This window comes from Vibrio phycocola (assembly GCF_054404255.1).
Map to the genome: position 1 here is coordinate 1 of NZ_JBTAMQ010000018.1, position 57,671 is coordinate 57,671.

The window sequence follows — 57,671 nt, forward strand, 5'->3', positions numbered from 1 at the left end:
GAGTGGCCGAAAGCACCTGACTTGAAATCAGGCGAGGGGCGACCCTCCTAGGGTTCAAATCCCTATCTCTCCGCCACTATTGAAGCCCTAGTCGAAAGACTAGGGTTTTTTTACGTTTTCAAATTAGCATTCATTGCTGTGTTTTGGTGCGAGCCACTTCATTAGTTTTTCTTCTTCGCTCTGACAAATATTGTAATAAGATCATTAATTGTTTGTTTTTATTGTGTTTTACTTGTTTATCTTCCATGAGATATTTTGATGAGTTTCTTATGGATATTTAGAATTACTTGGTGAGTTTTTTGCTAGATCTCCTTAATGATGAAATTTAAAGGATGGAAAATGCAATTACCAATCATAGATATCTCTCCGCTTAACTCTGATCACAAAGAAGATTGGGCACCTGTTATTGCACAAATTGATAAGGCTTGTAGAGAGCTTGGCTTTTTCTATGTAATCGGACATGGAATACCAAATACTCAATTTGAGCATATGAAAGCTACCGCGAGCGATTTCTTTTCATTACCTATTGCAGAAAAAAAGAAAATTTCGATTGAAAATAGCGAAAACCACCGAGGGTGGGGAGCGTTGAATGCAGAGCAACTTGACTCCAGTGGTCCACAGGATTGCAAAGAAACCTTTGATATGGCGTTGGATTTACCTCTATCACATCCTCAAGTTCAACGATGTAAAGCATTGTACGGCCCTAATCAATATCCAGAGTCACCATCTTTTATTCAAACGGTTAATCATCACTATCAAATGAGTTTGGATGTTGGTCTCAAGTTATTAAAAGTAATGGCGCTAGCGTTAGGGGAGCGTGAAGACTTTTTTGTTGATCATTTCCAATATCCCATTTCAGTTTTAAGGTTAATTCAATATCCCGTGCAAACCGACCATACCAATGGTGCGGGAGCACATACCGACTACGGCTGCATTACTTTACTTTATCAAGATAATAGCGGTGGGCTGCAAGTTCAAAGCGTGAGCGGGGAATGGATTGATGCTATACCAGTTGAAGGGAGTTTGGTTGTTAATATTGGCGACTTAATGCAGCGTTGGACTAACGGGCTTTACCAATCGACACCTCATCGAGTTACGAGCCCTACTTCGGGACGTGAGCGCTTTTCAATGCCTTTTTTTGTTGAACCAGACTTTGATACACCAGTTAAAGTATTAAGCGCATGCGTTGAGGAAAAAGGGGAAAAGTTATTTGAAGATACAACCGCTGGTGAGTGGATTCTTTCTCGATTCTCCGATACTTATTCTTATCGAGAAGAGTAGTCGTAAAAAAGGGTAACTTATAACAAGTTACCCTTCGTACATTATATTTAGGATGATATTTTATAGATTACTAGAGACTTTCTCAGCAACGTCTTTAGGAACCCACTGCTTCCAGGTTTGTGGGTAATTTTGTAGGAAGTAATACATTGTATCTTCCCCATTTGCTTGCTCATCTTCCATCCAAGCTAACAGTTCATTTAGAGCTTCATTTCTGAAGCCACGCTTTGAGAGATATTCCGTTATAGCTGGATTCTCTTTTGCGAATGTGTCAGTTGTAATTGCATACGCTGGTGATGGTGGATACATCGTTGGTGTTAGCTCTGTACAGTCTTCTTTTGTCATGCAGTTCAAATAAGCATCCTCATCTACACCATGACCAAAATCGACATTGACTAAGTTGTATTTCCCAAGGATAGGCGTTGGTGCCCAGTAGTAACCAAACCATCCTTCTCCACGCTCTAGCGACTTAGCTAGAGCGCCAGATAGCCCAGCACTTGAACCTGGATCGATTAATTCAAACCCAGCTTCTTCTAAACCAAGAACATCGAATAAATTTTGGTTGGTTGTTTGACATTGCCAGCCAGCTGGACAGCTATAAAAAGCGCCCACATCGTCTTTTTCTGGGTGCGGGAAAAGCTCTGGGTGTTGTTTAATCCCTTCGATGGTTTTGAGCTCTGGGTACTTTTCTACTAGAGTTCCGGGTACCCAAAAGCCTTCTTGGCCACCATCAAGCAGAGTATTACCAACTAACTTAATTTTACCTTCCGCAACACCAGCATCGACGGTATCTTTAATTGAGTTTGTCCAAACTTCTGGAGCAATATCCGGTTCGCCTTTTTCTACCATTGACGTTGCGGTTGGTACGTTGTCGCCAAGCACCAGTTCTGCGTCACAGCCATAACCTTTTTCAAGAATGAATCTGTCAATATTGGCGATCAAACTGGCTGAGTTCCAGTTCATATCGGCAATCGTGACTTTTCCACACTCGTTAGCTTGTGCGTTAATGCTTGTTAGTAAAGCGGTGCTTAATATAAGCGTCCATTTCATAACTTGTCCTTTTGTTATAAGTGAAATGTGAGTTCTTGTTGAATCAATGCCGTCATATATGACTATATTTTTTCTAACAAGGGTGTATAAAAAACACACCATTCTAACGCATACCAGCTCTAAATGATAATTAGTTATTAACAAGGTGGGTTTTTATAACTTTATCAATTAAGCATATTGATTGATTTTAACGATCACTAACAAGTATAAGATTGCTCAAAGTACTATGTTTACCCACATTACCTATGGTTTTTTATCGTATCGCTTAAGTGATGATGTTGTGCTTTGCAGTAATCACTTTCCAAAGCGCACTAAGCAGTGGTTCGTCTAGGAGTTTAGACCGTTTGCAACATACACCCAATTGGAAAGGTTTAATCACATCACTTTCACTTAGACGTTGAATTTTATCTCGAACCGGGCTGTTGTTGATGACCACATCGGGCGCAATACCGACACCATAGCCTAGCGCAACCATACTCACGATAGCTTCATGCCCCGCGATTTGAGCGTAAATATTGGGCTTTATTTTCATTTGCTTAAACCAAGCATTTGCTCTGTCTCTAGCGGTTCCTGCTTCGGGAACCACAAAAGGGATATCACTCCACTGGGGCTGATCTTGGTTTAATGCATCAGCAAAAGCACTCATCCCAACCGGTGCAATGACTGACAATGGGATTTCACTAATGGATTCAAACGCAATTCTTGAAGGGAGGTTGTCTGGAAGCGCTGAAATAGAGAGGTCAGCTTCATCACTTAGAACTTTATCAATCGCTTGCGCAGGATCACCGGTAAGTAGTTTAAATTCAATGAATGGGTGATGAGCACGAAATTCCGATAAGAGCTCTGGAAGGTGACTGTAACTTGCAGTCACTGAGCAAAACAGACGAATTTCTCCTTGAAGATTACTGCTTTGTTCTTGCAAGGCGACTTGATATTGGTGCCATTCGTGGATAATACGTTGAGCGACTGGGATTAATTGTTTTCCTGATGGAGTTAATTCAACGCGTCGGTTGTCGCGACTAAAGAGAGGGTGCGCAATTTCTTCTTCAAGTTTCTGAATTTGCCGAGTCAAGGCTGAAGGGCTCATATGCATCGCACTAGCCGTTTTACTAAAGTTCTTGCTCTCACATAAATGTATGAAAATTTGCAGTGATTTTATATTCATCGTGACCCAGATCTCATGTTGCAAAAAACGCAATACTTGATTGTGAATATATCACTTTCCGCAATGGAATGTCTGCTTTAGTATGTGCCCACTCGATGTAATACCATCGAAATGTGAAAGCTAAATTCAAAGGAGTGCCTCATGGCTAACTATTTCAATACCCTAAATCTGCGTGAGCAGTTAGATCAACTTGGTCGTTGTCGTTTTATGGACCGTGCTGAATTCGCAACCGAAGCAGACTACCTAAAAGGCAAAAAGGTTGTCATCGTTGGTTGTGGTGCTCAAGGTCTTAACCAAGGTCTTAACATGCGCGATTCTGGCTTAGACGTATCATACGCTTTACGCCAAGCTGCTATCGACGAGCAACGTCAATCGTTCAAAAACGCGAAAGATAACGGTTTTGTTGTAGATAGCTATGAAAACCTTATCCCACAAGCGGATCTAGTGGTAAACCTTACTCCTGACAAACAGCACACCAATGTTGTTGAAACGGTAATGCCTCTAATGAAAGATGGCGCAGCACTTGGTTACTCTCATGGTTTCAACATTGTTGAAGAAGGCATGCAAATCCGTAAAGACATCACTGTTGTTATGGTTGCGCCTAAGTGTCCTGGTACTGAAGTACGTGAAGAATACAAGCGTGGTTTTGGTGTTCCAACACTGATCGCTGTTCACCCAGAAAATGACCCTAAAGCAGAAGGTTGGGATATCGCTAAAGCTTGGGCTGCAGCAACTGGTGGTCACCGTGCTGGCTGTCTAGAGTCTTCTTTCGTTGCTGAAGTTAAATCTGACCTAATGGGTGAGCAAACTATCCTATGTGGTATGTTGCAAGCGGGTTCAATCGTATGTTACGAGAAAATGATTGCTGACGGAATCGATGCTGGTTACGCAGGTAAGCTTCTTCAATTCGGTTGGGAAACCATTACTGAAGCATTGAAGTTTGGCGGCATTACTCACATGATGGATCGTCTAACTAACCCAGCAAAAGTAAAAGCATTTGAGCTTTCTGAAGAGCTGAAAGACCTTATGCGTCCACTTTATAACAAGCACATGGATGACATCATTGTTGGTGAATTCTCTAGCACTATGATGGCTGACTGGGCTAACGATGATGTGAACCTTCTAGGCTGGCGCAAAGAAACCGGTGAAACTGCATTTGAAAACTACCCTGAATCAGACGTGAAAATCGCTGAGCAAGAGTACTTCGATAACGGTATTCTAATGGTTGCTATGGTTCGCGCTGGGGTTGAACTTGCATTCGAAGCGATGACAACTTCAGGTATTATCGATGAGTCTGCATACTACGAATCTCTACATGAGCTTCCACTAATCGCAAATACTGTTGCACGTAAGCGTTTATACGAAATGAACGTAGTTATCTCTGACACTGCAGAGTACGGTAACTACTTATTTGCAAATGTTGCAACACCGTTATTGCGTGAGAAATTCATGCCAAACGTAAATACTGATGTTATTGGTAAAGGTTTGAACGAAGAGTCTAACCAAGTTGACAACGCTCAGCTAATCCAAATCAACGAAGTTATCCGTAACCACCCTGTTGAATACATTGGTGAAGAGCTACGTGGCTACATGCAAGACATGAAACGTATCGCTGTTGGTGACTAATCAACTTCGACGTTAAATAGAAAAGGCTTGGATATTCCAAGCCTTTTTTGTGTCTGTCGTTTACGCTAGATTTTATTCATACGTATCGTATTGCAGCATTGAGAAAATTACTTCTCTGCTAATTTTTCTTCTAACTCAGAAAGCTTTTGCTCCATAAGCGTTAGCTTCTCACGAGTACGCAGTAGTACTTGAGTTTGCACATCGAATTCTTCACGACTGACGACATCAAGCTTGTTTAGCTGCCCTTGAATAACTTGACGGACTTTCTGTTCAACATCTGTCCCTAGGTCCTTGACTGGCTGTGGCATTGACTCATGAATTTGTTTTGCTACTTGCTCTATTTTTTTTGGATCAAACATACACTGATAAACTCCTATTCAATTGCTAACATTCTATGCAATTCGTCGATAAAAGTCGTTACTAAACGAATAAAAAAGGCCACCTAAGTGACCTTTACCTTATTCTTTACTAGGACTCTGCATTGAATTTAATGACTTCGATCCATTTCTTCAAATACAGGAATTGCCTTGTGTTTTTCTGCGAGATAACTATAAATCACTGGCAGGATAAACAAAGTGAAGATTGTACCAATAGCTAATCCCGATACGATGACCACCCCGATACTAAAACGTTGTCCAGCACCTGCTCCACTAGCAAATATCAAAGGAATTAACCCCGCAATCATTGCTGCGGTTGTCATCAGAATCGGGCGCAGACGCACGCGCGTGGCTTCCATCACGGCATCAATACGGTTCATTGCTTGGTGTAATTGTGCCTCTTTTGCCACTTCACAGATTAAAATACCATGCTTGGTTATTAATCCGATTAACGTGATAAGCCCAACCTGCGAATAGATATTCATGGTGGCACCGATTATTGGTAGTTGTGTTACTTGTCCGAAGAGTTTGAGCCAAGCCAATGTGATTAACGCCCCTGAAATTGCGAGAGGTACAGACACCATAATGACCAAAGGATCTCTCATTGATTCAAATTGAATCGCCAATACTAAGAAAATAATCGCGAGGGCTAAGCCGAATGTTGTAAACAATGAACTGCCTTCAGTCACATATTGGCGTGAGGAACCTAAGTAATCATAACTATAACCAATAGGTAATTTATCAATAGCCAGTGCGTCAAGATAATTGATCGCATCACTCAGTGCGACTGTAGGCGACTGAACTGCGCCAATCGTCGCTGAATTCAATTGGTTGAAGTGAGACAGTGCACGAGGCTGCGCTTCTACATTTACTTTAATTAGGCTGCCTAGTGGAATCGATTGGCCATTTACAGAACGAACATAGTATTGATTCATTGACTCCGGATTGAGGCGATATTTACGTTCTACTTGCGGAATAACTTCATAGGATCGTCCACCGAGATCGACACGGTTGACACTACCATCCGCCATCATTGTGCCCAACGTGATGCCAATATCCTTCATGGTTACGCCATACGCAGCGGTTTTTTCTTTATCAATTTCAATTCTCATGGTCGCAGAGTCAAAATTGAGGTCTAGGGTCGAATAGACGAACAGTGGGCTATCTTGGATTTGAGTGAGAATATCACTTGTTAACGTAAATAAATTCTCGAAGCTATCTGCTGTGGTAAACACCATTTGAATGGGTAAGCCAGAACCTGCCCCGGGAAGCTCTGGCATTTCGAACGCAGCAATACTCATTCCAGGTATATCGTTGAGAATCCCTTGAACACTATTTTTGACCTCGGCTTGACTTGCTTCTCGTTGGCTCCACGGCACCATGACAGAAATACCCAAGGCTTGGTTTGATTTTGGTATGCCTGTAAACATTAAACCTAGGTCGATTTCTGATTGGTCGGTTAACTTGGTGTTGACCTCAGACATGGTGTTTTGTAAATAATCTAAGTTTGCATTTGAAGGTCCATTACCAATCATCATGAAGAAGCCCTTATCTTCCGCAGGAGCGAGTTCCGAAGGGATCATTTTGAAGAGGATTGGTAGAGTTGCAAATGCGATAAAAGCAAACCCTAACACCACTGGACGTCGGCGCATGATAGCTTTTAGCATACGCATATAGCGAACGGTTAAACGATCAAGGAACCTGTGAACGGCTTGCTCAAACCGAGAAGGCTTGTCTTGCCCCTTGAGCATTTTTGAGCACATCATTGGCGATAAGGTCAGTGCGATGATACCCGAGACAAATACAGCCCCTGCTAGCGTCAAGGCAAATTCTTTGAATAGCGCTCCAGTAACCCCTGCTGTCATTGCGATAGGTGCATAGACGGCGGCAAGAGTTATCGTCATCGCAATGACGGGGAGGGCAATCTCACGAGTTCCGATTATCGCCGCTCGAAATGGTGTTTCACCTAATTTAACGTGTCGGTCAACATTTTCTAAAACCACAATTGCATCATCAACAACGAGGCCGATGGCTAAAACCATGGCAAGCAACGTCATTAGGTTCCACGAGAAACCAAACAGTTGCATCACGACCACTACTCCAATAAGAGAGAGTGGAATGGTGATAACTGGAATTAATACCGCTCTAAGCGAACCTAAAAACAGGGTGATGACGATGAGTACAATTAATCCCGCTTCTGCGATGGTTTTGATGACTTCATTGATTGATTCGTTAATCGCAATGGTTGAATCATACAACAGCTCCATCTGTATCGTACTCGGAATGTTTTTTTCAATGCGAGGTAATAGCTGACGAATGTCTTTGGCTAATGTAATGGCATTGGCACTCGGTGTTGCGTTAATCGCTGCGACAATCGCTTCTTTGCCATTAGCTGTGGCTCGGAAAAAGTCATGACTTTTCGAGAGGGTGATTTTAGCAATGTCTTTTAAATGGATGAGCTTTCCGTCGCTTGCTTTTATGACCAGCTTCTCAAGCTCTTCAGTAGAGGAGACTTGGGTTTTAACATCGCCATTGTATAGAACAAACTCCCCCGTGGCTTGCCCTGATGCTGATTGATAGTTATTGGCTTCAAGTACGCTCATGACATCGGTGGCGGTTAAGTTGAGTAACCCCATTTTCTGAGGGTCGAGCCAAACGCGAAGAGCGTATTGAGTACCACCATAAAGATCGACTTTGGATACTCCAGAAACGGTAAAGAGTTGAGGATTAACAACACGATTTAAGTAGTCGGTAATTTGGCTAGAATTAAGGGAGTCACTGGTAAAGCCTAAATACATAACCGCGGTTGATGAGCCTGTCGACAAGCTTACTGTGGGATCATCCGACTCTTTTGGCAATAATGAGCGTACAGAGTTGGATTTCGCCAAAATGTCAGCCAGCGCTGCATTAGGGTCAGTATTGAGCTTCATTTTTACCGTAATGGTTGAACGTCCGAGTGAAGACTCCGAGGTCATGTAGTCAATATTGTCTGCTTGAGCGATGGCTTGCTCCAAGGGTTGGGTAATAAAGCCCTGAACTAAATCGGCGCTGGCGCCATAGTAACTTGTCGTAACGGTTACTTCAGTGTTGACCATATCTGGGTATTCGCGTACCTGAAGCTTAAAGATAGCTTGAGCGCCCAGCAATAGAATCAATAAGCTAATCGAAACAGCGAGAACCGGGCGGCGAATAAAAATATCAGTAAAGCGCATATGGCCTCCAGTTACAGCATTGGGATTTCAGCACGCGGAGTCACCGCATCGCTTTCAACCACATGCACTTTTGCCCCATTACTCAAGCGAACTTGGCCTGATGTAACGATAGTTTCATCACCCTTTAAACCCGAGATAATGTGTGCGATGCTTCCACGGCGCTCGCCGACTTCAACAACGCGTTGCTCTACACGTTGAACTGTGGGCTGCTCTCCATCTTCAGCAGGCTCAGCGTTAATGTCTGGTTGATTTACGACAACATAAACACTGTCACCATACAGCGTGTAAGTAATGGCGGTTTGTGGGATAACAATTTGGTTTTCTAGTGCTGGTAAACGAATACTGGCACGGGCAAACATGCCACTGCGCAGTTTGCCATCACTGTTCGGAATGTCGGTTTCCACCTGAATTAAACCACTTAGCGGGTTGACTGCTGGTTCAATCGCGGTGATAGAGCCGGTAAAGATTAGATCTGGATAAGAGTCGACAGAAATATCCACGACTTGATCGGGAACAATACGAGATATTTCCGTTTGAGGAATTGAGAAGTGAAAACGCATCCGAGAGATATCTTCAAGCTGTACAATTTCTGTTGCTGCTTGAAGGTACTGACCTAAATAGATATTTCTTAGACCAACAATACCACTAAAGGGAGCTTGAATCGTTCGTTTTGAGATCGAGGCTTTTAAGCTTTCTAAATCTGCAACCAGAGAGAAATAGGCGGCTTGAGCATCATCGTATGCCTCTTGAGATAACGAACCTTTTTGGTATAGACCTTTATAGCGCTCAAATTTTGCTTTGGTTGCAGGAAGGCGAGCCTGAACACTTTTTAAATTGGCCTTTTCAACGTCTGAGTCAAGTATCACTAACGTCTTACCCGCTTTAACCGTTTGGCCGGATTCAAACTGAATTGAATCGATAATACCAGCTGTTTGGTTGGTTAGTGTGACGCCTTGAGCTGGCTCAATAAAACCTACCGCTTCAATGGTTGGGGTCCAAGCTTTAACGTCGATTTCCTCAATAGTTATAGGATTCGAAGCCTCTGGGGAATTGGCAATGGCTTCATTAATTACATTTTTTATAAATAAATTGAAACCAATTACGCCTCCGAAAAGTACCAGCGCAATAAGCAACATAAAAAAGGTCCACTTTTTCATTTTCAATTGAACTCCAAAAAGTTGTGTCGTAGGGCCTTACTGTGTCGATGACCTTACATTCAGCATGTTAGTACTTTGATGCAACATTATGCGGTTAAGTGTACTTTATTTGCAATACATCTGTGCAATAAAATTTAATCAAACTCTCTGGGCGGATTGATCATGGTAATAAATAGTCGTGGCGATTATCATTAGCGCTATTGATAAGTAAGGTATGCAAAGAAATATTATGAAGCTTAATCCTAGTCAAAATGAAGCCGTTAAATATGTTTCTGGTCCATGTTTGGTTCTTGCGGGGGCTGGATCAGGTAAGACTAGGGTTATCACTAATAAAATTGCTTACTTAGTTCAAGAATGCGGTTACAAGCCACGCAATATCGTTGCTGTGACGTTTACCAATAAAGCTGCTCGGGAAATGAAAGAGCGTGCGGCTCAGACTCTCGGCAAAAAAGAATCCAGAGGTTTGATGGTCTCGACCTTTCATACCATGGGCTTGAATATTATCCGTCGTGAATACAAACAGCTTGGTTTAAAAGTGGGTTTTTCGTTGTTTGACGATCAAGATCAGATGGCGCTTTTAAAAGAACTAACGGAAAAGCAGCTTGATGGCGATAAAGACTTATTGCGTCTGTTACTTAGTACGATTTCTAATTTGAAGAACGATATGGTCTCGCCACAAAAAGCCAAGGATATGGCCAAAAGTGAGCAAGAACAGCTATTCGCCTTTTGTTATGAGATGTACCAAAACCAAATGAAAGCGTACAACGCCCTCGACTTTGACGATTTGATTCAGATGCCGGTTCGTCTGTTAAAGGAAAACCAAGAAGTGCGAGAACGCTGGCAAAATAAAATTCGTTACCTGTTGGTGGATGAATACCAAGACACAAATACCAGCCAATACGAACTGATTCGGTTATTAGTCGGAGAGCGAGCGCGTTTAACAGTGGTAGGCGATGATGATCAGTCAATCTATTCATGGCGTGGTGCCAAACCTCAGAACTTAGTCCTGCTAGGAGAAGACTTTCCTAACCTCAAGTTAATTAAGCTTGAGCAAAATTATCGTTCAACTAGTCGAATTTTGCGCGCAGCTAACATCTTGATTGCGAACAATCCTCATGTATATGACAAGGTGCTTTTTTCGGAACTCCCTGATGGCGAAAAGCTCAAAGTCATCAACGCGAATAATGAAGAGCATGAAGCCGAGCGGATCTCTGGTGAAATTATCGCTCATAAGTTCCTTAATCGAACCAACTACAGTGATTATGCGATTCTTTATCGTGGTAACCATCAATCTCGTTTAATTGAAAAGTACTTGATGCTCAACAGAGTGCCATATCGATTATCAGGCGGTACGTCATTTTTTGCTCGTGCTGAGATCAAAGACATCATGGCTTATCTCAGAGTTCTGGTGAACCCAGATGACGACAATGCATTTTTACGGATAGTGAATACTCCCCGCCGAGAAATTGGTCCAGTGACATTAGAGAAGTTAGGCAACTACGCCAATATGCGAGGAAAGAGTTTGTTTGATGCCAGTTTTGAGATGGGATTGGAACAGACTCTAACAGGGCGAGGGCTTGAAAATCTGCGTCGCTTTACTCAATGGCTGGTGGCTTTGGGTGATAATGCAGAGCGAGGAGACACAATAGAAGCCGTTCGCTCTCTGGTGCGAGATATTCACTACGAAGATTGGTTATATGAAACCTCTTCTAGCCCGAAAGCAGCAGAGATGAGAATGAAAAATGTCTCGGATCTTTATTCATGGATTGTCGCTGATCTTGAAGGGGACAATTATGATCAAGAAGAGAAAACGCTAAAAGAAGTGGTACAGCGTTTGACATTGCGCGACATGATGGAACGGGGAGAAGAGAATGATGATAGTGACGCAGTACAGTTGATGACGCTTCATGCATCAAAAGGACTGGAGTTCCCTTATGTCTATTTAGTCGGAGCTGAAGAGGGTATTTTACCGCATCAAACCAGTATTGATGAAGACAATGTCGAGGAAGAGCGACGCTTGATGTATGTCGGTATTACCAGAGCTCAGCGTGAATTGACCTTTAGTATGTGTAAAGAGCGCCGCCAATTTGGGGAGCTTATTAAACCCCAGCAAAGTCGCTTCCTTGAAGAACTGCCTTTTGATGATGTTGAATGGGAAATAAAGAAGAAAGTGCTCACTCAAGAAGAACGAATGGAAAAGGGACAAACCCACATTGCGAACTTAAGAGCGATGTTCAAAAAATAAGGCGTAAAAAAACCAAGTTGACGTTTAAAGCCAGACTTGGTTTTTATAAGAACTGTTGAGTTAGAGCTCGTTAGTATTAGAGCCCTTCGAGCATATGGTCGATAGCATCTGAAATTTCGTCATTGCTACAGTCCATACACGTCCCTTTAGCAGGCATTACGTTGAAGCCATTGATTGCATGATCCATTAGTACATCTCTTCCTTGAGCAATACGAGGAGCCCAAGCTGCGGCATCGCCTTTAATTGGAGCGCCGCTCGCACCAGTACTATGACAAGCAGTACAAAATGTGTTGTATACTGTTGGACCATCACGAGGACCTGTAGGTTCAGCAACGGCAGGTGTTGCTCCAGCAAGGTAGACATCCCCTACGGGCTTAATTCGCTCTGCGATTGCATCATAATCAGCTTGAGTAGCGGCAATAGTTACGCTTGAGAAGCTAAGCGCTACGATTAAAATGCTCAGAAATCTTCGAATCATACGATTTAACTCACTTTACTTTCAGTTGGGACCGGGCAATAGGTCAAAATTATTATTGTAGTTTGCATTGAGTTAAGGTTATAAAAACTGTTAAATCAATGTGAATATAAAGTGATTATATCCTGACTTTCTTCTCCTAGAAACAGTAACATCACATCTTCTTGGCATTAGTCACATCACTTGTATGGGAATTTTAATTATTATCTGTTGAAAAAGGCACCAAATAATAAAAAAACTTGAAAAAGTACTAGACGGCAAATAGTGATATCCGTATCATTCGTCCTCGCCGATAGGGCATGAAGCGCCCGTAGCTCAGCTGGATAGAGCGTTGGCCTCCGGAGCCAAAGGTCGAAGGTTCGAATCCTTTCGGGCGTGCCATTTCGGAGAAGTTAGAAAAAACAGTGGTGGCTATAGCTCAGTTGGTAGAGCCCCGGATTGTGATTCCGGTTGTCGCGAGTTCAAGTCTCGTTAGCCACCCCATTTCTTGCTCGCTTCACTATAGATTGTCACCTGTTAAACGATTAGGTAAATCCTCTTTCGTTAATCAGTCATCTTTCTTAGTCGGCAAAAGTTTCATACGCTGCTTGGTGGCGTACACAAAATACCTAGCAACATCTCAGTGAATAGCGCAGCTTGGTAGCGCATCACGTGTTTTGAGATAAGCGGGACCAGAGGCCGACCCTCTGCAAACGCAAAATACCTAGCAAGAATTATCGGTGAATAGCGCAGCTTGGTAGCGCATCTGGTTTGGGACCAGAGGGTCGGGGGTTCGAATCCCTCTTCACCGACCACTTATTTATTTCTTGGTACAAGATGTACGAGGAAATACAAAGATTAGTGGTGGCTATAGCTCAGTTGGTAGAGCCCCGGATTGTGATTCCGGTTGTCGCGAGTTCAAGTCTCGTTAGCCACCCCATTTATTATTGAAGATTATCGGTGAATAGCGCAGCTTGGTAGCGCATCTGGTTTGGGACCAGAGGGTCGGGGGTTCGAATCCCTCTTCACCGACCACCTTTAGAAAAGCCTCAGTAGAAATGCTGAGGCTTTTTTCTTTCCTTGCGATCGTGAATAGCGCAGTTTGGTAGCGCATCTCATGCTTTTAAATAGAAAGCGGGACCAGAGGGGCGGGGGTTCGGCTCTTTCAAGTTCAGCTCTTCACCGACCACTTAAGAAGCCTCGTCATCAGACGGGGCTTTTTTACGTCTATAATTTGGTGAATAGCGCCGCTTGGTAGCGCATCTCATGCTTTTAAATAGAAAGCGGGACCAGAGGGTCGGCTCTTTCAAGTTCAGCTCTTCACCGACCACCTTTAAGGAAGCCTCGTCATCAGACGAGGTTTTTTTACGTCTATAATTTGGTGAATAGCGCCGCTTGGTAGCGCATCTCATGCTTTTAAATAGAAAGCGAGACCAGAGGGTCGGGGGTTCGGCTCTTTCAAGTTCAGCTCTTCACCGACCACCTTTAGAAAAGCCTCAGTAGAAATGCTGAGGCTTTTTTTCTTTCCTTGCGATCGTGAATAGCACCGCTTGGTAGATGGTTAGGTGGGCAGAAATAAAAAAGACCGCAGTATAAGCGGTCTTTTTTATTATGATTCAAATGCCTAGCGCATCGTAACAAACTACCAACACAGGTGGTTTCTGAAATAAATCTGGAAAGGGTTGCATGATAAGGCTTACTAGCCTTTTCCAGAAAAATAGCGAATTTGAGCTACTTTTTCTAAAGTTCGAGCTGTGAATGTACCAGTTTCCAGATTTTATTTCAGCAACTGAAGTTAACTTGTAAGTTCCAGAATTTTGGCTTTACCTTCTTCAAATGACTCTAGCTCCCACTTGATGTCTGTCATCCTTTTAAAAAGTTGCTCATACTTCTCACCTTCACTTTGCATCCCCAAAGCATAGTGGCAATTCGATAAAGTTGCATAGGCCCATTTGTACTTGTTATCTGGCTCCTCAAAAGTGAGATCTTGCAAGATCTCTACAATTCGCTTCCTGGTCTTTTTGGCCGCAATTTTGAAGTATGTTTTCTCATCTTCATCGGTTTCCAGAGAAGCTAGTAAATCTAAACACAATGCAAAGTTCTCTCCGGTGTAGTAATCGGAGCTAATCTGAAAGCCCTTTTCATAGAAATTTTTGGCGCGGTACAAGCATTCTATATCATTATTGAGTTGCCACATTCGCTTGTAGATTGCTCCAACCAGCCCTAAGGTTTCAGGGTCATTAGATTCGCCGTTATTACTCAAAGATTCAATGATACGAAGTGCGTCTGCCAGAGCTGTTGCTTCAGATGGGTGTTTAGATTTGTATGTTGCAAGCGTTTGTTGTTGAATAAAATAATCTTCAGTTGGGGCCATTTCTGAGGCCCTTTTCCATAATTTTGTTGCTTCAACAAACTTACTTTCACTCATTAAAGAGCGTGCTTTCTCAGTAATTGCAAAAATGTGATTGTCTTTTTCAGCTAAATCCCCAATGATCCTTGCATACTCTGCTTCCGTTAACTTCGGAGGTTGGACATCGCTAATAAAGTCGTAAAGAGGACTATCAACAAAAGCATTTTTTGTTGCATTTTGGATTAGAGATGCTAGTTCTACTTGGCATCTTTTTGCTTCGTCAGCTCCTATATCTTCGCCTAGATGTTTATAGTGAAAGATTCTGGTGTGATCCAGATCAAAGTTGATTTTTCCTCCCTCTTCTTTGAGAATGATAGTGGTACTTGGTTTCACTGCATGTCGGACTCCTAACTCATATATAGCATTCGGATTAAATGTTGAAATATCCGCAACAACAAGATCTGCGTGCATTAGTAACGCATACATGCTTTTATCGATAAGCCCAGGATCTTGGATTTCATCAGCTCTAACACACTGATATCCAGCACTTTCTACAGCTGGTTGGATAATGTTTTTATACGTTTTATCTAGGTCAAAAGTTTTTCCTGTTGAATAGTCAGTCTTTTTTCCAAACCCCATGATCACAAAACATATTTTCTGACCTGAATACATAATATCTCCTGAGTTACATATTGATAAATCTAATAAAAAAGTGATTACCTTGAATTATCAGCTTATGCCCTAATATACAACTTTATGGGTATAAAGGAGACAAGTAAATGGCAAAAAACTACCGTGTATTTATCAGCCATTCATGGGATCATTCCGGTGACCTTGAAGGCTTAAGGCGTTTGCTAAATGAACGTGGTTATTTCAATATCGAGTTCAAAGAAGTGTCGAGGATTGAACCTATAAATTCTTCAAATGCAAGTTATGTCAAAGCGCGTTTGAAAGAGAAAATTCTAAACTCAGATATCGTTATTGGTTTAGCCGGCGTTTATGCAAGCCATAGTGATTGGATGGAGTGGGAGCTTGATACAGCACTAGCGAATGGAGTGCCTGTTATAGGGGTTATTCCGAGAGGGCAGGTGCGCAGTTCCACTACAGTAACAAGTAGATCTAAGGCAGATGTGAGGTGGAACACTGAAAGCATTATCTCAGCAATTCGAGATTACTCTAGAGCTTAAATTAAGTCGTGCTTATGTGGCTAATCAGTACTGCAACTTATTAGCCACAGTTATTTATTTTCTGGTTTGTCTAGCTATCCATTGAGTGTGCTCACGAGAGAACGCTACCTCAGCCCCACTTACATACTCAGAAAATTGTTCTTCAGTTTCTACTTCTTCGATACTGCCTCTAATGATACCGATCTCTTGGGCAGTGAGAGAATACGAAGATGAAAGCTCATTGTGTCTTTTGATTTGTGTCCAGCTAATTATAAATGCCGCACCTAGTGCGAAAACATCAGTAGGCCAGTATTGCCATTCTGGATAAGCAATCCTCAAAAGCACGCACAGTAAAGCACAACCTTGTGCAAACATGAGACCCATAAACCATCTACTGTGCATTTTATTGTTATCTGAGGCTTTGGTGGCATACCATAGTCTTTGCTCATCTATGCGATGTTGTAAGTAGTATGACTTACGGTCTTCAAGCGTCATCTTTCGGATACTTGTCATTGCACTTGTTACTTGGTCATTTGTGTTTTGATGGTCTTGGACCACCTCTCCTAGTTCACTATTACTTCTTATTATTTGGGTAAGCATATTACGAAATCTGGAGTTTGGTACCTGTATGGAGACGTCATCTGTGTATGGCGCTGCTCTCATACAGTACTTCCAAGTAGAGGTCTTTATAGATTCAGCAATCGCTCTTCCGTTATACCAGTTTTTTTCGTACCGATTTTTTCCAAGGTTGTAAGAAGCAACTAAGGCTAATATGTAGAAAACTGCTACAGCCATACTGTATTCCTTTGTAGGGATAACATTGATTGATAGCAGAGTACCGATTAACAATACAAAGGCATGGAAAATGGTTAATCGTAAGAAACGTTTTTGGGATGTCATTGAGGCTTCATCTGCTGATTCAAATAACGCAGGGTACTTGATTGATATGTTGTTCACATGGATGTCCTGAAAATTTTACTTTTAAGTCAATATGGTACACCATAAATGCCATTAGTGTCATAGGGCGATTTTGAGGGTTTACATTGTGAATTTGGAGGCTGTTAGTTATGTCATATAGTGGCGTAAGAAGAAAGGTGTTTGTCTCTCATTTTGGAGCTGATAGAGATGCAGTACGAAGCTTTATAGATAAATGGAGTGATGTATTTATAGCAAAAGAGCTTGGTGTCTATGATGACGCAGATTTCATCAACAGCAACGATGGTGACTATGTTATGTCTCGTATTCGTCAAGACTACTTAAGCGATTCAACTGTTACTATTGTTTTAATGGGAACTTGTACCCATAGTCGTCGATATATTGATTGGGAAATCAAGTCTTCGTTAAGGCAAGGGAGCTACACTCCAAACGGATTGATTGGAATTGTATTGCCTAATGTAAAGGAGGCACCGTATATACCCGAGAGATTTGCAGCTAACTTTAGTAAGACAGAAGATTGTTACGCTCAATATCATTGGGCTCCTACATCAGAGGAGCAACTGGGGCGTTGGATCGAGGAAGCATTCGAATCCAGAACTAAAAAAACAGATTTGATTAAGAACTCACAGGCAATGTGGAAATATAACCACAAGTGCAAACACTGTGGCTATACTCATTAGCACAGCTAACAAAATATTCAAAGGAATGCTAGCCCACTTAGATGATTATCCAGTGGGCTAGAGAGCTACTTGATTGGTACTACTTGGCTTCTTTTCAACTTGATAAGCTCCTCTCTAAGCTCGGTATTTTCATACTCCAAATCATCAATACGAGCTAATGCCTGAACCAACTTGTCGTTAAGGTGGTGCTGTGCTGCTGCAAATAAGGCTAATTTCTCTTTTTCAGACTCGTATTTTTCCTTATAGTTTTGCTTGATGCGCTTTTGCTCTTTAAGCTTGGTGCGTACGCTCTGGATCTCTGGTTGGACTATTTCACCGTTGCCTGCCGCAATTTCAGCTTTTGTCTGTTTAACTTTTTCCACAAATTTAGGGTAGTAATAGCCGCTACCATTACCCAAGTTTGCTTCTTCCTCAACGGCTCTCACACTGAGCTTGCGATGGGTAGGTATACGTGTGGTTTTACCTTGTTTGATTCGCTCTAGAGCTGCCTCTAACGCTAGTAGTGTGTTTTCACTCTTACTCATAAGTTTGCTACCTTCAAATCAGCCTCAAAAGGAGTAAAGGACATGTCAAAGTCAGTCATAACATTTTCAGCAGCTCGTATTTGAGTTACGTAATGACTACGTTCACTAACAGATATTTCTTCGCCAGAGGCCATGTACGCGACTAGACTGTGGTGTTTTTTTTGCCACCATTTAACGTGCTGTTCATCAATAATGCTACTTCCAGAGCCACAATTGACACAAAACTGTGGAGTTACCACTCCATCCATATCGCAGTCATATCCACTTTTACAGTAGCTGTGCATCGAGCCATGTAGAGTCAGTTTTCCATCTTTCACGGCCCTATATATAACATCCCAAGAACTGTAGATGGTGGGTACGTCCCTTCGCATTCTCATGATCGCTTTGCCATGAGTACCTGATAGGGTTTCATCTGAGTGCCATTGTTTAAATATTTTATTTGCGGTGGTTTCTGCATTGATTTCATCGAGTGCCTTTTGAACGTGCACATCGACCTTCAGATCTCGTAGGCTCGCCAGCTTCCCACCGTTCGTATACCACTCTGTCATTGCGAGGTAGAGATGCTTGAACTGCTGTTTGAGCGCCACTAATGTTCCCAGACGGTTTTTTATGCAGTAAAAGGCCAAAGTACGCCTGAACTGATGAACTGTCATGTGCCATGGATTTCCAACAATTACATCTTGTTTTACACGATTTAATGAACGAGGGTTTGACGCTAAGCATTCTGCGAAATCCTCTTCAGTTACAATGAAATTGAATTGCTTACAAAAACGCTGTAGTCGGTGGTTCCAGCCAGTAATCAATGTGGGTGGTTTGGAGCGGTATGATTTATTTACCCAAATAGAGTCGTTGTATTTTTTATCTGGATAACTAACTTCTTTCCGCCATTCTTCAGTTAGTGTGGTCATTAACTCTATTGCAGTTTTAGAAGATGAGGCGGTAACCCATGTTTCTCTTTTTTGCCCTAACTTAAAAGTATGAGATTGCAGCATGTGGAAGTCACGCCCTTCAAAGTTATCTTTGTAATAACTTTTAGGTGTTAGTTTATCTATTTCGGAATCCCGCATACCACTAAAGCCGCCACAGACAATATAGCAAGCATTGATTAGTTGACCCCAGTAGCGTTTAAAGTCCATTCCATTTTTTAACTTGATACTTGGTACTTTAGTGGCTAATGGTTCAACAAGGTCTTTAACTTTGCGGGGTTGTAACTCTTGAGCTGCGGAAATGTATTTTCGTTTATCGAAGCTACCATCTTCACCCATGAAGGAAAAACGGTTCCCTTGCTTTATTTTTTCTTCAAGATTGCGCACCCCCTCGTCATAGTTATGCTGTAGAGACTTCTCAATATCTAAAATCAAGTGCCTATGTGGGTGAGCATCATTGACCTGTTCCATAGCTTTTCCATAAATGGCATCACATAAACGTTCAGGTATAACAAGAGTTTGTTGTGCTTCATTTGAACTTATCCGTCTTGCTTCAATATTTGACTTTATTGGATTAAGACCAAGCTCAAGTTTGTGCCATGACTCATCACTTATGGCGGTATTTATTGCCACAAAAGTAGACTCGATGGTTCCTTGGGCATAGTTACGATTTTGCAAGAAGTGTTCAAACTTAGTCCATACAACAGGCGATCCAAGATCTTTCAATGAGCTATAGTTACTCTCGATCAAGAAACTATAAACTACCTTTATATTATTTAATCGAGTGCGAACACTTGAGAATTTTATTGCTTTTTTCTGTTTAGGACTTTTATTAAATAACCAACCAAAACTCAGTAGCTTAAGTTCTCGTTGTAACTTAGGAGCACGTTTGAATTCTTCTGTGTTTAGATTGTTATTCTCTTTCTTTCGAGAGAAAGGTAAGCAATCCCAACTGTTTTGCCCAAAGGTGGCAGTAACGTTCCCGTCTTTGTCCTTGCAGATGACGATGGCATCTAGCTCTTTATATCTTTTCTCATGGTAGAGCGTGACTACATCAATATCCGTGACTTTATGCTGATGTGGGAAATCAGGCAAATAGAGTTTAGACGTATCCATTATCCTACCTCGACTGGTGATTTTGGAATTAAGCTTAAAACTGATTCGTTGTCGCTCCATGCGGGGTGCAAGCCATCATCGTCAAGTTTGGCTTCTGCTTTTCTAAATATCTGTTGATTTATGCTTGGTAGTATTTTTTGCTCGATAAACTCTACAATGTTATCAAAGTTTTTTTTGTAATGATTGACATCCAAATGAAGGAATAGTGACTCCTCAACACAGGCCTTGAATGAGAGCAGACACCAGATATCTGAGACCGACTGTACAATTACTTGGTCTGGACAGCCAAAGCACCCCAATAGATCTGCACAGGCTAATCGCTCTCCCTCCTTAGCAAGTCCCTGTGTTTGGGCTTTCTTGGTGTACTTTTGGGACTTTTCACCGAATGGGGCAGCGCAGCTACCGCCATTAGAAGTACGGCTTAAATTGGGAAGGTTAATCTTGTTTTCTTCCTCGATAACCAGTACCTCAATACTGAGGTTTTTCTGAGCCTGCTGGGTGCTGACCCTGCTCTTGACCTGCTCCTCCCGAATTGACATCGTATCTTGTAGCATGCCGTTATTTGCTAACCGATTTCCCTCGCTATAGTGACGTTTACGGGTGTTGGGTGTGTTGTTAAGCATGAGGTTATTAACCATTTCACCTTGATGATATGAGGTTAATTGAGAGCCTGTTTCACGAAAACGGCTAATTATCGGGCGTAGCCTGCACCCAGTTTGGTCAGTGAAGGTAAAATGTTTTTCAAGCCACCCGCCTAGGAAACCTTGGAGAATAGAGCTCTTTATTGGAGTAGTTTGATTCGTTGCTACGGTTTGAAGCAGTGTTGCGTTTTCATCCGTTGAGATTAAGCGTGACGCATTGAGTAAGTGATCGAAAAAACGCATGGCGTATTTCGGTATGTCCAACTCGTGCTCGCCCATCTCAACTTGAATGGTCTTGAAGGCTCTACGCTTAAATGCGGGCATGGTGTACCACGTTTCTCCAACCGACGTAAAGGCATTGCGTGGTTGTGATAGCTGACATAAATCACTGGTGTTTGCGTAGGTGTAATAAGACAAAAGGTAAGTGCCTGCACACATCATTTTCGATATACCACCACAAAGCTGGTATGTGTGACCTTTCCACTCAAAGGTCATGGTAGGGGTGGCTTTAGATGCCATGATGTGCGTCTCAGGAGACTCGATAAACTGGTTGTAGGTTTGCTTGAATAGACTGCGAAGGAAGGGAAGCAGTTGGTTTAAATCCTTGCGGGTATAGGATTTAAACGGCTCTCTATCGCTATTATCCATCACCGTGATAGAGTTGAAATAGTTTGATGGTAAATCTAAATAATCACGAAATAGCACCAACATGATAGAGTAAAAAACTTTATAACTAGAGCTTTTTAGTGTCCCTTGCATAACCCTTGTATACAGATGAGACATATAACCTTCCAATGATTCTTGTGTAAAATCAATTGCGTTATTTAGATCACACCAACGAAGGTATTGAGACAATTTTCTATAAATACTATGTAGATAGTAATGACTGTCTCCTTCTTCAATCTTTTCAACAAAGCGATCTTTGATTTGATGCACAAAGCCTTCACGGTCAGCATCTTCAAATTGACCGCCTTGATGTAATGCTTTTGTCGTAGGAAAGTGCTTAATAAGAAAGCGATTAAAGTCAGCAAGGCTGTTATCTTCAGTGTCTAACTGGAAGCAAAGATTTGAATCCCAACCGTGGAGGTATGAAACATTATTACTCATCCTCACCACCTAGTGCTTCGTGCATGATGCTATCTAAAATGCCAAACTTCACTTTGAACGCTTCTTTGCGTTGCAAATAACGCAGATACTTCCAAGTCGTGGATTCGTTTCTATGCCCCATCCAACCCATTAGAAGCGCCATACATTCCATTGAAGTTAGTCCAGCCCCAAGCAAGTCATTTAGTCGGTATGTACCGTAGGTTGAGCGCAGATCATGAAAGCGATGAGTAAAGGAAGGGTAAGTTTTCTTTATGTAGGCTCTAAACTCCGTCCATCGTGCTTCTATCGACTTAGCGGTTACAGGGTTGCCTCGCTCACTTACAAAAAGAGGCTCATGACGCTCACACAGCTCAAGCCTTTCGATAGTTTCTTGCTTGAGTGAAGACCCATCTTCGGGCAATGATTCTAATTGGGCATTGAGTTTGTTTGCTCGTTTGATTCTGCGCTCAGAGGTACGGTATTCATTCAAAGTAGTTAATAGCGTTGATGAGATTTCTATACGCCTTTGCTTTAAGTATTTTGTTTGAACTCCTGTCGATTGAGGTGATACAACCATCTCGAAACGATGCTCACTCTCAGCCAGTGGTGTTGCGGTATCAAGGGCATCCAGTGAGAGCGTTGCTACCTCTTGGATTCTCATTCCTGTATCAATAGATATTAATACCTGCAAGCGTAACTCTTCAGATGCGCGAGGAAGATGCTGCGTAAGAATACTCAGAGATTCTTGAGAGAGTGGAGATAAAGGTCGTATGTTATTACTGCTCGCATCCTTGGGCACTTTGATTCGCAAATCACTTGTTTCAACGGTAAACGTTGGCGATACGTGTGCCAGCATTCCGGTGCTTTGGACGGACACAAACTCCATTTTAAATGGGGCTTCTTTCTCGTTTTTGATTTTCAAATAACCATCATGCATTAACCACTTGTAGTAGTTAACAATTTGATTCATTCGGACGCTTGCTGTGCTGTGTGCTAATTCACCTTTCTTGATTTGCTTTAATAGGTGAGATCGAAACAGATAGGTGGGTTTTAGTCTTTTGATAGGAGAAAATTTATCCCAAGCTATTTCTTTGTCTTCAAGGAACTGGTAGTAAGCCTGTAATGCCTGAGCACAGGGTGAAAGATCTTTAGCTGCTTTGATAGCTTTCAGATAGAAGAGGTAGCTGTTTGCCTCATGGTTGAATGAACCATCTTGATTGAACAATGTAGGCAGTGAGCCAATGTTTTCCTTGAGGGGAGTGCATTCGCAGATGTCATTACTGACGGATAATTCTGTTTGTTTATAGACACTGCTTGATTGTATGAGGTACATAAATTCACCTAGAAAAATCACTGACTATATATACAGTATAGTCAGTGATGATATGTTTTCCAGATTTATTTATGTGTGTAAGATGCTTTTCCTACACTAACCCGTCATGGTAACAAACTCTTCAGAGCCTGTTGGGTGAATTGCAACAACGGCATCGAAGTCAGCTTTGGTCGCGCCCATCTTAATGGCAACGCTAAAGCCTTGAAGCATTTCATCGACGGTGTAGCCGATTCCATGTATACCAACGACTTTTTCATCTTCTCCGGCACAAACAAGCTTCATTTTGCATGCTTGGCGGTGAGAGGTAACCGCGGTGTACATTGCGGTAAAGCCTGAGCTATACACTTTGACGTTATCAGCGCCATATTGATCAATTGCTTGTTGCTCGGTTAAGCCCATTGTGCCAATTGGTGGGTGGCTGAATACCACGGTTGGTACTAAGTCGTAATCCATTTTTGCATCGGGCTTATTGTTGAATAGACGCTCAGACAATTGTCGACCGGCTTTAACAGCAACAGGAGTGAGTTCGATACCACCTTCCATGATATCGCCAACACAGTAGATGCCTTCAACGTTAGTGGCTTGATATTCATCGACTTTAATGTAGCCACGGCTATTGAGTTCAACGCCGGTGACACTGAGGTTAATGGCATCGGTTGCTGGCTCACGACCAATTGCCCAGATTAAGGTATCGACGTTGTAGCTCTCACCATTCTCAAGGTGCAGAGTTAGGCTACCATCAGATTCTTTCACAATTTCTTTTGGCGTCGAATGGTTGTGCAGCGCAGGGCCTTCGGCGGTCATAACTTCCGTTAAAGTGTCGATAATCATAGGATCGAAACTGCGCAGTGGTGACTCTTTACGAACGAATAAATGGGTCTCAGTGCCAAGAGCATTCAATACGCCTGCGATTTCTACCGCAATATAACCTGCACCAACGACAGCAACGCGCTTAGGTTGCTCTTCTAAATCAAAGAAGCCGTTTGAGTCGATACCGTATTCTGCACCAGGCACGTTTGGAATCGAAGGACGACCGCCAACAGCAATCAGAATGTGATCAGCCGTGTATAGTTCACCATTTACTTCTACTGTTTTTGCATCAACAAACTTTGCAAAGCCTTTGATAACATTAATTTTATTGTTGCCAAGAACGCGATCATAAGACTCGTGAATTCGACCAATATAGGCTTGGCGGCTTTCGACTAACTTTGACCAGTTAAATCCATTGACCTTAATATCAAACCCGTAATCCTCGGCATAAAGATTAACTGCGTCGGCGATTTGTGCGCCATGCCACATCACTTTCTTCGGTACACAACCAACGTTTACACAGGTGCCACCTAGGTCTTTAGCTTCGATAAGTGCGACTTTAGCACCGTGCATCGCTGCGCGGTTTGCAGATGCGATACCGCCACTGCCGCCACCGATACAGATATAATCAAAATGTGTTGCCATTACTTTCTCCGTTTTAGTCTTTGGTTGAGCTACGGTTTAATTATGTTTGTTATTCAGGAACAACCCAATCAACTTTCCAATGGCCCGTTGCTGGAGCGATTGCTGCTTTTAGTAAAGGTAGCAGAGATTGCATCTGACTTTCTAGCTTCCAAGGAGGATTAATTACAATCATACCTGAAGCCGTCATTCCTCGTTCATTGTTATCTGGACTAACACCAAGCTCGATTTGTAAAATTTTACGAATTCCCAGTGCTTGCAGACCCTCTAGCATATCATCAATATCATAGCGATTAACCACAGGATACCAAATGGCGTAAATTCCATTGGCAAAGCGCTTATGGCTCGCCGCAATTGCTCTTACGACATCACGATATTCGTTGGCGAGTTCATAAGGGGGATCAATCAGAACCAGCCCTCTGCGCTCCTTAGGTGGCAAGCTTGCTTTGAGGCGTTGAAAGCCATCTTCTTTATAAATCTTCACTTGGCGATCGCGATGAAACTCTTGTTCAAGCAACGGGTAATCACTTGGATGAAGTTCGGTTAATATCATGCGATCTTGCGGTCTAAGATGCGCTCGAGCAATGCAAGGTGACCCCGGGTAATAGCGCAACTCACCGTTGTTATTCAGCTCTTTTATGGCATTGAGGTAACTGTTTAGTTCCGTCGGTAACTCAGTTTGTTGCCATAAACGGGCGATGCCTTGCTTGTATTCACCGGTTTTTTCCGACCACTCATGGTTTAAGTCATAACGACCAACACCCGAATGCGTATCGTGATAGACAAACGGTTTCTCTTTTTCTTGTAACGAAGATAGGATCAGGCTTTGAACAATGTGCTTCACGACATCGGCGTGATTTCCTGCATGAAAATTGTGTCGGTAACTTAGCAATTTAGGCTCTTTAGCCCGATATTATGGGCGCATAGATAGAAATTATGATGGAGTGAGATTATAACCATTCTTGGCGCTTGTTGCAGCGTTGTTGATTTTCGATCTACCTTACTATTGAAAAATAGTTGATCTGCCTATATTACTTATCAAAGCGTCGGCGATTTGCTGACGACATATTGTCTTCTTCGATAAGGAACGTTCTATGTCTAATCCTCTTCTTACTTTTACGGATTTACCCCCATTTGGCAGTATAAAACCCGAGCATGTTAAGCCTGCAATTGAAGAGGCGATTGCAAATTGTCGTAAAGTGACGGAACAGACTCTCGAAGGAAATACTGCGCCAACGTGGGAAAACCTTGTTGCGCCGATTGAAGAGGTGGATGATCTATTGAGTCGAATTTGGTCTCCAGTGAGCCATATGAACTCGGTAGTGAATAGTGAAGAATTACGTGAAGCTTACGAAAGTTGTTTACCGATATTATCAGAATACGGTACCTGGGTTGGTCAGCACAAAGGGTTGTTTGAAGCGTATAAAGCCCTGAAAGCGAGTGACGAGTTCGCAACACTTACGACGGCGCAACAAAAAACCATCGTTAACGAATTACGCGATTTTGAATTATCAGGCATTGGCCTTCCGGCGGATGAACAGAAACGCTACGGTGAAATCAGCAAACGTATGTCCGAGCTAGGTTCTACGTTTTCAAATAATGTGCTTGATGCGACCATGGGTTGGAGTAAACATATTACTGATGTTGCAGAACTAGCGGGTATGCCTGAAAGCTCCATCGCCGCAGCAAAAGCAACAGCAGAAGCAAAAGAACTTGATGGATATTTGATTACATTAGAAATGCCGTCTTATATACCGGTGATGACCTACTGCGATAGCCAAGAGTTGCGTAGAGAGATGTACGAAGCATACGTAACTCGAGCATCGGAACGAGGTCCAAATGCAGGTAAATGGGATAACAGCGATATTATTTCAGAGCTACTAAAACTTCGCTATGAGTTGGCTCATATGCTTGGTTTCACAAGTTATAGTGAAAAGTCTTTAGCGACGAAGATGGCAGAAACACCTGATCAAGTCTTGGGTTTCCTTAACGACTTGGCGAAACGCGCTAAGCCTCAAGGTGAAAAAGAAGTTGCGGAATTGAGAGCGTTTGCTAAACAAGAGTTTGGTGTGAGCGAACTGCAATTGTGGGACATTGGATATTACAGCGAAAAGCAAAAGCAAAAGTTGTTTGAAATTTCAGATGAAGAACTGCGTCCTTATTTCCCTGAATCGAAAGTGATCAGTGGGTTGTTTGAAGTCTTGAATCGCGTCTTTAATATGTCAGTGAAAGAACGTGAAGGGGTTGACACCTGGCACAGTTCAGTACGATTTTTCGATATTTTCGATTCTGAAAACCAGCTTCGTGGTAGTTTCTACCTTGATCTTTATGCGCGTGAACATAAACGCGGTGGTGCGTGGATGGATGATTGTCGTGGTCGTCGTTATACCGCACAAGGTGAATTACAAACACCAGTAGCCTATTTAACGTGTAACTTTAATAAGCCTGTTGGTGATAAACCGGCATTGTTCACTCACGACGAAGTCGTCACTATGTTCCATGAGTTTGGACACGGTATCCACCATATGCTGACTCAAGTTGGTGTCGGTGCGGTATCCGGAATTAATGGCGTACCTTGGGATGCGGTTGAACTCCCAAGCCAATTCTTAGAAAACTGGTGCTGGGAAGAAGAAGCGCTAGCGTTTATCTCTGGTCACTATGAAAGTGGTGAACCGTTACCAAAAGAGATGCTTGATAAAATGCTTGCTGCGAAAAACTTCCAATCTGCGATGTTTATTTTGCGTCAGTTAGAGTTGGGCTTGTTTGACTTCACCTTACATACGACTTATGACCCAGAGATTGGTCCTAAAGTTTTGGAAACCCTCGCGGACGTGAAATCGAAAGTTGCAGTATTGCCAGCGTTAGATTGGAATCGCTTCTCGCACAGCTTTGGTCATATCTTTGCTGGTGGTTATAGCGCAGGTTATTACAGCTATTTATGGGCAGAAGTATTGTCATCAGATGCATTCTCTCGTTTTGAAGAAGAAGGTATCTTTAATACTGAGACAGGGCAGAGCTTCCTTAATAACATTCTAGAAATGGGTGGCAGCGAAGAGCCAATGGAGTTATTTAAACGCTTCCGTGGACGTGAGCCAAGTATTGATGCGTTATTGCGTCATGCTGGAATTGCCGCTTAAACAAGAAAATGAACCTGTTATCGCTAAGCCTACCTGCTCGGTAGGCTTTTTTAATTGGATAAATCTGTTGAAGCACGAGCATATTAAAACCGTTTAGGGTTATAATCGCTTATATGTATAAATAACCAGTAGCCTAGCATTATGATCGATCCTTCTTTCCTCCTCGACGGACTCAATGACAAACAGCGCGAAGCCGTTGCCTCTCTATTGGACAATATGCTGATTCTTGCGGGTGCAGGAAGTGGTAAAACTCGCGTATTAGTCCATCGAATTGCATGGTTGATGTCGGTTGAGCAAGCGTCTCCATTTTCCATTATGTCAGTAACCTTCACCAATAAGGCTGCTGCGGAAATGCGTGGCCGAATTGAAGAATTAATGATGGGCAGCGCTTCAGGGATGTGGAATGGTACGTTTCACGGCATTTGTCATCGCATCTTACGCGCGCATTATCTTGATGCGAAGCTACCGGAAGATTTCCAGATTCTTGATTCAGACGATCAACTGCGTTTACTACGTCGCTTAATTAAAGCGCAAAACCTCGACGAAAAACAGTGGCCTGCAAAGCAAATCTCGTGGTGGATTAACGGTAAAAAAGACGAAGGGCTACGTCCGAACCATATTGATAGTTATCACGATCCTGTTACGACGACCTATGTTCAACTGTATAAGGCGTATCAAGAGGCGTGTGATCGTGCAGGATTAGTCGACTTTGCTGAGATTCTTCTTCGAACTCAAGAATTATTGCGTGAAAATAAATTTATTCGTGAGCATTACCAAGCACGTTTCAAGCATATCTTGGTCGATGAATTTCAAGATACCAACAACATTCAATACGCTTGGTTACGTCTAATGGCTGGGCCTGACTGCCATGTCATGATTGTTGGTGATGACGATCAGTCTATTTACGGTTGGCGTGGAGCGAAGATTGAGAATATCGAAAAGTTCACCTTAGAGTTCCCTAGTGTAAATACGATTCGTTTGGAGCAAAACTATCGCTCAACCAAAACCATCCTCGAAGCCTCGAATACCCTGATTGCGAACAATACCGAGCGTATGGGGAAAAGTTTGTGGACTGAAGGAAAAGAAGGTGAGCCAATTTCTGTTTATTCAGCCTATAACGAGTTGGACGAAGCGCGTTTTGTGGTGAGTAAGATAAAGGCGTGGCAGGAGGATGGTGGCTCGTTAGATGATACCGCGATGCTATATCGCAATAACGCTCAGTCGCGAGTATTGGAAGAAGCTTTGATCCAAGCTGGTTTGCCGTATCGAATCTATGGCGGCATGCGTTTCTTCGAGCGTCAGGAAATTCGAGATGCACTTGGCTATTTACGTCTGATTTCGAATCGCAATGATGACGCTGCATTTGAACGTATCGTGAATACGCCAACTCGAGGTTTGGGCGATAAAACCCTTGAAACGGTGCGATTCGCAGCTCGAGATCGCGGTTGTACGATGTGGCAGGCGTGTACTGCGTTGCTCGCTGAAAATGTATTGGTGGGACGAGCCGCTGGTGCATTAGGCCGCTTTGTCGAGCTTATTAATGCGCTAGAAGATGATACCGCCGACATGCCACTTCATGTTCAAACCGATCATGTGATTAAAAGCTCTGGTTTGTTCTCGATGTATGAACAAGAAAAAGGTGAAAAGTCTAAGGCTCGAATTGAGAACTTGGAAGAATTAGTCACTGCCACACGACAGTTTGAAAAGCCCGAAGAAGCGGAAGAGCTATCAATGCTGATTGCCTTTTTGACTCATGCAGCGCTAGAAGCAGGGGAAGGGCAAGCCGATGAGTTTGACGAAGCGGTTCAATTAATGACATTGCACAGTGCGAAAGGCTTAGAGTTTCCGGTGGTCTTTATGGTCGGCGTTGAAGAAGGCATGTTCCCAAGTCAGATGTCGGTTGAAGAGGCTGGTCGTTTAGAAGAAGAGCGCCGTTTATGTTATGTCGGTATGACTCGAGCAATGCAAAAGCTCTATATCACCTACGCCGAAATGCGTCGTTTATATGGCCAAGATAAATACCACAAGCCTTCTCGTTTTATTCGTGAGTTACCCGAAACCTGTTTGGATGAAGTTCGGATGAAAGCTCAAGTGAGTCGACCAACTAGTAGTGGTCGTTTTAGCCAAACTGCCGTAAAGGAAAACTTCAACGAAACGGGCTTTAGTTTAGGTGCCAGAGTCAATCATCCCAAGTTTGGAGAAGGGACTATCATTAACTTTGAAGGCTCTGGCCCTCAAAGCCGAGTACAAGTCGCGTTTAATGGCGAAGGCATCAAGTGGTTAGTGACCGCTTATGCGAGATTAGAAAAGCTCTAAGCGGCTAGATGTGATTCAAGAAGATTCGCTGTTACGGCGTTCGTTGAGGACGTCTTTAACGGCGAACATGCCATTTAGTGCTGCTGGGAACCCGGCGTATACAGACATTTGCAGTATAACTTCTTTCACCTCTTCTTCTGTACAACCCACATTGAGAGCAGCGTGTATGTGAACTTTCAGTTGAGGTTGGCAGTTGCCTAATACGGTCAGTGCCGCGACGGTGGCAATCTCACGAGATTTCAAATCTAAGCCTGGTCGGTTGTAAATATCACCAAACGGATATTCAATCGTGTACTTGGCTAAGTCTGGGCAGACATCTTGTAAGCTTTCAATGACTTTATGTCCAGCTTGACCATCGATTTTCTCTAAGTTTGCAAGGCCGATTTCGTATTTTGTATTGCTCATTACTCAATTCTCATTGTTTATTGATCGTAATAATGAGATTACTTGTTAGAGCATACTCTAAGTCAAGGCGTTATCTTTCGATCGTAAAAATCAATTTTCTGTTCTAGTGCATTAAGGTGGGTTTGCTGCTTTTCGATCTGCTGTTTCAGTCTTTCATGGTGATGTTTTAATAATATTTGGCGATCAAGCATGGTGTTATCACCTTGTGCTCGTAGATCGGCGTACCGCTTTATTTGTTCAAGAGGCATCGCGGTCTCTTTTAAACGCACAATAAACTTTGCCCATTCTAGATCTCTAGCATTGTAGAAACGATGTCCATTGGAACTTCGGTTCACATCGCTTAATAGCCCGATTTTTTCATAGAACCTCAGAGTGTGAGGGGAGAGGCCAGTGTGCTTGGAAAATGCTTTGATATTCATGTTAGTGCTTCCTTTTCATGCAGCAAGGGTAGGTATCGTTGTGTTATGTGTTTATTCTCTGAATCAACCTTTTTCATTCTTTGGCGCTTGGTAATCAAGATGGGTAATTTCCCTAACTAATGCTTTTTATAAACAAAACATATCGTTATAGTAAAATGAGATGCATATCACTAATAGCAATGACGAGTAAGTAAAAAGTTAACAGTCAATTGTTACATTAATCAAATAAGCAGTATGACCTTCAATTTTTGGAAAGGATAATTAACTATGCGTTTTTCTCCCCTAGCTGCTGTTATGGCAGCCACATTCGCGATGTCTGGTTCTGTTTATGCAGCAACGGTCAACCTACGTATTATTGAAACCACGGATATTCACGCCAATGTATTGGCTTACGATTATTACAAAGGCAAAGCGTCGGAAAAAATTGGTCTTTCTCGAGCTGCTACGCTTGTGAAAGAAGCTCGAGAGGAAGCTGAAAACAGTGTTTTAGTTGATAATGGCGATTTAATTCAAGGTAGCCCTATGGGGGATTATATGGCCTCTAAAGGAATTGACCCTGAAGAAGTCCATCCGGTATACAAGGCGATGAACCAAATGGCCTATGATGTTGGCAATTTTGGTAACCATGAATTTAATTATGGATTAGAGTTTCTGACGGAATCGGTCAATGATGCGAACTTTCCATACATCAACGCCAATCTTTATGATGAAGAAACGGGAGAGAACTTTTATACCCCATATATTATCAAAACGTATTCATTCAAGGATACGGAGGGGAAACAGCATTCTATTCGTATTGGTTACATCGGCTTCACTCCACCACAAGTGTTAACTTGGGATAAGAAAAACCTTGAAGGAAAAGTTGTCGCAAAGGACATCAAAGAAACGGCAGAGAAATTTGTTCCAATAATGAAAGCAGAGGGAGCTGACGTTATTGTTGCTATTCCTCACTCTGGCATTTCGAAAGACCCTTACAAAAATGGTGCGGAAAACTCGGTAATCTATCTGTCTGAAGTTGCCGATATTGATGCGATTGCATTCGGTCATTCCCATGCTGTATTCCCAGGTAAAGGGTTTGATGGTATTCAAAACGTTGACAACGAAAATGGTCGAATTAATGGTGTAACAGCGGTTATGCCGGGGCGTTGGGGAAGCCATGTTGGGGTGATGGATTTAGTTCTCTATTTTGATAAAGAGAAGGGAGAATGGGACGTAATAGGTGGGAAAGCCGAGTCGCGTGCTATTTACGATCGCGAAAGCAAAACATCACTGGCTGCAAATGACGCTGGTATTGAGAAAGCATTAGAAAAAGACCACGTCGATACATTAGCATTTGTAAATCAACCAATTGGTAAAGCAAATGATGTGATGTATAGCTTCTTAGCTTTGGTGCAAGATGATCCTACAATTCAAATCGTAAACGCAGCGCAGAAAGCGTATGTTGAGACGTTTATTCAAGGTGACCCTGATTTAGCTAATATTCCCGTTCTTTCAGCTGCAGCGCCGTTTAAGGCTGGCGGGCGTAAAAACGATCCTTCTGGCTATACAGAAGTTGAATCTGGTCAGTTAACTTTCCGAAATGCGGCGGATCTTTACCTCTATCCAAATACCTTAGTTGCACTAAAAGTGACGGGTAAAGAAGTTAAAGAGTGGATTGAGTGCTCCGCTGGTCAATTTAATCAGATTGATACGACTAGCTCAGCAACTCAATCTTTGATTAACTGGAATGATTTCCGCACTTATAATTTTGATGTCATTGATGGCGTGAATTATCAGATAGATGTAACTCAACCCGCGAAATACGATGGTGATTGTAATGTGATCAACCCTGATGCTGAGCGTATCGTAAATCTAACTTACCAAGACAAGCCAGTTGATATGGCGCAGTACTTTATTATTGCGAGCAACAACTACCGAGCTTATGGCGCTAAATTCGCTGGCACTGGTTCAGAATTTATTGCCTTTGATTCACCGGATGAGAATCGCAGTATCCTTGCTTCTTACATTTCAGATGTAAGTAAAGAGAAAGGAGAGGTCACGCCTAGTGCTGACAATAACTGGTCTTTTGCGCCAATCGAGGGCGAAGTTCAATTGGATATTCAATTTGAAACCTCACCGAGCGAGAAAGCGGCTAAGTTTGTTGAAGAGAAAGGTCAGTATCCTATGGAGAAAGTAGGGGAAGATGACGCAGGTTTCGCGGTTTACAAAATAAGCCTATAACAAGCAAAGAAAAACCCCGAGAGCTTGCGCTCGTCGGGGTTCATGTTCTTACTTGCAGCAATCCCGCTACTCTATGTGCTTCCTGCATCCAATCCTTGATCAGTTTGCTAAATCCTTTAGCTTAATCCTTTCATCGCCTTCCTAGCGGTGTCCATGACCTTATCCTGGTCGATTAACTATCCTAGTTAACCATCATCGCTTAATCCTAAAGCGTGTCCTTTACATCATCCTGATGTTTCATCCATGCCTTCATCCTGAAGGTGTCCATTTCCGTCCTTAGTCGTTGCCATCCTAGCTACGATTAGATTCCGTTCATGTCCGTTATCAGCGTCCTGCCGATGAGTACATATTACCGAGATTCTCTAGCGCGACAATGGTCATTTTCAGTATTTAGGCAAATTTTTTTGTGTTATTTTTGTTCATATTCTTATTTTTCAATTGGTTATGTGTCATTAAGAGAGATCAATAGGGTGGATCTATCGCTTAAAACTGAATGCCTTGTAAGAGATATCTCACAAGGAAAAACGCTGATCTGCTACGAATTTTTATTGAACATTGTTCAATAAAACCGTGAGTTAGGTGAATATAATCTTTGCTGAGGCGGTTATTTGATGGATCGGATGTATTTTACCTATTTTAATGAGTTTGAGATCGCACCAACTTTTGGAAGTGCTTTATGGGTTTTGAGCCCATCGATACTGAAAAGCAGTAGTGCTGCCCAAATAAACCCAAATGTGATCGCTTTATCAAGGCTAAAAACTTCGCCATAGAAGATGACAGCAAGTATAAGCATGATACTGGGACCGATATATTGGAAAAATCCCAGCGTCGATAATTTGAGCCTCGCCGCAGCACTTGCAAAGCTTAACAATGGAAGGGTGGTGACAAACCCGGCAGACATTAGTAATAAATTGAATGAAAGAGAATTCGACGTGAAGTCACTTGTGGCTGAATCAGTGATAAAGAATACGTAAATCAAAGCCGCAGGGACGAGAAAAAGGGTTTCTACAAATAGCCCTGTTTGTGAACCAACAGAGACTTTCTTGCGTAATAAACCATAAAAACCAAATGTAACGGCTAAGACAATCGCGACGATCGGAATAGAGCCAAACACAATAATTTGGACCCCGACACCGATGGCTGCAAGCAGTACTGCTAGCCATTGTAGTTTTCTCAAGCGTTCACCTAAGAAGAGCATACCAAGCAGTACGTTAACCAGTGGGTTGATGTAATAACCTAGGCTAGCATCGAGCATGTGATCTGAATTGACCGCCCAAATGTACACCAACCAATTGGTGGCAACGAGTAAGCTGGTTACCAATAATATTCCCATTTTCTTTTTCGACTGTACGATCTCTTTTAGAACGATGGCTTGTCGACTTATTAAAACCAAACCAGCTAGAAATACAAATGACCAAATGATTCGATGGCTTAGGATATCAAGAGCGGGCACATCATGCAGTGCTTTGAAGTAAATCGGCGAGATTCCCCACATGGTGTAGGCGCCTACGGCATAGAAAACACCCTTGCGGGATTGGTCTGTGTTATTCATAGAGGTAATACTACTAGTTTAGATATGTGACGGAAGTAACAGTCTATACCTATATTTCAACACAATACACGAATTAATATCTTGCTATAGTCATTAACAAATTCCGGTTTTAATCCCAATGGATGACGACTACAATAGCCGGTCAGATATAATGACTTATCGTTATTATGCATATTTTTAGAGCCTCTTCAGACTATGACCTCAACTTTGATAGCGAAATCAGACGAATCTCTTAACAGCAGCCCAAATTCGGTTCTGCGTTCAGTGTTTGGCTATCAATCATTCCGAGACGGGCAGCAAGAGGTCATCGAATCAACCTTGTCTGGGCAAGATAGCCTTGTGATTATGCCTACCGGTGGTGGCAAGTCATTATGTTATCAGATTCCCGCGCTACTTAGCCCGGGTTTAACCTTGGTTATCTCTCCCTTGATTTCTTTGATGAAAGATCAAGTCGACCAGTTAGTTGCAAATGGGGTTGCGGCGGCCTGCGTGAATTCGAGTTTGAGTCGTGAAACCTTGATATCGGTTTATCAATCCATTAACAGTGGAGAGTTAAAACTATTATATGTTTCGCCAGAGCGAGTGTTGATGGATGATTTTATTGGCCGTTTAGCCAATACCGAGCTATCGATGATCGCCATTGATGAAGCACATTGTATTTCTCAATGGGGACACGATTTTCGTCCCGAATATGCCGCACTTGGGCGTTTAAAAGAACGATTTCCTCATGTTCCTATGATGGCATTAACCGCAACCGCTGATGATGCCACTCGCAGTGATATTCTGCATCGCTTACAACTGATTGAGCCTCATATATATTTGGGCAGTTTTGATCGTCCTAATATCCGCTATACCTTGTTGGAAAAGCATAAACCTGTGAGTCAGGTTATTCGTTTCCTTGCCACACAACCCGGGCAATGCGCCATTATCTATTGTGGCAGTCGTAAAAAAGTTGAAATGCTGGCAGAAAAGCTGTGCAACAACCACATACGTGCCGCGAGCTACCATGCGGGGATGGAAGTTGATCAGCGCGCTCAAGTGCAAGAAGCGTTTCAGCGTGATGATATTCAAGTTGTTGTTGCAACGGTGGCATTTGGAATGGGAATCAATAAGCCGAATGTTCGTTGTGTCGTGCATTTTGATATTCCACGCAACATAGAATCTTATTATCAAGAAACAGGGCGGGCAGGTCGTGATGGTTTACCGGCCGAAGCGGTTATGCTTTATGACCCTGCAGATATGGGGTGGTTGCGTCGTATGTTGGACGAAAAACCAGACGGACCACAGAAAGTCGTAGAAAGTCATAAGTTAAATGCAATGAGTGCATTTGCTGAAGCTCAGACCTGTCGGCGACAAGTGTTATTAAATTATTTTGGTGAATACCGTGAACAACCATGTGGTAACTGCGATATTTGCCTTGATCCTCCGAAGCACTTCGATGGCTCAAATGAGGCGCAAAAAGCACTATCGTGCGTTTATCGGGTGAATCAAAACTTCGGCATGGGATATGTCGTAGAAGTTTTGCGTGGCATGCAAAATATCCGAATTCGAGAAAATGGACACAATAAGCTGTCGACCTATGGGTTAGGAAGAGATCACAGTCATGACTATTGGATCAGTATTTTTCGTCAGCTTATTCACAAAGGGTTGTTACAACAAAATATTACCCGAAACTCCACACTGCAGTTAACCGAAGAAGCTCGGCCAGTATTACGTGGTGAAAGTTCGCTTGAGCTAGCAGTACCACGCCTTGATGTCGCTGCTCGTAGTGCTAAATCGGATAAACTAGCCAATAAACATTATGATAAGAAGCTTTTTGCTCGGCTACGTAAGTTACGCAAGTCGATCGCTGATCGCGAAGGGTTGCCACCATATGTTGTATTTAATGATGCTACATTGATTGATATGGCGGAAATATTACCATGCTCATACGGCGAAATGCTGGCGGTGAACGGAGTCGGTGAGCGAAAATTAGAAAAGTATGCCGACCCTTTCTTGGATTTGATTCAGGAGTACTTAACCAATCATGGCTAGCTTTGTTGTTAAAGAAATACTTGAAGATCAGGGCGTATTAATTCTTATAGCTCCTGAATTTGATTACGATAGTTTCCCTGCTATTGGTGAAGAGCTTGTTACCTTGCTTTCAGCTAAAATTATTGAAAAGCAACAAGATGCCGATATTCATACCTGGTTAATTGATTTTGATGAGCAGCAATTTTTCATTAAAGCAGAACATTATAGTCAGGCACTATGGCTAGAAGCTCTTGATATGCGTTCAAGCCAGCAAGAATTAATTTTTATTTCCAATCTCATACAGCATTTCGCTTAATTCTCTCTAATTTCCTTCTAAAAGCGTCGTTAATTCGGCGTAGCTCTGCTTCGCCTGTTGATAGCTTCATTCTTCAATGCACCTGTGTTGTTTTTAATTATTTTTTCGCCTTTCATCTTTTTCATTACATCAAATAGTAATTAGATCACTATGTTCCAAAAGCTAAAAGAACATCATGATCTAATTGCCCTATGATGTTCCAAAAGCTTTAGGAACATAGCAACCCATTAGACTATGATGATCTAATTAGTAAAAAGAAGAGGAAGATCGTAGTTGGTTTTTAGATGAAGGAGAGTAAAAAGAGAGGAGCGGGATGGGGAGTGACTACTTTATGACTCATTTTGTGGCTTTTTATGAAAACAAGCAGAATAGTGAAATATTTCAAAATTACAGCCTTTTTCTGTTTGAATTTTAGCCGTTTTTTTGTGATTGCCTTCGCTAATTCCTATGAAATGAAAGCGTTATCAGGTTTGAGTTATGAGGTTGTTATTGCATTTAACATTATGAATACAAAAGAGGTTTAACTATGTGGTTTATTTATTGCGATTTCATGAGTTTCGATTAACCAGCTTGGTGTGAACCAAGGAAGGCTTTTCAAATATTTCATTGATTATGATCTCTCCTGAATTAGAACAACCGAAATCTAATAGGGATATAACATGAAACAATTTAAAGTCTTACCTCTAACCATAGCAGTGGTTACAACTTTTGCATCAGGTTCATTACTGGCTGCAGATTCTCAAATTGAACAACTGGAACAGCGAATTCAGGAGCTAGAAACAAAGTCAAAATCGTCAGAACTTATTTTTTCTGGTTACGCTCGATACGGTGCTCATTATTCAACAGGAGATAACCGCTATGTTGAAGTCGGCAGTACCGGTCGTTCTCTTGGACGTCTTGGTAATGAAGGAAATGGTGGTGAGTACCAGTTCACCAAACCAATCCAAGCCGAAAACGGTGCTAAATGGGATCTCGTATTAATGATCAATGATTGGAACAATGATCAATGGGGTTCGGCTGGTGGTATCAGTTTGAAAAAAATGTACGCAGGTGTTTCCAATGTGTTCGATAGCCAACCTGATCTCTATCTTTGGGCCGGTCGTGATTTCCATCAACGCCCACAACAAGGTCTAAACGACTATTTCTATATGTCTCATGATGGCCAAGGTGCGGGATTCAAAAACTTATCTTTAGATGGTGTTCAATTGGATATGGGGTTTGTCGGACAACATGATAACGATGACGGAGCCCTAGGCAATGATACTGGCAGATATGCAATCACTTCACGTCTTCATGGGCTAGATACAGGAATCGGCAGTCTGAATATTTATGCGAACTACGGTTTTGCATCGGACGAAGCGGGTGACAGTGTGAAAGATGAAACAGCATTCCAAGTAGCCGCAGTGTTAGGGCTAGGAAGTTCAAACAATTTAGTGATGAAATACGCCGATGGAGCGGATGACTCAGCCTTTGATCTTGCTGGTGATAAACAAGTTGTCTATCTAAGTGTTGATGGCAGTCACAGTGCTTCAGACCAATTTGTCATCGACTACTTAGTGTCTTACAAAGATATCGCGGGTTCTGATGTTGACGAGAAAAGCGAGTTGGCAGGGATCGTTCGTCCACAGTACCAATGGGACGATGTACATTCTACCTGGCTAGAAGCTGGTTATGCGATGGAAGATTACGATGATGGCAGTGAGAAAGCGGGTTGGAAAGTAACGCTCTCGCAAAATGTGTCATTAGGAGGAATGCCTGGAAGTCGTCCTATGTTGCGTTTTTATACAACACTGGGTGATGTTGAAACAACCACTACAACTGGTGCAAGTACGACAGCAGATACGGTTGTATTAGGTGCCATGTTTGAAGCTTGGTGGTAATCACTTGATTCACAACGAATTTTAAATCGGACTTCAGACAAATAGTCTATTCAATAAACCGATTCTTTTTCATTAGTTAGCCATGTTAAATCCACTTTGGGTACCTTGGTGCCCACTTTTTTTTGTAATACGTTTGAAGTTTGGGTTTGAACATGCCTAAAACATGAATGAAAAATAGTCTATGAAACTGTTTCATGAGAATTACTGAAACTGACGATGCACTCTCTATTTTAAAAAACAGCCCATTTAACTAATGATCTGATGTGATTTAGGTCACCAATTTAGAGTGTTAAGTGCGGAATACTCGGTTTGTAAACGGTTTCAAATAAGATGAATAGCTTAATTAGGGGTTTTAGTGACAACAATTAAACACGTTTCGGCACGAGCGGGCGTTTCTCAGGCGACAGTATCGCGTGTGATTAATGGTACAACTCGAGTCAGTCACGATAAGAAGTTAAAAGTGGAAAAAGCGATTAAGGAATTGGGGTATCGTCCGAATTCAATTGCTCAAGCTTTGGCATCGAGTCGGACAGGGAGCGTGGGTATTGTCGTTCCAGAGTTAGGTGGTCCTTTTTTCTCCGGTATCCTTCATTGTATTGAAGAAAACCTACGCCGGTTTGGGTATCACGCGGTTGTTACCGCAGGATCGAATACTGAGCAAGGTCAAAGAGAGTCAGTGGAGTTCTTATTGGGGCGTCGAGTTGATGCTTTGATTCTACATACCCAGCACTTAACCGATGATTATTTGATTGAACTGGAAGAGCAAACGGTACCCGTAGTATTGGTGAACCGTTTTATTCCTGAAATGAATCAGAGCTGTATTGATATAGATAATGAGTTGGGAGCAAAGTTGGCGACTCAATATCTTTTGCAACAAGGACATACTGACATTGCGTGTATTACAGGGCCCTTGGAAAAGTCAGATGCTAGAGAGCGTTTGCAGGGTTACCGAGTTGCACTGGAAGAACATGGGATTTTATACAACGAAGCGTTGGTGTCTGAAGCCGGGTTTACTGAAGAAACTGGCTTTGTTGCGACGCAGAAACTACTCAAACGCCGGTGCCAGTTTAGTGCGATTTTTGCGTCTAATGATCATATGGCGTTTGGGGCGTGTGAAGTTCTGCGCAGCGAAGGGCTTTCGATCCCCAATGATATTTCATTGGTGGGTTTCGATGATAACCTGTTTGCTCGGTACCTTACACCAGCACTAACGACGATTAATTTCCCAATTGAGCAGATGAGCATTGAAGCCGTTCAACTGACATTACAAAAATTAAATAAGAACAAACGAGATGTGAATTTCAAACTAAACCCAGCGTTGGTGGTGCGAGATTCAGTTAAAGACTTAACCTGTACCCTATAAAATAATATTAAGGATAAGACATGAAATTAAAGACATTAGCGCTTTCGAGCATGGTGGCATTTGGTTTAGCTTCTACCGCAACAGCGATAGCAGCAGACGCAGACATTCGTTTTGATGGATTTCCAGATTTCGACAGCAGTTTAAAAGTCATCTTGCCTGATTTCGAAAAAGAAACGGGCATCAAAGTCGATTACTTGATGAACAATCACGGTGATCACCACACTAAACTGACAACAAACCTAGCAACAGGCTCTGGTGCTGGCGACGTTATCGTTGTTGATGTAGAAAAAATTGGCCCATTTGTCGCCTCTGGCGGGTTGGTGAATTTATCAAAACAGTACGGTGCCGATAAATACGCCGATAAGTTTGCGGCCTATGCTTGGACACAAGGTAAAGGCAGTGATGGTGATGTCTACGGGATTCCAGTCGATTTAGGTCCTGGCGTTATGTATTACCGTACCGATATTTTTGAGAACGCAGGTATTGATGTAAAAGAAGCGATCAAAGATTGGGATTCTTACATTGCGGCGGGCGTGAAACTTAAAGAGCAGAATGTTCAACTTATCGCATCTGCTGCGGATGTGGCTCAAGCCATTATTTTTACAACAGTTCCAGAAGGCGAAGGTCTTTACTTTGATAACGATGGTAACTCAGTCGTAACTTCAGAGCGTTTTGTTCATGCATTTGAAGTGGCGAAAGAGATTCGTGATAAAGGGCTTGATGGTCGAATTCTTGCTTGGACGAACGAATGGTATGAAGGGTTCCGCAGCGGCACTTTTGCCACTCAACTTTCCGGTGCTTGGCTACTTGGTCACCTAAATAACTGGATTGCACCAGATACAGCGGGCAAATGGGGCGCATCTAACCTACCTGACGGAATTTATGGTAGCTGGGGCGGTTCGTTCCTCTCTATTCCAACTCAATCGAAGAAGCAAGATGAAGCTTGGAAGTTAATTGAATACATGACGACTAAGCGTGATGTTCAACTTAAGCACTTCGAAACTATCTCTGCATTTCCTGCGAACGTAACGACTTACGATGACGCTTTATTTGAACAAGAAGTGCCATTCTTAGGCGGTCAGAAAGCTCGTCTTCTCTTTGCTGAAGTAGCGAAAAACATCAAACCAGTGGCTCCTGCGAAGGGCGATCACGTTGCCAAGTCCATTATTTTGGAAAACGCATTGATGGAAGTGCTTGATGAAGGAAAAGACATTAAAACCGCTCTAGAAGAGGCCGAAATGTTAATCAAGCGCCGTACACGCAAACTGTAATAAAGAGTTCGTTTTAAGTTTGGGAGGCGCACGAAAGCGTCTCCCTAAGTAAGAGGTTGATACAATGAATCAGACAACGAACAGTGTCGTGGAAACTTCATCTCGCCAAAGTCTTTTTTCTCGCTTAAATATGAAAGCGTTTACAGCGTATGGCTTTTTGATGCCATTCCTCATAATATTTTCTGTTTTCGGGGTATTCCCGTTACTTTTCTCAGTCTATTTGTCGTTTCATGAATGGAACCCAGTTGAAGGGTTAGGGGCAATGAATTATGTCGGGTTTGAAAACTACGACATTGCGCTTACCGACCCTTGGCTGTGGCGATCACTTAAGAATACGTTGTGGTTGGCCATCACATCGGGTGTTGCTCAACATCTAATTGCCATTCCAGTGGCGTATATATTAGTTTCGATGAGTGACCGTTTGCGTCATTGGTTAACGTCAGCCTATTTCTTGCCGTTTATCACGTCTACGGTTGCTGCATCGCTTATTTTCTTCAATATGTACTCGCCTAATTCAGGCATTATCAACCAAACCTTGATGGCGTTAGCGGACAGTTCTTTATTGGGATGGGCATTTGGTTGGGTCAATGATTACCAACCCATTCGTTGGCTTGATGATGCCGCAATGGTTAAACCGTCGATCGCCATTATGGTGTTTTGGAAATATACCGGTTTCAACATCGTGCTTTATTCAACCGGGTTAATGACGATTCCAAAAGATATCCTTGAAGCCGCTCGCATGGATGGTGCCAATGTATTCCGACGTTTTTGGAATATTTCCCTTCCTATGATTCGTCCATTTGTCTTTTTTGCCGTCACGATGACGATTATTGGTAACTTGCAGTTATTTGAGGAACCTTTTGTTCTCACACAAGGTAAGGGTGGAACCGGGCAATCTGGCCTAACGATTTCGATGTATCTCTATAAAGTGGGTTGGGAATGGTTAGAAATGGGAACTGCTTCAGCGATTTCATGGTTGTTGTTTGCCTTGATTGCTACTTGTACTTCCATTCAGTTTTTCTTCTTCGGTAAAAAAGGGTTAGGGGAGCAATAATATGTCGACTCATTCTGTAACGTCGAGTGCTTCGTCCATCATGGCAATAAAGCCAAGCGATCGAGCTATCGAAATTATCGTTAAACTACTAATGGTCTTATTGGCGGTCATTCTTATCATTTCAGCGATTGTCACCGTATTTCCATTTGTTTGGTCAGCACTGCTATCAACGCGTGATAGAACTGAAATCTTTGGCTCGGGGATCAGTTTTGCGATTGGTGACAGCCTTGCGATTAACTATGCAAAATTGCAGGAAATTATGCCATTTTGGCAGGCGATGTTTAATTCCATTTACGTTGCTTTTCTAGGCACTACGATTTCTCTCTTATTTTGTAGTATGGGTGGGTATGCCTTTGCGGTGTTTAAATTCCGTGGCAAAAACTTCCTATTTGGCATGTTGGTCGGTTCAATGATGATTCCACCAGTATTGAGCTTAATTCCCTACTTCATGATCGTGAAATTCTTGGGTTTGATGGATAACCATATGGCGGTACTACTGCCGTTTACCGCAACCCCTTTTGGTATTTTCTTAATGCGTCAACACGTAGTGGCATCTATTCCCAAAGAGCTCCTAGAAGCTGCGAAATTAGACGGTGCTGGGGAGTTTAGAACCTATTGGAGCGTGGTATTGCCATTGATGAAACCAGCATTAGCAACTCTTGCTATCGTTCAGTTCGTCTTTTTCTGGAATATGTTTATGCAACCTTTAGTGGTACTTACCACACCAGATAATTACGTTATTACTCAAGCACTACGAAGTGTACAGGGTATTCCTAACACGCCTTGGGGCGCCGTTATGCTAGGTACCACGATTTCTATTTTGCCATTGGTCGTAACGTATCTCTTCGCATCAAAACAGATGATCAGTGGTTTAACGTCAGGCGCAGTGAAAGGTTAGGAAATCTAATGAATCAATATCAACTACCAACAGACTCAAAGCTACGCCGAAAGGAATTTGTCTTCGGTGTCGCGACATCCTCTTATCAGATTGAGGGTGGAACTTCAGAAGGCGGACGCACTCCTTCTATTTGGGATACATTTTGCAACACTCCAGGTAAGGTCGATAATGGCGATAGCGGAGAAATAGCCTGCGATCATTATCATCTTTGGAAACAAGATATTGAGATGATTGAAAGCCTAGGTGTTGATGCGTATCGTCTCTCCATCGCATGGCCAAGAATCTTGCCGGAAAATGGGGTGGTTAACCCACAAGGGTTAGCATTCTATGAACAAATTATTGATGAATGCCACGCTCGTGGGATGAAAGTGTATGTCACTCTCTACCATTGGGATCTACCACAATATCTTGAAGATAAAGGTGGTTGGCTTAATCGTGAAACTGCGTATAAGTTTGCCGAATATGCCGATATCGTAAGTCGTCATTTTGGTAACAAAATCGATGTTTACACCACATTAAATGAGCCCTTTGTTGCGGCATTTTTGGGATATCGCTGGGGAGTACATGCTCCGGGGATTATTGGCGAAAAAGAAGGTTTTTTAGCGTCGCACCATCTGATGTTAGGTCATGGTTTGGCGATGCCTTATTTGAGAGCCAATGCACCTAAATCTCTGCATGGCGTGGTATTTAATGCAACGCCATCTTATCCAAAGAACGATAAAGACATCGATGCGGCCGTGTATTGTGAAGCGGAAAACTACCATTGGTTTGTCGATCCGGTATTGAAAGGTGAATACCCGGCACTCGTAATGGAACACCAAAAAGCCAATATGCCTATGATTCTACCTGATGACCTTGAAGTGATCTCAGCACCTGTTGACTATATTGGCATCAATTATTACACCCGAAGCGTCGCGTACTATGACTCGGATGGCGACATTAAAACTCCTGTGCCTGAAGGTGTCGAAACGACCCATATCGGTTGGGAAATATACCCACAAGGACTAACGGATCTTTTGGTTCGATTTAAAGAGCGTTATGACAACCTTCCCCCGCTTTATATAACCGAAAACGGTGCTGCAGGTAATGACCAAGTGCACGACGGTGGCGTCAATGATAGCCAGCGTGTCCGCTATTTTCAGACTCATTTAGAAGCGGTTGATAACGCGATTAAAGCAGGCGTTCGCGTTGATGGCTATTTCGCTTGGAGTTTAATGGATAACTTTGAGTGGGCTTTTGGCTACCAGCAACGTTTCGGCATTGTCCATGTCGATTACCAAACACAAAAAAGAACATTGAAACAGAGCGCTATTGCGTATCGAAATATGTTGCAACAGCGCGCTGAGGAGAACAAGTAATGGCAAAAGTAGAGTTTAGAAACATTAAGAAATCGTTTGGTGATGTGGATGTGGTTAAGCATTTTGATTTCACTGTCGAAGATGGAGAATTTGTGGTTTTCCTAGGGCCATCAGGTTGTGGTAAATCGACGACACTTCGTATGCTTGCAGGGCTTGAGAGTATCTCTTCTGGCGATATTCTTGTTGACGATAAGTTGGTCAATAACGTTGATGCCAAAGATCGTGATCTTGCCATGGTGTTTCAAAGTTACGCGCTCTATCCACATATGACGGTTTACGAAAATATTGCGTTTGCTTTAAAGCTAAAAGGCATGAAAAAACCTGATATTGATGCAGAAGTCCGCAAGGCCGCCAAGATGTTAGAGCTTGAACAGCTGCTCGACCGAAAACCTAAAGATCTTTCTGGTGGCCAACGTCAGCGTGTTGCAATGGGTCGGGCTATGGTACGAACCCCGAAAGTGTTTCTGTTCGATGAGCCTTTGTCGAACCTCGATGCTAAGTTGCGTGGTGTGATGCGTGAAGAGATTAAACAACTTCATCGCGAGTTAAAAACAACCACAATTTATGTAACGCACGACCAAATCGAAGCGATGACGTTGGCAGATCGTATTGTCATTCTTAAAGACGGTTATGTGGCTCAAGTTGGTACGCCAACGGAAGTATTTAAGCGTCCCGCCAACAAGTTTGTTGCTCAGTTTATTGGTAACCCTTCAATGAATATGCTCGATGCTCAATTGATCGATAGAGGAGGCGAATTTTTTGTGACATTGGGAGAGATTGAAATTCCCTTACCAGAGCGATTTAAAGCACTGGCTTCGAAAAATATCGCATTGCATTTTGGCGTTCGACCGACCGATATTCATCTAAGAGCGCAACAAGTGGATCATGATCGCCTTCTGCCTGTTCCTGTAAAAATTAAAGATAAAGAGTTACTTGGTGCCAGTATTTTGCTCAAAACCGAAATTAGCGATCAACCTTTAATGGTGGAGACTCAAGCTGCAGAAGTGAATGTAGAGGAATTAACACTTTACCTCGATTTAGATGCAATCCACCTATTCGATGCACTTAGTGGGAACTCATTGGCAAGTTAATTAACCGCCTAAATAAAAATTTTACATTTTGGCTTTCACCCATTGAGAAAGCCGGCTAGGGAATAGAGATATGAAATTCGGATATTTTGACGATACCAATAAAGAATATGTCACCACTACACCATGTACACCGATCAAATGGAGTAACTATGTCGGTACGCTGGCGTTTGGTGGATTAGTTGACAGCAATGGAGGAGTGATATTGTGTAAAGGTGATCCGGCACTAAACCGTATTACCAAATACATTACCCAGTTGCCAAACTCAGATTTTAAAGGGTCAACGATTTACCTTAAGGTGACGGATAAAGCGGGCAAGGTTGAGGTGTTCTCTCCGTTTTATACCCCAACATTAAAGCCATTGGATAAATTTGAAAACCATACTGGGCTGTCTTACACCAAGATTGTTTCTGAAGGGTATGGCGTTCGTTGTGAGGCAACGTTATTTGTTCCTAAGAGTGATGCCGTCTTACTCGAAGATATTAAAATTACCAACCTGAGCGACGAAGAATTGCATGTCGATGTGGTTCCGGTTTTTGAATTCACGCATTTTGATGCATTAAAACAGTTGGTCAATGCAGATTGGGTTCCACAAACCATGACGCTCAATGCCCATCAACAAGAATCGGGTCACATTGTTCTTGAGCAGTACGCCTTTATGAAGCGCGATTACGCGGTTAACTTGATGACAGCAGACCGAGTTGCAACGTCGTTTGATGGAGACCGTCAGAAATTCCTTGGCAACATGGGATACGGCAGTTGGAGTGCTCCAGAGAAATTATTTACCTCTGAACTTGGCAATAGTGAATGCGTACGTGGGGACAACATTGGTGCACTTAACTTGCGTTTGGGTTGGTTAAAGCCACAACAAACTGAACGTACGGTCGTTCAGTTGACGCAGATGGAAAGTGTTGACGCAGCGACGTCATTGCTAGAGAAATATCGTGACCATGAAGAAGTCGATCGTGCGTTTTACGAGTTGGCTAGGCATTGGGGCGATTACTTGTCGACAGTTCAGGTGGAAACTCCTGATCCTGCAATGAATTCGATGTTAAATATTCATAACCCAAGACAGTGTCATACGACAAAGAACTGGTCTCGTTACCTGTCGCTTTATCAATTGGGTTACGGAGCAAGAGGCATCGGTTTTAGAGATTCATCGCAAGATACCCTCGGTGTTATTACTCATATGCCAGAAGAAGCGCGTGAGTTTATTGAACGATTACTCTCGGTACAAAACCAGAATGGTTCAGCTATGCATCAGTTCTTTCCATCAACCATGGAAGCGAACGCTGGAGACTCACGTGAGGAGTTAGATCGTCCTGATTATTATGGTGATGACCACTTGTGGATTATTTTCTCAGTGGCTCAGTACATTAAAGAAACCGGCAATGTCTACTTCTTAGACCGTGTTATTCCTTACTATCAAAAGGACACACAAGATAATCCAATTGAATCGGGAACGGTTTGGGATCACTTGTGTCGTGCGATTGAATTTACCTACTCCAATACGGGTCAACATGGTTTGCCTTTACTTGGTTTTGCAGACTGGAACGATACGGTGAATTTGCCGACTGGTGCAGAATCTATGATGGTTGCCAATATGTACGGAAAGGCGCTGTTGGACATGTTGGATCTCTGTGACCTAAAACAAGATTTCGAGCTTAAAGCTCAGTATCAAACCCAGTATGAGCAGATGAAATCGACAGTCAATGAGTGTGGCTGGGATGGTGAATGGTTTATTCGTTATTTTGATGAAAAAGCTGCGCCAATAGGCTCAAAAGTGAATCTTCAGGGGCAAATTTATACCAATGGTCAAAGTTGGCCTGTGATCTCCGGCTTTGCGAGCCAGGAGCGGGCGACACAAGCGTTAAATTCGGTTTACAGCAAATTGAATACCGCAAATGGGATTAAGCTTTCAACACCAGGATATGATGGATTTGATCCAAATTTGGGTGGCGTCTCGACATACCCTCCTGGGGCGAAAGAGAACGGTGGCATTTTCCTTCATGCAAACCCTTGGGTCATGATTGCCGAAGCGAAAATGGGCAACGGTGACCGAGCTTACGAATACTATCGTCAGATAAACCCAGCGTCTAAAAATCATTTTATCGAAGTGTTTGAATCAGAACCGTACTGCTACCCACAGAACATCTTAGGGGATGAGCATCCGCAGTTTGGGCTTGGGCGTAATGCTTGGTTATCTGGGACGTCATCTTGGACATATATCGCTGGCACGCAATGGATTTTAGGCATTCGCCCTGAAGTGGATGGATTAACCATTGATCCTTGTATTCCTTCTGGCTGGCCTGAGTTTCGTGTTCAACGTCGCTTCCGTGGTGCGACGTATCATATTCATGTCACCAACCCAAATAGCGTTAGTAAAGGGGTATTGGAAATGCGAGTCAATGGCGCAATTGTTGAGGGAAATAAAGCGCCGATCTTTACCAGTGGTGAGCATATTGTTGATGTCATTCTTGGCTAACGATAAGGGGAGTTAACCTTCTCTCCTTAAAAGGTCATCTTTGAAAATAAAAGAATGAGTTAACGCATTGATATAAGAGATTGCTCGATTAAGCATTCAATATTGGACGTCGGACTATGACAAATAAAATTCCATATACCTCATATTTAGGTAAGTCTGAGGCACTTTGTAGCAAAGGAAATGCGGTTGAATTTATTCAACCTTGGTATGTCCCAATTTCGACAACACCTGAAAATACAGGTATGGCTGTCGGTGGTATTGGCAATACGTTCACACTGACACCTGAAGGGAAAACGCCTAATTTTAGTTTTATCCCTGGAATATTTATCGATTGTGAGCACGAGGATATTCATTTTAACGACTTCTATTGTTCTGTTATGGATGATATTTCGTTAGATAATCTAGAGATACTCGATGCCGATGAGTTGGCCTCATTCTTAAAGTTTTATCCTGCGGATTTGGGCTTCGATTGCTCGGCAATAAGCAGCAAAGAAGCGTGGCTAACCAACATTCAACACTCGCTTAAATCGGGAGAATTTTATCTTAATAACCAACGGGCTTTTGCACGTTGGAATGTCGAGTTCACAGCAAAGACTCAACGTGAAATTAGCGTTAACCCCAAATCGATGCAGACCCAGTTATTGGTCGCTCTGGACTTTTTTAATGGGTTATTGGTTAACGCGAGTGCAAGATCTCTGTCTCTAACGGCGGGCAATCGGCATTCTAGAATCGACAGTATTTCAGCAAATCAGATTGATTACCGAGCACTCTACCCTATTGCTGAATACGAGTATCAAGCATTTGAAACCGTCAAAATTACGCGAAATGTGATTTCACCTGTGGTTAAGGATGATCAGAAACTGTGCAGTTTACCGCTGCACTGGAATCACTTCTCGATGGTCAATCAGTCTGAGAAAACTCAATTGGTTACGTTGGTTCAGCCACTAAGAAACCTTATTGGTTCAACCTATCAAAAGGCGCGAGATGGTATACAGGATTCTTGTTGTCATTTGGTTCAAAATCCGATTGCACAACGTCATTGTAAAGTTGAAATAGGGGGAGAAGAATTTCAATTTTCAGGTGTGAGTCTCAGCTCTCAATCAAGATACGGGGCAGATATTGAAGGCGAAGTTGTGTATGGCGTGCATGCTGATACCCAATCGGTTTTCTCAAATACAGTCACGGTTTCGATGAAATCTCAGTTGTACGCTAGTCATACACAGCAGCAAGTTGAACGCGCATTGAAAACGGGGCGAACCAACGATCATTTTGATCATGGTATATACAGCGGTCGAGAACCCTTGAGTGCATTGGTGTGTGTCCAGATCGAATTACAAGCGGGCGAAAGCATTGAATTGCGCTTTGCTCAAGTGATGGATCATAGCAAGATATCGTTAAATGGTTGGGCATCAGAAAAAGCGTATTCACGTTATTATCCAGATGACAAACGAGCCAAGGCGATGCTAGAGGATGTGCTCCCTCAATTAGAAAGTATTGAAGAGCGTATTATCAGTCAGCAAAGTGAGTTTCGATTGCAAGCTGAAGCTGCCTTTGAGCACAGTGACAGTAGTGCTCGATATGCGACGATGGCAATGAATAGTTTATCCTTCTTAGCGGAGTCTACCGTATGGGATAAAGAGAATAAGTTTTTAGTGAAAGAGTGCGTCGACTACCCATTTTTTAACTCTCTTGATGTTTATTTCTATGGTTCGTTCTCATTGCTCTATCTACTTCCGGAACTCGATGGCTGTGTGATGACGCATTTTGCCGAGGCCATTTTATCCAGTGATGACACGGTTCGGCGATATTGGGAATACGAAGATAAACCCAATGCAGAATTAGTTGATGAGAAGTATCAAGGGACACGTGCCATAGAAGGCGCGGTGATTCATGACTTAGGCAGCCCTTATGACATTCAGCCAGATGCTTACAGTTGGCATAATGTAAAAGAGTGGAAAGACTTAGCACCGAAATACATTTTGATGGTGTATCGTCATTGGCAAAAAACGGGCAATCTGGATGTGGTAACACAGTGTTGGCCAGCTGTTCAAGCGAGCATTAGATTTCTAAATGGTTTGATCGAAGAAGGGGATACCTTACCTCTGACTCGTGGTACCGATGATACCTTTGATAACTTATCATCGCATGGTGTCTCTATTTACTGTGGTAGTTTATGGGCGGCAGGATTAAAAGCAGCGAGCGAGCTGGCAAGTTTACTCAATGAGCCGACATTGGCTCTAGATTTTTCTGAGCGTTCAGTACAAGCTATCGCAACGGTAGAACGTGGATTGTGGGATGAGAAGAACGGCTACTACCATTTCTTTATTACGCCGATTCAAGCAAAGCATTTAACCGGAATCGATTATCAATTACTTGAGCCTTTAGGGTTAACATTATCTGGAGAGGCCATTGCAGATGCGAGTCTTTTGAATCAGTTTTTAGATGATGTTGATTTGACAAGTTCAGTGCCCAAAAGTCAGCAGCGAGCTGAGAAAAAACAGACGTTGCTATCATTAGCCCCCAATGCCTTTAGTGATGAATTTACTAAGCTTGTGCCTGACTCTGATAACAGTTTTGGTGATGCCTTACTGGCCGATAGCTATCTGAAACTTGTTGGCTTAGAAGGACTATTTCCTGAAGAGCGTATTGATCGAACATTAGATTTTATCTACCGAACGAACTTTGAAATAAATAGCCCTAAGTTGGGAGTCGCCAATATGACTTTAGCGGATGGTCAACCTCATGAGGCATTTCAAGCTCAAGATGTGTGGATTGGCGTTCAATTTAGTGCTGCCACTGCGTTAAGGTTTGCAGGGAAGCAACAACAAGCTGAACGCTTAATTGATACGGTATATCATGCGCTTTATGGTATGGCGAAAATTCCGTTCGCAGCTCCTGAAGGTTTTAACTGCTCGGTGGCGGTGACTCAAGCTAGCTTAGCAGAGCAATTTCAATTGACGTCTGCGGTGGCAAGTGACTGGTATAATGACTTAATCAAGGTGGGTTACTTACTTGGTGATGGTCGAGTAAACCCTGAGTTGACCAGTGATATTTCGACCTTTAAGTGCCAGCTTGAGGCTTCGCGTGTGATTGAAGAGTCAGTCATGCTAGATCTGAATAAATGGCTTTTAAGTACAGGGCTAAAATACACCGCAGGGCGCTACTTTAGGCCAGGTATGATATTCGCCTATCTTTATGAGTCATTGTAGGCAAAATGACGAGCACTCCTATACATATAGGGGTGCTAAAGTTATCTTCTATCTTTCTATAGTTTGATAAGTGAATTCAATGAAAAAGCGAAGTAAAAAACAAATAACCGTTTACGATGTCGCTAAGCATGCTGGCGTATCAGCAAGTACCGTTTCACGATTTCTTAATCGAACCACTTATGTTTCTGATGACAAGAGTAAAAACATCGCTCGCGCCATAACGGATCTTGGGTATACGCCCAATTTTCATATGCAGGAAAACACCAATAGCCGTACTTTGACGATTGGTGTATTGGTTCAGCACCCAGACAGTCCATACACCAGTCGCATCTTAAACGATATGGAAAATGTATTATTAGCACAGGGCTACTCGTTGGTTTTGGCTAGTGGTCATTGGCAAAACAAGCTCGAAATGCACGCGCTTGAGTATTTGATGAAAAGTCATGTTGATGGCTTGGTTGTCGTTACCGGTACACTGAGTGAGGAGCTGATTTTAAAAACAGCAAAATCGATTCCTGTTGTCACTGTAGGATTTAATATTGAAGGCGATAATATACGTTCCCTTAACCTAGATAATGTTCTCGGGGGCTATATTGCCACGCTGCATTTATTGCAACTTGGTCACATGAATATCGCGCATATAAAAGGATTAGCAAGCCAACCCGATTCAGGCGCGCGTTTTGATGGGTATAAAAAAGCGTTACACGAAGCTGAGATAAAGGTAAATCCAAAACTCGTGAAGCAAGGGGATTTTGGTGCTGACTTAGGTTACGAAAAAACAGTTGAGCTGATTGAATCGAAAGTGCATTTTTCGGCGATTTTTGCCTCCAATGATCTTACAGCCTATGGTGCTATAAAAGCATTAACCGATAATGGATTTCGAGTACCAGAAGATGTGTCAGTTGTAGGGTTTGATGACTTACCTACTTCTCGATACTTCACTCCGGGGTTGACGACGTTACGCCAGCCAATTGAAGAAATTGGGATTGTTTGTGCGCATTCGATACTGAATTTATTGTCGGGGGAAAAACATGAAGCTAGGCTCCCACCAATCGATCTAATGCTTAGACAGTCGACAAAATCTGTCTATCGTTAGTAACCAAAGGTGGAAGCATATTATTTGTCTTCAATATGACGACTAAGAATTCTTAAACTCGAAAGAAACTCCTTGGTAGCGAAGAGACACTATGTAGATCTCTACTTTTTCTCTTCATAGCGATATGCCGCAACACGATTACTCATCATGTAAGGAACGAGCAACAGGTTGTGTTTCTCGTCCAGCCAGAAATCCGCAGAGGTTTGACCATAAAGCTCTCGGTCTACTATTTTTCCTTGATTGTTTAAAGTGAGGAGCTCCCCGGTTAAAAAGTCTGTTGCTAACCAGCCATTGGGTAAAGGGTGTAAGCCATCTAAGTTATTCCAAGAACGGTCATCAGGTAAATTTTCGATATGCTTGTCGCTCAGCGAAATGCGTTTTAGTAGGCCACTTTCTTCTGTGGAGAAATCTGGCTTAGGGTTCTTGCCCCAAGCCGCCACATAAAGGTAATCATCTTTGACTACAAGGCCATTCGGCGCCTCCAGTTCTTCGGTCTCCAACCAGACGGTTAATTCTTGGTTTTTTAGGCGATAAATACGGTTCCCCATCCAGTCGGAGACATAGAGATCCCCATGCTTGTCAAATGCTAAACCATTCAGAACACCAGCACCTGGAACTGGGTAGCGTGCTGAAATTTGAGCGGTATCGACATTAATGACGACGAGCTCTTTTACATCGGCGATATAGAGATACTCGCCTTTTTGCGCGAGACCTTTTGGCGAACTAAGTCCTGTGACCCATTCAACAGTATGACTTTTCCCATCAGAGCTAATGAGGCCAATGCTGCCATTCTCATCCTCTAACACAGGATCCATATTTATATTTGATACGTAAATCTGGTTACGTTCGTTATCGATCAGTACCGATTCTGGCATTTTAAAATCATCGTATTGCCATAATACTTCTGGTTCAGCAAGGGCAACTTGAGAGAGTAGTAGGCCAGCAATCAACGTGGTCTTTTTCATGTTGTTCTCCAATAGTGTGTAGTTAAGACTATGGATATGGAACACCTAAAGTATCTTTTTGTCATTAATGTAATTAAAAGGTACAATTTGTGTATCTAATTGGGTTGGGTAAGTACCATTAAATGGAGAAAACAATGCAACAGGCTGCTCCTCAAGAGATCACCACTGCTCTCAAATTGGCATTGAAAGCACAAGGTATTACTTACAAAGATGTGGCCAATCACATTGGTGTATCAGAACAAACGATTAAGCGATTATTTAAAGATCGTGACTGCTCACTTAGCCGACTGAGCGAGGTGTGTGATGCGATTAATATTTCCCTTTATGATTTGCTTGAAGTAGCGAAAGGGTACTCTGAGCCTTTGGTGCGCTTAAATGGTCAACAAGAAGAGTTTCTTGCATCCCATCCCTCACACTTCTATTTCCTTTTCTTTCTCGTCTCTGGCTATAGCCTTGATGCTGTTCAGGAAAATTACGAGCTTAATGACATCACTGTTTTTCGTTACTTACGTGATTTAGACCGGTATGGGTTTATTGAGCTATCGGCGAATAACCAATTCAAACTCAAAGTGGAAGGCAAATTATTAATGAGTTTGGATAGCAAGTTAGCCACTCTTGTGCGAGAGAGAAATCATAATTTCTTGGACCATGCGATAAATAACCACAGTGATCCTAAAACTTGGTTCTCTAGCTCATTTCGTTTTATGTCTCCAGACACGCTCAGTGCTTTAAATTCGGATATGGAAGCGTTAATGCAGCGTTATCGCAAAGCCGCTTATCAAGATGAGGCAATTCTACCTAAAGATCGCCTTCTACCAGTCAAATGGTCGACAATTGCAGCCCCTTTCAATATCTGTGGAGAGTGGCCACTTGAAAGAGATATTGAGTAGTTGTTGTGATGTGATTATTCATTGGGCTCACTATGATAAGTAAGCCCATTTGCGTATTAAACCAGATGAAATTGACTGTTCATTCCTTTCTCTCGTAATGGAACCAGTGCTTGATATGCTTCACTATGGTACCAATTTCTCGCGCTTTCCTGATTTGGGAATTCAATGACCGCTTTATTCTTATATTCAGAGTCGCCATGCAGTATTTCGATTTCTCCTTTAGCAATAAATTTTCCACCGTAAGCGGTAACGGTGTCAGCAGCTTGCGCGCTGTAAGCGGATAGTTGGGTTTTATCTGTTGGGGTTAGATCAATAATGACTAAGCAGGTCATAAGAAAGTTTCCTTTTGTTGATGGTGTTGACACAGAATAAAACTTACTGAATATTAAACAATAACCACAATATGTACGGACTGTTTAATAATATGAACGCAGTAAAGCTAGCACCATTGCTCCTTATTTTTGTCGAAGTTGCCAAGAAAGGCTCTTTTACCGCGGCAGCGAAAAAATTGGGTTTGAGCAAGTCGGCAATTAGCCAGCAAATTAAGCGTTTAGAAGAAGCCACCGGCCATCAGTTATTGGTGCGGAATACGCGAGGTTTGGTATTAACTGCTGTTGGAGAGACATTACTGAGTCGTAGTGAGTTATTAAGTGAGCAGCTCAGTCTGACACTCACTGAGCTCGAGAGTGAAAAAGAACAACCGAGTGGTGTGTTTAAGGTCGCTATTCCTCCATTTTTCGAAAAAGACATTGTTATTCCGGCAATTCACCAATTGTGTTTGGAATTTCCGTTTATTCAGCCAGATGTAATTGTGACGGGAAAATGGCAAGATTTAATTGAACATGGCCTAGATGTTGCGGTATTTGGTGGCGATCTTAAAGATTGTAATTATCGAGCTTTGTCTATTGGTAAGGTCGCTGAGGTCTTTTGTGCCTCTCCTCGCTATATTAAACAGCACGGCAAGGTGAAAGAAGTCGCTCAACTTTCTCAACATCGTTTTATTGCAACGCCGTGGCAAAATGGTGAGCTGCAACTTTTTGATAATCAACAAAAGAATCCATTTTCCTTCTCTATTGAACATTGCGCTAAAGCGAATTCGTTGTCCACGGTATTGGATATGGCGCGCTATGATATGGGAATAGTATTGTATCCTGAGTTTCTCGCTCAGTCGGCATTGCTTAAGGAGCAGCTGGTGAAAATACTACCTGCGGTTCAAGGAAGGGCCTGGCATTTCTATTTCTTGCACCAATACCAGAAGGATAAGCCAGCCCACGTCACTCGTTTCTATCAATTACTTTGCCACTATTTCAATCACGTCTCCTTAGCTGCACCTGATAAATTGTAATTTTATAAGCTCAGAGGGACTGCTTTTGCGCGAGTAGTATCTTTTTTAATAGTGCAGCACATTGAACTTTTTCATCTTCATCAAGCATTGAAAGCATTTCATTCATATTCATAACGTGAGCCTCAACGGCAAGGTTGATAAGGTTTTTTCCTTGTTCCGTTAAGGTAACCTTGCAGCTTCGACGATCTTCCGCACTTAAAATTCTTTCTATTAAACCACGTTGAACAAGTGCTTCAATACGAGTGCTCATTGCGCCTGAGGACAGCATAAGTGTTGTATAAAGATCTGTTGGTGTTAGGGGCATTTGGCTTCGACATAGAGTTGCAAGTATGTCGAACTCGATCCCACTCAACTTGTGATGCTTGAACACATGACTTAGTTGTTTCTTCCAGACCGATTCAACTCGTGCCAAGCGTCCAACGATGCCCATCGCAGAGCAATCTAGATCCGGTTTGGCTTCTTTCCACTGCTGTAAAATGAGGTCTACATGATCATTCATAATTAAAACCATAAAAGTAACTTTCTAAAAAGATACTTGATTTCTCTTTCATTTAACAATACTCTCTAAAAAGTATCTTTTTGGAAAGATAAATAATCGAGCAATAAAATAATTCTTATTGAGAGAGGGAAATGTGAAGAAAAATAGTTATCTTATGACTGTAGGATTAACCGCCATCGCGCCGATTATCTGGGGTAGTACCTATATTGTGACGAGCGAATTACTACCGGAAAATTATCCTGTTACAGCTTCTACATTGCGAGCATTGCCCGCTGGCCTAATTCTAGTATTGTTAACGAGATCATTACCATCTGGTCATTGGTGGTGTCGATTAGTGACCTTAGCTTTTTTGAATGTTGGTTTTTTCTTCTATTGTCTATTTTATGCTGCCACACACCTTCCTGGTGGAATGGCCGCGTTAGTAATGTCTATTTCTCCGATTGTTGTCATCGTATTAAGCTATTTTTTATTGAAAAATCAATTGAATATAAGGCAATTAGTGGCGAGTTTTTTTGCTATTGGAAGCATGGCACTGTTGCTTTTTAATGAGCAAGCTGAGTTAAATGTTGAAGGCGTTGTTATAGGAGTATTCGGTGCAATCAGCATGTCTTTCGGGATAGTACTAACCAAGCATTGGGGAAGTCCTCAAACCATGACTCTACTTGGTTTTACAGGGTGGCAATTGCTTTTGGGAGGGAGCATGTTGCTACCATTGGCATTATGGTCTGAGGGGGTGCCGAATGAGATCACGATTAAGAATACTATAGGATATGGTTATTTATCTATCGTAGGAGCAATACTTGCTTATGCACTTTGGTTTAATGGAATTAGTAAACTGCCAACGCTCACTATTTCCATTCTAGGTTTTTTGAGCAGCCTCTCTGCGGTATTACTCGGGTATATATTTCTCGGCCAATCGTTAAATCTTCTTCAAGGAGTTGGAATGTTAGGCCTTTTTGCTGCAATTGTTATGGTCAGTTCGCGTAATCGCGTTTCTGCTAAGCCCATTAATGTGCAGACTGAATAAGTCATTTAATTATTTTAAGGATACTTTATGAAACTCACGATTATTTCTGGTAGTCAGCGTGGTAACTCACAGAGCTTAAATGTAGCTCGTT

At 42.4% G+C, this 57,671-nt stretch carries 43 protein-coding genes, 6 tRNA genes and 1 pseudogene (1 of these 50 running past the window's edge); 30 read left to right on the forward strand and 20 right to left on the reverse strand.

Annotated elements, in window-relative coordinates:
* The first annotated feature begins 339 nt into the window (after positions 1-339).
* Positions 340-1,281 carry an isopenicillin N synthase family dioxygenase gene (locus ACXJY6_RS18140; RefSeq protein WP_458769183.1) on the forward strand — a complete coding sequence of 314 codons (942 nt, stop codon included), beginning with the start codon at positions 340-342 and terminating at the stop codon, positions 1,279-1,281.
* Between the two features lie 60 nt (positions 1,282-1,341).
* Here ACXJY6_RS18140 and ACXJY6_RS18145 read toward each other — a convergent pair whose 3' ends face one another.
* A complete protein-coding gene (locus ACXJY6_RS18145; RefSeq protein WP_458769184.1) occupies positions 1,342-2,328 on the reverse strand; it encodes an ABC transporter substrate-binding protein in 987 nt (328 codons plus the stop codon).
* 265 nt (positions 2,329-2,593) lie between these two features.
* Positions 2,594-3,493 carry an HTH-type transcriptional activator IlvY gene (gene ilvY, locus ACXJY6_RS18150; protein WP_456052965.1) on the reverse strand — a complete coding sequence of 300 codons (900 nt, stop codon included), beginning with the start codon at positions 3,491-3,493 and terminating at the stop codon, positions 2,594-2,596.
* A 141-nt stretch (positions 3,494-3,634) separates the two neighbouring features.
* On the opposite strand from ilvY, the gene ilvC reads away from it, so the two are divergent.
* Positions 3,635-5,119, forward strand: a complete 1,485-nt coding sequence (ilvC, locus tag ACXJY6_RS18155; protein ID WP_456052966.1) for a ketol-acid reductoisomerase — start codon at positions 3,635-3,637, stop codon at positions 5,117-5,119.
* Positions 5,120-5,226: 107 nt separating this feature from the next.
* Here ilvC and ubiK read toward each other — a convergent pair whose 3' ends face one another.
* The 3 genes and pseudogenes from ubiK to ACXJY6_RS18170 all read right to left on the reverse strand — a co-directional run bounded on the left by ubiK (position 5,227) and on the right by ACXJY6_RS18170 (position 9,865).
* Entirely contained in the window at positions 5,227-5,478 is a 252-nt protein-coding gene (ubiK, locus tag ACXJY6_RS18160) for a ubiquinone biosynthesis accessory factor UbiK (protein WP_456052967.1), read from the reverse strand.
* A gap of 146 nt (positions 5,479-5,624) precedes the next feature.
* Positions 5,625-8,708 (reverse strand): annotated as a pseudogene (locus ACXJY6_RS18165) (multidrug efflux RND transporter permease subunit); the annotation flags it as partial.
* Positions 8,709-8,719: 11 nt separating this feature from the next.
* Positions 8,720-9,865, reverse strand: a complete 1,146-nt coding sequence (locus ACXJY6_RS18170; RefSeq protein WP_456052968.1) for an efflux RND transporter periplasmic adaptor subunit — start codon at positions 9,863-9,865, stop codon at positions 8,720-8,722.
* A gap of 229 nt (positions 9,866-10,094) precedes the next feature.
* Between ACXJY6_RS18170 and rep the strand changes: the two genes are divergently transcribed.
* Positions 10,095-12,110: a DNA helicase Rep gene (gene rep, locus ACXJY6_RS18175; RefSeq protein WP_456052969.1), complete on the forward strand. Its 2,016-nt coding sequence runs from the start codon at positions 10,095-10,097 to the stop codon at positions 12,108-12,110.
* Between the two features lie 76 nt (positions 12,111-12,186).
* On the opposite strand, the gene ACXJY6_RS18180 is transcribed toward rep, so the two are convergent.
* Positions 12,187-12,588 carry a c-type cytochrome gene (locus ACXJY6_RS18180; RefSeq protein WP_456052970.1) on the reverse strand — a complete coding sequence of 134 codons (402 nt, stop codon included), beginning with the start codon at positions 12,586-12,588 and terminating at the stop codon, positions 12,187-12,189.
* Positions 12,589-12,889: 301 nt separating this feature from the next.
* On the opposite strand from ACXJY6_RS18180, the gene ACXJY6_RS18185 reads away from it, so the two are divergent.
* From ACXJY6_RS18185 to ACXJY6_RS18210, 6 genes are all read left to right on the forward strand, one after another.
* Positions 12,890-12,966, forward strand: a tRNA-Arg gene (locus ACXJY6_RS18185).
* Positions 12,967-12,992: 26 nt separating this feature from the next.
* Positions 12,993-13,068, forward strand: a tRNA-His gene (locus ACXJY6_RS18190).
* A 234-nt stretch (positions 13,069-13,302) separates the two neighbouring features.
* Positions 13,303-13,379: transfer RNA gene (locus tag ACXJY6_RS18195), tRNA-Pro, on the forward strand.
* 49 nt (positions 13,380-13,428) lie between these two features.
* Positions 13,429-13,504: transfer RNA gene (locus ACXJY6_RS18200), tRNA-His, on the forward strand.
* A gap of 18 nt (positions 13,505-13,522) precedes the next feature.
* A tRNA-Pro gene (locus tag ACXJY6_RS18205) sits at positions 13,523-13,599 on the forward strand.
* Between the two features lie 344 nt (positions 13,600-13,943).
* Positions 13,944-14,046, forward strand: a tRNA-OTHER gene (locus ACXJY6_RS18210).
* A gap of 313 nt (positions 14,047-14,359) precedes the next feature.
* On the opposite strand, the gene ACXJY6_RS18215 is transcribed toward ACXJY6_RS18210, so the two are convergent.
* The gene (locus ACXJY6_RS18215) at positions 14,360-15,586 is read right to left on the reverse strand and encodes a TRAFs-binding domain-containing protein (protein ID WP_458769185.1); all 1,227 of its coding nucleotides are present in this window, start codon (positions 15,584-15,586) and stop codon (positions 14,360-14,362) included.
* A gap of 107 nt (positions 15,587-15,693) precedes the next feature.
* Between ACXJY6_RS18215 and ACXJY6_RS18220 the strand changes: the two genes are divergently transcribed.
* A complete protein-coding gene (locus tag ACXJY6_RS18220) occupies positions 15,694-16,101 on the forward strand; it encodes a TIR domain-containing protein (RefSeq protein ID WP_458769186.1) in 408 nt (135 codons plus the stop codon).
* Between the two features lie 54 nt (positions 16,102-16,155).
* On the opposite strand, the gene ACXJY6_RS18225 is transcribed toward ACXJY6_RS18220, so the two are convergent.
* Entirely contained in the window at positions 16,156-17,037 is an 882-nt protein-coding gene (locus ACXJY6_RS18225) for a DUF4231 domain-containing protein (protein ID WP_458769187.1), read from the reverse strand.
* Between the two features lie 110 nt (positions 17,038-17,147).
* On the opposite strand from ACXJY6_RS18225, the gene ACXJY6_RS18230 reads away from it, so the two are divergent.
* Complete coding sequence (locus ACXJY6_RS18230; protein ID WP_458769188.1) at positions 17,148-17,696, forward strand: TIR domain-containing protein; 549 nt, start codon at positions 17,148-17,150, stop codon at positions 17,694-17,696.
* A 65-nt stretch (positions 17,697-17,761) separates the two neighbouring features.
* Here the strand turns inward: ACXJY6_RS18230 and ACXJY6_RS18235 are convergent, their stop codons facing one another.
* From ACXJY6_RS18235 to ACXJY6_RS18260, 6 genes are all read right to left on the reverse strand, one after another.
* A complete protein-coding gene (locus ACXJY6_RS18235; protein WP_458769189.1) occupies positions 17,762-18,220 on the reverse strand; it encodes a hypothetical protein in 459 nt (152 codons plus the stop codon).
* Positions 18,217-20,262 carry a site-specific integrase gene (locus ACXJY6_RS18240; RefSeq protein WP_458769190.1) on the reverse strand — a complete coding sequence of 682 codons (2,046 nt, stop codon included), beginning with the start codon at positions 20,260-20,262 and terminating at the stop codon, positions 18,217-18,219. Before ACXJY6_RS18240 ends, ACXJY6_RS18235 begins: the two co-directional genes overlap by 4 nt.
* Positions 20,262-22,010 (reverse strand): hypothetical protein, encoded by a 1,749-nt coding sequence (locus ACXJY6_RS18245; RefSeq protein WP_458769191.1) that lies wholly within the window; start codon positions 22,008-22,010, stop codon positions 20,262-20,264. The genes ACXJY6_RS18240 and ACXJY6_RS18245 overlap by 1 nt, the downstream gene beginning before the upstream one ends.
* Positions 22,003-23,322 (reverse strand): tyrosine-type recombinase/integrase, encoded by a 1,320-nt coding sequence (locus ACXJY6_RS18250; RefSeq protein ID WP_458769192.1) that lies wholly within the window; start codon positions 23,320-23,322, stop codon positions 22,003-22,005. The genes ACXJY6_RS18245 and ACXJY6_RS18250 overlap by 8 nt, the downstream gene beginning before the upstream one ends.
* A 96-nt stretch (positions 23,323-23,418) precedes the next feature.
* Complete coding sequence (gene gorA / locus ACXJY6_RS18255) at positions 23,419-24,777, reverse strand: glutathione-disulfide reductase (RefSeq protein WP_458769193.1); 1,359 nt, start codon at positions 24,775-24,777, stop codon at positions 23,419-23,421.
* A 49-nt stretch (positions 24,778-24,826) separates the two neighbouring features.
* Positions 24,827-25,666: a 23S rRNA (adenine(2030)-N(6))-methyltransferase RlmJ gene (locus ACXJY6_RS18260; RefSeq protein ID WP_456052972.1), complete on the reverse strand. Its 840-nt coding sequence runs from the start codon at positions 25,664-25,666 to the stop codon at positions 24,827-24,829.
* A gap of 202 nt (positions 25,667-25,868) precedes the next feature.
* Between ACXJY6_RS18260 and prlC the strand changes: the two genes are divergently transcribed.
* Together prlC and uvrD are read left to right on the forward strand one after the other, a co-directional pair.
* The gene (gene prlC, locus ACXJY6_RS18265) at positions 25,869-27,911 is read left to right on the forward strand and encodes an oligopeptidase A (RefSeq protein ID WP_458769194.1); all 2,043 of its coding nucleotides are present in this window, start codon (positions 25,869-25,871) and stop codon (positions 27,909-27,911) included.
* Between the two features lie 141 nt (positions 27,912-28,052).
* Entirely contained in the window at positions 28,053-30,227 is a 2,175-nt protein-coding gene (gene uvrD / locus ACXJY6_RS18270; protein ID WP_458769195.1) for a DNA helicase II, read from the forward strand.
* A 15-nt stretch (positions 30,228-30,242) separates the two neighbouring features.
* On the opposite strand, the gene ACXJY6_RS18275 is transcribed toward uvrD, so the two are convergent.
* Together ACXJY6_RS18275 and ACXJY6_RS18280 are read right to left on the reverse strand one after the other, a co-directional pair.
* Positions 30,243-30,632 (reverse strand): carboxymuconolactone decarboxylase family protein, encoded by a 390-nt coding sequence (locus tag ACXJY6_RS18275; protein ID WP_456052975.1) that lies wholly within the window; start codon positions 30,630-30,632, stop codon positions 30,243-30,245.
* Positions 30,633-30,694: 62 nt separating this feature from the next.
* Positions 30,695-31,051: a MerR family transcriptional regulator gene (locus ACXJY6_RS18280; protein WP_456052976.1), complete on the reverse strand. Its 357-nt coding sequence runs from the start codon at positions 31,049-31,051 to the stop codon at positions 30,695-30,697.
* 294 nt (positions 31,052-31,345) lie between these two features.
* Between ACXJY6_RS18280 and ACXJY6_RS18285 the strand changes: the two genes are divergently transcribed.
* The gene (locus ACXJY6_RS18285) at positions 31,346-33,271 is read left to right on the forward strand and encodes a bifunctional 2',3'-cyclic-nucleotide 2'-phosphodiesterase/3'-nucleotidase (RefSeq protein WP_458769217.1); all 1,926 of its coding nucleotides are present in this window, start codon (positions 31,346-31,348) and stop codon (positions 33,269-33,271) included.
* 631 nt (positions 33,272-33,902) lie between these two features.
* On the opposite strand, the gene rarD is transcribed toward ACXJY6_RS18285, so the two are convergent.
* Complete coding sequence (gene rarD, locus ACXJY6_RS18290; protein ID WP_458769196.1) at positions 33,903-34,823, reverse strand: EamA family transporter RarD; 921 nt, start codon at positions 34,821-34,823, stop codon at positions 33,903-33,905.
* A gap of 195 nt (positions 34,824-35,018) precedes the next feature.
* Between rarD and recQ the strand changes: the two genes are divergently transcribed.
* From recQ to ACXJY6_RS18350, 12 genes are all read left to right on the forward strand, one after another.
* Entirely contained in the window at positions 35,019-36,857 is a 1,839-nt protein-coding gene (gene recQ / locus ACXJY6_RS18295; protein WP_458769197.1) for an ATP-dependent DNA helicase RecQ, read from the forward strand.
* Positions 36,847-37,152 (forward strand): DUF3630 family protein, encoded by a 306-nt coding sequence (locus ACXJY6_RS18300; RefSeq protein ID WP_456053004.1) that lies wholly within the window; start codon positions 36,847-36,849, stop codon positions 37,150-37,152. Before recQ ends, ACXJY6_RS18300 begins: the two co-directional genes overlap by 11 nt.
* A gap of 659 nt (positions 37,153-37,811) precedes the next feature.
* Positions 37,812-39,032, forward strand: a complete 1,221-nt coding sequence (locus ACXJY6_RS18305; RefSeq protein WP_456052979.1) for a carbohydrate porin — start codon at positions 37,812-37,814, stop codon at positions 39,030-39,032.
* Between the two features lie 355 nt (positions 39,033-39,387).
* A complete protein-coding gene (locus ACXJY6_RS18310) occupies positions 39,388-40,395 on the forward strand; it encodes a LacI family DNA-binding transcriptional regulator (protein WP_458769198.1) in 1,008 nt (335 codons plus the stop codon).
* Between the two features lie 20 nt (positions 40,396-40,415).
* The gene (locus tag ACXJY6_RS18315; protein ID WP_456052981.1) at positions 40,416-41,666 is read left to right on the forward strand and encodes an extracellular solute-binding protein; all 1,251 of its coding nucleotides are present in this window, start codon (positions 40,416-40,418) and stop codon (positions 41,664-41,666) included.
* A gap of 64 nt (positions 41,667-41,730) precedes the next feature.
* Positions 41,731-42,720 carry a carbohydrate ABC transporter permease gene (locus ACXJY6_RS18320; protein ID WP_456052982.1) on the forward strand — a complete coding sequence of 330 codons (990 nt, stop codon included), beginning with the start codon at positions 41,731-41,733 and terminating at the stop codon, positions 42,718-42,720.
* 40 nt (positions 42,721-42,760) lie between these two features.
* A complete protein-coding gene (locus ACXJY6_RS18325) occupies positions 42,761-43,618 on the forward strand; it encodes a carbohydrate ABC transporter permease (RefSeq protein ID WP_458769218.1) in 858 nt (285 codons plus the stop codon).
* Positions 43,619-43,626: 8 nt separating this feature from the next.
* The gene (locus ACXJY6_RS18330; protein ID WP_458769199.1) at positions 43,627-44,976 is read left to right on the forward strand and encodes a GH1 family beta-glucosidase; all 1,350 of its coding nucleotides are present in this window, start codon (positions 43,627-43,629) and stop codon (positions 44,974-44,976) included.
* The gene (locus tag ACXJY6_RS18335) at positions 44,976-46,067 is read left to right on the forward strand and encodes an ABC transporter ATP-binding protein (RefSeq protein ID WP_456052984.1); all 1,092 of its coding nucleotides are present in this window, start codon (positions 44,976-44,978) and stop codon (positions 46,065-46,067) included. Before ACXJY6_RS18330 ends, ACXJY6_RS18335 begins: the two co-directional genes overlap by 1 nt.
* Before the next feature lie 70 nt (positions 46,068-46,137).
* Positions 46,138-48,549, forward strand: coding sequence for a glycoside hydrolase family 94 protein (locus ACXJY6_RS18340; protein WP_458769200.1), 2,412 nt, complete (start codon positions 46,138-46,140; stop codon positions 48,547-48,549).
* 116 nt (positions 48,550-48,665) lie between these two features.
* Positions 48,666-51,758: a GH116 family glycosyl hydrolase gene (locus tag ACXJY6_RS18345; protein WP_458769201.1), complete on the forward strand. Its 3,093-nt coding sequence runs from the start codon at positions 48,666-48,668 to the stop codon at positions 51,756-51,758.
* Positions 51,759-51,837: 79 nt separating this feature from the next.
* The gene (locus tag ACXJY6_RS18350) at positions 51,838-52,854 is read left to right on the forward strand and encodes a LacI family DNA-binding transcriptional regulator (RefSeq protein WP_458769202.1); all 1,017 of its coding nucleotides are present in this window, start codon (positions 51,838-51,840) and stop codon (positions 52,852-52,854) included.
* 101 nt (positions 52,855-52,955) lie between these two features.
* Here the strand turns inward: ACXJY6_RS18350 and ACXJY6_RS18355 are convergent, their stop codons facing one another.
* On the reverse strand, positions 52,956-53,819 hold the full coding sequence (locus ACXJY6_RS18355) for an NHL repeat-containing protein (protein WP_458769203.1): 864 nt from the start codon (positions 53,817-53,819) through the stop codon (positions 52,956-52,958).
* 134 nt (positions 53,820-53,953) lie between these two features.
* Here ACXJY6_RS18355 and ACXJY6_RS18360 point away from each other — a divergent pair, with 134 nt between their 5' ends.
* On the forward strand, positions 53,954-54,709 hold the full coding sequence (locus ACXJY6_RS18360) for a helix-turn-helix domain-containing protein (RefSeq protein ID WP_458769204.1): 756 nt from the start codon (positions 53,954-53,956) through the stop codon (positions 54,707-54,709).
* 56 nt (positions 54,710-54,765) lie between these two features.
* Here ACXJY6_RS18360 and ACXJY6_RS18365 read toward each other — a convergent pair whose 3' ends face one another.
* Positions 54,766-55,041 (reverse strand): DUF1330 domain-containing protein, encoded by a 276-nt coding sequence (locus ACXJY6_RS18365; RefSeq protein WP_458769205.1) that lies wholly within the window; start codon positions 55,039-55,041, stop codon positions 54,766-54,768.
* Between the two features lie 92 nt (positions 55,042-55,133).
* Here ACXJY6_RS18365 and ACXJY6_RS18370 point away from each other — a divergent pair, with 92 nt between their 5' ends.
* Complete coding sequence (locus ACXJY6_RS18370) at positions 55,134-56,054, forward strand: LysR family transcriptional regulator (protein ID WP_458769206.1); 921 nt, start codon at positions 55,134-55,136, stop codon at positions 56,052-56,054.
* Positions 56,055-56,064: 10 nt separating this feature from the next.
* Here ACXJY6_RS18370 and ACXJY6_RS18375 read toward each other — a convergent pair whose 3' ends face one another.
* Complete coding sequence (locus ACXJY6_RS18375) at positions 56,065-56,556, reverse strand: MarR family winged helix-turn-helix transcriptional regulator (protein WP_458769219.1); 492 nt, start codon at positions 56,554-56,556, stop codon at positions 56,065-56,067.
* Positions 56,557-56,686: 130 nt separating this feature from the next.
* On the opposite strand from ACXJY6_RS18375, the gene ACXJY6_RS18380 reads away from it, so the two are divergent.
* Positions 56,687-57,580 carry an EamA family transporter gene (locus ACXJY6_RS18380; protein WP_458769207.1) on the forward strand — a complete coding sequence of 298 codons (894 nt, stop codon included), beginning with the start codon at positions 56,687-56,689 and terminating at the stop codon, positions 57,578-57,580.
* A gap of 27 nt (positions 57,581-57,607) precedes the next feature.
* Positions 57,608-57,671, forward strand: partial view of an NAD(P)H-dependent oxidoreductase gene (locus ACXJY6_RS18385; RefSeq protein ID WP_456052993.1) — the beginning only. The gene runs 530 nt beyond the window's last position; 64 of the gene's 594 nt are visible here — the first part of the coding sequence; the start codon lies at positions 57,608-57,610; its stop codon lies off the right edge, out of view.

What these genes read in the sequence shown, in the direction of transcription:
- rarD (WP_458769196.1), bottom strand. Translation starts at nt 34,823, where the DNA reads ATGAATAACACAGACCAATCCCGCAAGGGTGTTTTCTATGCCGTAGGC.
- ACXJY6_RS18140 (WP_458769183.1), top strand. Translation starts at nt 340, where the DNA reads ATGCAATTACCAATCATAGATATCTCTCCGCTTAACTCTGATCACAAA.
- ACXJY6_RS18250 (WP_458769192.1), bottom strand. Translation starts at nt 23,322, where the DNA reads ATGTACCTCATACAATCAAGCAGTGTCTATAAACAAACAGAATTATCC.
- ACXJY6_RS18320 (WP_456052982.1), top strand. Translation starts at nt 41,731, where the DNA reads ATGAATCAGACAACGAACAGTGTCGTGGAAACTTCATCTCGCCAAAGT.
- ACXJY6_RS18180 (WP_456052970.1), bottom strand. Translation starts at nt 12,588, where the DNA reads ATGATTCGAAGATTTCTGAGCATTTTAATCGTAGCGCTTAGCTTCTCA.
- ACXJY6_RS18235 (WP_458769189.1), bottom strand. Translation starts at nt 18,220, where the DNA reads ATGAGTAAGAGTGAAAACACACTACTAGCGTTAGAGGCAGCTCTAGAG.
- uvrD (WP_458769195.1), top strand. Translation starts at nt 28,053, where the DNA reads ATGATCGATCCTTCTTTCCTCCTCGACGGACTCAATGACAAACAGCGC.
- ilvC (WP_456052966.1), top strand. Translation starts at nt 3,635, where the DNA reads ATGGCTAACTATTTCAATACCCTAAATCTGCGTGAGCAGTTAGATCAA.
- ACXJY6_RS18370 (WP_458769206.1), top strand. Translation starts at nt 55,134, where the DNA reads ATGAACGCAGTAAAGCTAGCACCATTGCTCCTTATTTTTGTCGAAGTT.
- ACXJY6_RS18360 (WP_458769204.1), top strand. Translation starts at nt 53,954, where the DNA reads ATGCAACAGGCTGCTCCTCAAGAGATCACCACTGCTCTCAAATTGGCA.
- ACXJY6_RS18340 (WP_458769200.1), top strand. Translation starts at nt 46,138, where the DNA reads ATGAAATTCGGATATTTTGACGATACCAATAAAGAATATGTCACCACT.
- ACXJY6_RS18350 (WP_458769202.1), top strand. Translation starts at nt 51,838, where the DNA reads ATGAAAAAGCGAAGTAAAAAACAAATAACCGTTTACGATGTCGCTAAG.
- ilvY (WP_456052965.1), bottom strand. Translation starts at nt 3,493, where the DNA reads ATGAATATAAAATCACTGCAAATTTTCATACATTTATGTGAGAGCAAG.
- ACXJY6_RS18280 (WP_456052976.1), bottom strand. Translation starts at nt 31,051, where the DNA reads ATGAATATCAAAGCATTTTCCAAGCACACTGGCCTCTCCCCTCACACT.
- ubiK (WP_456052967.1), bottom strand. Translation starts at nt 5,478, where the DNA reads ATGTTTGATCCAAAAAAAATAGAGCAAGTAGCAAAACAAATTCATGAG.
- gorA (WP_458769193.1), bottom strand. Translation starts at nt 24,777, where the DNA reads ATGGCAACACATTTTGATTATATCTGTATCGGTGGCGGCAGTGGCGGT.
- ACXJY6_RS18245 (WP_458769191.1), bottom strand. Translation starts at nt 22,010, where the DNA reads ATGAGTAATAATGTTTCATACCTCCACGGTTGGGATTCAAATCTTTGC.
- ACXJY6_RS18365 (WP_458769205.1), bottom strand. Translation starts at nt 55,041, where the DNA reads ATGACCTGCTTAGTCATTATTGATCTAACCCCAACAGATAAAACCCAA.
- prlC (WP_458769194.1), top strand. Translation starts at nt 25,869, where the DNA reads ATGTCTAATCCTCTTCTTACTTTTACGGATTTACCCCCATTTGGCAGT.
- ACXJY6_RS18215 (WP_458769185.1), bottom strand. Translation starts at nt 15,586, where the DNA reads ATGTATTCAGGTCAGAAAATATGTTTTGTGATCATGGGGTTTGGAAAA.
- ACXJY6_RS18230 (WP_458769188.1), top strand. Translation starts at nt 17,148, where the DNA reads ATGTCATATAGTGGCGTAAGAAGAAAGGTGTTTGTCTCTCATTTTGGA.
- rep (WP_456052969.1), top strand. Translation starts at nt 10,095, where the DNA reads ATGAAGCTTAATCCTAGTCAAAATGAAGCCGTTAAATATGTTTCTGGT.
- ACXJY6_RS18315 (WP_456052981.1), top strand. Translation starts at nt 40,416, where the DNA reads ATGAAATTAAAGACATTAGCGCTTTCGAGCATGGTGGCATTTGGTTTA.
- ACXJY6_RS18305 (WP_456052979.1), top strand. Translation starts at nt 37,812, where the DNA reads ATGAAACAATTTAAAGTCTTACCTCTAACCATAGCAGTGGTTACAACT.
- recQ (WP_458769197.1), top strand. Translation starts at nt 35,019, where the DNA reads ATGACCTCAACTTTGATAGCGAAATCAGACGAATCTCTTAACAGCAGC.
- ACXJY6_RS18220 (WP_458769186.1), top strand. Translation starts at nt 15,694, where the DNA reads ATGGCAAAAAACTACCGTGTATTTATCAGCCATTCATGGGATCATTCC.
- ACXJY6_RS18275 (WP_456052975.1), bottom strand. Translation starts at nt 30,632, where the DNA reads ATGAGCAATACAAAATACGAAATCGGCCTTGCAAACTTAGAGAAAATC.
- ACXJY6_RS18355 (WP_458769203.1), bottom strand. Translation starts at nt 53,819, where the DNA reads ATGAAAAAGACCACGTTGATTGCTGGCCTACTACTCTCTCAAGTTGCC.
- ACXJY6_RS18285 (WP_458769217.1), top strand. Translation starts at nt 31,346, where the DNA reads ATGGCAGCCACATTCGCGATGTCTGGTTCTGTTTATGCAGCAACGGTC.
- ACXJY6_RS18335 (WP_456052984.1), top strand. Translation starts at nt 44,976, where the DNA reads ATGGCAAAAGTAGAGTTTAGAAACATTAAGAAATCGTTTGGTGATGTG.
- ACXJY6_RS18325 (WP_458769218.1), top strand. Translation starts at nt 42,761, where the DNA reads ATGGCAATAAAGCCAAGCGATCGAGCTATCGAAATTATCGTTAAACTA.
- ACXJY6_RS18240 (WP_458769190.1), bottom strand. Translation starts at nt 20,262, where the DNA reads ATGGATACGTCTAAACTCTATTTGCCTGATTTCCCACATCAGCATAAA.
- ACXJY6_RS18170 (WP_456052968.1), bottom strand. Translation starts at nt 9,865, where the DNA reads ATGAAAAAGTGGACCTTTTTTATGTTGCTTATTGCGCTGGTACTTTTC.
- ACXJY6_RS18145 (WP_458769184.1), bottom strand. Translation starts at nt 2,328, where the DNA reads ATGAAATGGACGCTTATATTAAGCACCGCTTTACTAACAAGCATTAAC.
- ACXJY6_RS18345 (WP_458769201.1), top strand. Translation starts at nt 48,666, where the DNA reads ATGACAAATAAAATTCCATATACCTCATATTTAGGTAAGTCTGAGGCA.
- ACXJY6_RS18330 (WP_458769199.1), top strand. Translation starts at nt 43,627, where the DNA reads ATGAATCAATATCAACTACCAACAGACTCAAAGCTACGCCGAAAGGAA.